A 56,148-nucleotide genomic window follows, 5' to 3' on the forward strand; every position below is an offset into this window, starting at 1 on the left:
CACCACCGGAAATCCGGCCAAACCACACGTGATACACCACCACCAACAACGCAGCCAACGCCCGCAACCCCTGCAACTCAGGCCGAAAACGCCGAACGGCAGCCGTGGACGGAGGCGTCGGCTGTATCGGTGGGCGATCGGCCAGTCGCAGCTGGTCCACCTGGATACCTTTCGTAAGGCGCGTGCCACTGACCGCGTCATCAGTTGAGGTGACGGGATCATTACATTGCTGCGTACCGGCCCCCCAACAGGGGTACCCGCACCGTGTGTCCAGGGGGCCAAGGGAGGGACGACGGCCACCGGGTGGCGCCGGATGAGGGCGGGCTAAGTTGACGTTCGTGGTCTCCCAAGCAGCAGGGGTGTCGGTGCGCCGTGCCCGGATCGCCGATGTTCGCACGATCAAGTCCCTCGTCGACTCCGACGCGGGGCGGGTGCTCCTGGAGAAGGAGCTCATCACGCTCTACGAGGACGTGCAGGAGTTCTGGGTCGCCGAGCTGGACGGACGGGTCGTGGGCTGCGGTGCGCTACACGTGCTCTGGGAGGACCTCGCCGAGATCCGCACGGTCGCGGTCGACCGGGCTGTCCGAGGCCGCGGCGTCGGGCACGCGCTGGTGGGCGCGCTGATCGACCTGGCCGACGAGCTGGGCCTCACCCGGATCTTCGTGCTCACGTTCGAGACCCAGTTCTTCGCCAGGCATGGCTTCACCGAGATCGACGGCACCCCCGTTCCGCGTGAGGTCTATGAGGAAATGCGCCGCTCACCGGATACCGGAGTGGCGGAGTTTCTCGACCTCCCGCTGGTCAAACCGAACACGTTGGGCAACACGCGAATGCTGCTGCACCTCGACGGCGGGCGGCATCGGCAGGTGAATCACCCGCATCACCCGCCAGAGGACTGAAATTCACCAGGTATCCGCCACTCGGTGGTAGAAGAACCGGCGGCCGGGCTCAAAACTGATCAGACCTGTTCACCTGATCAGCGAGGGAGCCCATCCATGACCGCGACAGCTCGTTTCACTCGCAGACTGGCCGGTACCACCGCTATCGCCGCGAGCATCATGCTCGCCGGCGGCACCGCACAGGCCGCTGACATTCCGTCCGTGACCGACCAGTACCTCTACAGCACCTCGCTGTCCTCGTTCAGCCAGATCCGCAACGATCGGCCGTACCCGACACAGCTGGACTGGTCCTCCGACGCCTGCTCGTGGTCGCCGGACCGGCCACTGGGCTACGACTTCACCCGCGCCTGCCACCGGCATGACTTCGGCTACCGCAACTACAAGCGGCAGAACCGGTTCTCCGAGTCCGCCCGCAAACGCATCGACGACAAATTCTACTCCGACATGAAGACGATCTGCGCGGGCCGCTGGGCATGCAACAGCGCCGCCTGGACCTACTACAAGGCGGTCCGCCAGTTCGGCGCGAGCTGAGGGAGCACTCAGTCCTCGGCTCTGTCCACCCAGCGCGCGCCATCCAGCGCCACTGCTGAACAGCTTCCGTTCAGTCCTCGGCGGAGTCCGGGTCGGGTCCGCCGCCACGGATCATGTAGAGCACGGAGTCCAGTTCCTCGGGCTTGATGAGGACGTCCCTCGCCTTCGACCCTTCGGACGGCCCGACCACTCCACGGCTCTCCAGCAGGTCCATCAGCCTGCCCGCCTTGGCGAAGCCGACGCGTAGCTTGCGCTGCAGCATCGAGGTCGAGCCGAACTGGGAGGTCACCACCAGCTCCGCCGCCTGCAGCAGCACGTCGAGGTCGTCGCCGATCTCGGGGTCGATGTCCTTCTTCTCACCGGACTTGGCCGCGGTGACCCCGTCGGTGTACTCCGGCTGGGCCTGGTCCTTGGTGAAGTTGACGACGCCGGAGATCTCCTCGTCGCTGACGAACGCCCCCTGCACCCGGATCGGCTTGCCCGCCCCCATCGGCAGGTAGAGCGCGTCACCCATGCCGATCAGCTTCTCGGCGCCGGGCTGGTCCAGGATCACTCTGGAGTCGGTCAGCGAGGAGGTGGCGAACGCCAGCCTGGAGGGCACGTTCGTCTTGATCAGCCCGGTCACCACGTCCACCGAGGGCCGTTGCGTGGCGAGCACGAGGTGAATGCCGGCGGCCCGCGCCTTCTGCGTGATCCGGACGATCGCGTCCTCGACGTCGCGTGGCGCGGTCATCATCAGATCGGCGAGCTCGTCGACGATGGCCATGATGTAGGGGTAGGGCCGGTACTCCCGCTCGCTGCCGGGCGGCGCGGTGATGTCACCGGACCGGACCTTCGAGTTGAAGTCGTCGATGTGCCGGACCCGGTTGGCCTGCATGTCCTGGTAGCGCTGCTCCATCTCCTCGACCAGCCAGGCCAGCGCCGCAGCGGCCTTCTTCGGCTGGGTGATGATGGGCGTGATCAGGTGTGGAATGCCCTCGTACGGGGTCAGTTCGACCATCTTCGGGTCGATCAGGATCATCCGGCACTCGTCCGGCGTCGCGCGCGAGAGCAGGGACACCAGCATCGAGTTGACGAAGCTCGACTTACCGGAACCGGTCGAGCCCGCCACCAGCAGATGCGGCATCTTCGTCAGGTTCGCGGTGACGAAATGTCCCTCGATGTCCTTGCCGAGCCCGATGACCATCGGGTGGTTGTCCTTGGCCGCCTTGGGCGAGCGCAGCACGTCACCGAGGCGCACCATCTCCCGGTCGGAGTTCGGCACCTCGATCCCGACCGCTGACTTGCCGGGAATCGGTGCGAGCAACCGGACGTTGTCCGTGGCCGCCGCGTACGCGATGTTCTTCGTCAGCGCGGTGATCTTCTCGACCTTCACGCCGGGGCCGAGTTCGACCTCGTAACGGGTCACTGTCGGGCCTCGGGTGAACCCGGTGACCTGGGCGTCGATGTTGAACTGCTCCAAGACCCCGGTGATCGCGTCGATCATGGAGTCGTTGGCCTTGCTGCGGGTCTTCGGCGCCTCACCGAGCGGCAGGAGTTCGGGTGGCGGCAGCGTGTAGTCCCCCTCGACCGCCCGCATGACACTGAGCGCGGGTTCCGCCTTGCGCTGCTTCTCCGGCGGCGCGGCGGGCTTGGCCTTAGGAGCGCGCGGCGGTTCGGGCACCTCGGCGTTGTCGGGGGTCCCGAGGGTCGCGCGGGATTCGGCGGCCGCGTCCGCCGCGGCCGCCGAGCCCTGCCTGCGCCGGGAGGGCTTGCGCAGGCGGACGGCCGAAGGGTCCGCGCCGGTGACGTCCGCACCGTCGGTCTTCGCGTCCTTGACGGCCTCGCGTTCGGCGCGGACGGCCTCCAGTTCGTCCGGGTCGAGTCCCCATTCGCGCAGACGCTGGGGCACCTGACGGACGGGGGTACCGGTGAAGATCAGCACTCCGTAGCCGAGCACGAGGACGAGCAGGGGCGCCGCGACCCAGGGAGTGACCCCCCTGGCCAGCAGGTCGCCGGAGAACCAGCCGAACCAGCCCCCCGCGTACATCTGGTCCTCGCCGCCCTGGGGCCGGCCGTTGAACAGATGCAGCAGGCCGAGCACCGACAGCGTCACCAGCAGTGTGCCGATGACCATCCGCGGCCGGGTCTCCGGCTGCGGTTCCGAGCGCATGAGGACCACCGCGACGACCAACAGCGCCAGCGGCAGGGTGACGGCTCCGGCGCCCAGCACACTGCGGGTCCCGATGGCGACCCACTGCCCGATCGGTCCCGCCGCCTGCCACCAGACGCCCACGGCGGCGATGAGGCCGATGCCGATCAGGCCGAGTGCGAGCCCGTCCCTGCGGTGCTCGGGTTCGAGGTCACGGCCACGGCCTACGGTCCGCGCCAGGCCACCCGCACCTTTGGCCAGCAGATTCCAACCGCCCCGGACGGCCTGCCCGAACGCCCCGCCGGAGGAGCGGGAGCGTCTGCGCGGAGCGGGCTTCCGAGCCGCGGGCCGGGACCTGCTGGAACCGCGTGAGTTCCGCGCGGGCGCCTTCTTGCCGCCGCGCGACGTGCCTCTCCCCCGCGCCCGTCCCTTCGTCACCGACCCGCTAGCCATGTCTCTACGGTAACCGCCAGAGCGCAGTCTTCACCGCAGACACACGGGCACCAGGGAACACGGGTACCCCGGCAGCCACTGGAATCACAGCGCGTCAATGCGGGAGGGCCATCGGGCAACCCTTCGCGTCATGCCATGCTCTGCTCATGTTCGCGCTCCAAAAGAATGACGACGAGCCGACACGCCGTGGCGGGAAAGCACGGGCGGGGAACCGTACGCCGCCGATCTGGCGGGCGATGCTCACCGTCGACGCGGGCCTGGTGCGAATGGCCGGCAGGCTGCGGGTCACCGGTGAGGTTCCGGCCGACCTGTACGGCAGGCCACTGCTGATGGCGGCGAACCACATCGGCGTGTTCGACGCGTTCGTACTCATGGCGGCCTGCCGCAGGATCGGCCTCGCCCCGCGCTTCCTGATGGCGGGTGGTCTGCTCGACGCCCCCGTGCTCGGTCCGGCCCTGCGCGCCAGCGGCCATCTCAGGGTGGACCGGGGCAAGGCCTCGGCCATCGAGCAGTTCGCCGCGGCGGCCGAAGCACTGCGGGAAGCGCACGCTCCGATCATCGTCTACCCGGAGGGCCGCATCAGCCACGACAGTGGACTGTGGCCGGAGCGCGGCAAGACCGGGGCCGCGCGGCTGGCTCTCGCCTCCGGTGTGCCGGTGATCCCGATCAGTCAGTGGGGCGCGCACGAGGCGGTGTACTGGGGTACCGAAACGGTCAGCGGACCGGCCGACCTCGTGCCGTTGGCCCGGTCCGGACTGACCGCCCCGGTGCGCAGGCCGACGTTCCAGGTGCATTTCGGCGCTCCGGTTGACCTCTCGGAGTTCACCGAGGGCAAGCCCGGTAGCGGGGTCAAGGCCCACGCGAAGATCATGCGGGCGATCACCGAGGGGCTCGTGCCGCTGCGCAGGGACGAGCCGGACGTCCCCCGCTTCCGAGACCCCACCCGGCCGACGGACACGAGGAGCCCCTGGCGGCCGTAACCCTCGTACCAGCAATCGGGGGTTATGAGAAACACGTCGAAAACCGCTACTGCGGGAGCAGGGCGGGGACATACGCTCTCGGCGTGGCCACCGATGTCTCCCTCCCCACGGCTCCCGTGCTCACCAGCCGGGCGCGCGGTATCGCACTGATCCTCATCGCCTCGGTCTGCTTCGGCAGCTCGGGGGCGATCGGCAAACCCGCGATGATCGCCGGGCTCTCGCCCGAACAGGTCGCGGCCGCGCGAATCGGGTTGTCGGCCCTGGTGCTGCTGGTCGGTGTCGGACTGTTCCGGCCCGCGCTGCTGCGGGTTCGCCGGGGCGAGTGGCGCCTGCTGATCGGATACGGGCTGCTCGGCGTCGCCGGGGTCCAGTTGTTCTATTTCGTGGCCGCGTCGCGGATCCCCGTGGGCATCGCGATCCTGCTGGAGTTCACCTCACCCGTGCTGGTCGCCCTGTGGGTGCGGTTCGTGCGGCGGGTGCGGCTGCCTCGGCTGATGTGGGTGGGTACGGCACTCGCGATGGTCGGGCTCGGCATGGTCGCGCAGGTCGGACAGGGTCTGCGGCTGGACGCACTCGGCCTGCTGGCCGGTGTCGGGGCCGCGCTGTGTTCCGCCGCGTATTTCCTGCTCGGCGAGCACGGGGTGTCCACCCGGCACCCGCTGGGCATGGTCACGTGGGGCATGATCGTGGGCGCCGCCGCCGTGTGCCTGGTCGCCCCGCCGTGGACGATCCCGGCCGACGTGCTCACCGCGCCCGCGGACTTCGGGCCGTGGCGTCCGCCGGTCTGGAGCCTGCTGATCGCGGTGGCCCTGTTCTCCACTGTGCTCGCCTACCTCGCCGGGATCACCGCGTTGCGCCACCTGCCGGTGTCAGCGGCGAGTGTGCTGGCGCTGCTGGAGCCCCTGGTCGCCACGGCGGCCGCCTGGGTCCTGCTCGGCGAGGCACTCACCCTCCTGCAGATCGCCGGCGCCGTGGTGCTGCTCGGCGGCGCGCTGATCGTGCAACTGACCTCCCCCGGCAAGGAGGCCACCACCCCCGCGACCACCGGCGAGCCGCTCCCAATCCGCCACCCTGAGTAGCGACAAGGAACGTTTCCAATGTGGCATTGGGGACGTTCAAGTTCCCCAATGCCACATTGGGGACATCCCCCGAGGGCCTCAGACGGGGATGACCGTGGGGACGATCATCGGGCGGCGGCGGTAGGTCGCGGCGACCCAGCGGCCGACGACGCGGCGTACCGACTGCGCGATGCGGTGCGGGTCGGTGATGCCCTCGGACTCGGTCCGGGAGAGTTCCATCTCCACCAGCGGCACCACGGCGTCCAGCGCCTTCGGGTCGTCGGAGAAGCCACGGCCGGACACGGTCGGCGGGGACACCGCCCGACCGGTGTTCGAGTCGATCGCGACGTTGATCGCGATGAAGCCGCCCTCACCGAGCACGAGCCGGTCGGACAGGGTGGACTCGCCGACGTCGCCGACCGAGAGCCCGTCCACGTACACGTGCCCGACCTCGACCCGGCCGGTCGCCCTGAGCTGCCCGTCCACGAGGTCGACGACCACGCCGTCCTCGGCGATCACCACGTTCTCCGGCGTGACACCCGTGCGGACCGCGAGTTCGGCGTTCGCGCGCAGGTGCTTCCACTCGCCGTGCACCGGCATGACGTTGCTGGGCCGGACCGCGTTGTACAGGTACAGCAGTTCACCGGCCGAGGCGTGCCCCGAGACGTGCACCTTGGCGTTGCCCTGGTGCACCACGTTCGCACCCAGCCTGGTCAGGCCGTTCACCACGGTGAACACGGCCGTCTCGTTGCCGGGGATCATCGAGCTCGCCAGGACGATCGTGTCGTCCGCCTTGATGGAGATCTGCCGGTGCTCGCCCCTGGCCATCCGGGACAGCGCCGAGAGCGGCTCGCCCTGCGATCCGGTCGAGACGAACAGCACCTTGCTCTCCGGCATCCCGGCCGCCTGGTCGAGGTCCACCAGCAACCCGTCCGGCACCCGCAGCAGTCCCAGTTCCGCCGCGATGCCCATGTTCCGGACCATCGACCGGCCGACGAACGCGACCCGCCTGCCGTGGTTGGCCGCGGCGTCGAGCACCTGCTGCACTCGGTGCACGTGGCTGGCGAAGCAGGCCACGATCACCCGCTGGTCCACCCGCCGGATGACGTCGTCGAGTACGGGGCCGATGTCGCGCTCGGGCATGACGAACCCGGGCACCTCGGCGTTGGTGGAGTCCACCAGGAAGAGGTCGACGCCCTCGTCACCGAGCCGGGAGAAGCCCGCGAGGTCGGTCAGCCGGTTGTCCAGCGGCAGTTGGTCGAGCTTGATGTCCCCGGTGTGCAGCGCGACGCCGGCCGGTGTGCGGATCGCCAGCGCGAGCGCGTCCGGGATCGAGTGGTTGACCGCGAAGAACTCGAGGCCGAAGACGCCGACGTCCCGCCGCTCGCCCTCCTTCACCTCGATCAGCGTCGGCCGCTGCTTGTGCTCCTTGCACTTCGCCGCGAGCAGCGCGAGGGTGAACCGCGAGCCGTAGACCTTCAGGTCCGGGCGCATCCGCAGGAGGAAGGGCACGGCGCCGATGTGGTCCTCGTGCCCGTGGGTCAGCACGACGGCGTCGACGTCGTCGAGCCGGTCCTCGATGGCCCGGAAGTCCGGCAGGATCAGGTCCACACCCGGCTGGTCGTCCTCGGGGAAGAGCACCCCGCAGTCGACGATCAGCAGCCGTCCGCCGTACTCGAACACGGTCATGTTGCGACCGACCTCGCCGATACCGCCGAGTGCGACGACGCGCAGCCCGCCCTCGGGCAGCGGTGGCGGGGCGTTGGTGGGTCCGGGGCCGTACCGCAGTGCGTTGTTGCTCAGTGTCAAGGGTGAATTGTCCCTACGCTGGTATGGGTCGTGGGTGCCACGTATGCGGCGGCGGAGTCCGCGTGGGCCACCCGGGAACTGTGCCAGTCCGAGGTCGGCGCCTCGTCCAGCGGCACGCCCGCCTGGGTGAGATCGGCCGCGATGGCCCGCACCTGCTCGTCGGTGGCGGGCACGATCGGTAGCCGCGGATCCCCGACATCGTAACCGCGCATGCGCAGCGCGGTCTTGCCGAAGACGACGCCGCCGACCCTCGAGAACGCCCGGTAGACCGGCAACATGCCGCGGTGGTTGGTGCGAGCCGTGGACGTGTCGCCGTTGTCGTACGCGTCGAGCATCGCCCGGATACGGCCCGCGACGACGTGGCCGATCACGCTCACCACACCGGTCGCGCCGACCGACAGCCACGGCAGGTTGAGGCCGTCGTCACCGGAGTAGTAGGCGAGGTGGGTGTTGGCGATGACCTCACTGCCCGCGAGCAGGTCGCCCTTGGCGTCCTTCACGGCCAGGATACGGGGGTGCTCGGCCAGCCTGCGCAAGGTGTCGACCTCGATCGGCACGATCGAGCGCGGCGGGATGTCGTAGAGCATCACCGGCAGCTCGGTGGCGTCGGCGACGGTGGTGAAGTGGGCCTGCAACCCGGCCTGCGACGGCCGCGAGTAGTACGGGGTGACGACCAGCACGCCGTGCGCCCCGGCCTTCTCCGCCTGGCGCACGAGCTCGACGCTGTGCGCCGTGTCGTTCGTCCCCGCGCCTGCCACCACGGTCGCCCGGTCGCCCACCGCCTCGATCACGGCGCGGATGAGTTCGGACTTCTCGGCGTCGGTGGTCGTCGGGCTCTCACCGGTGGTGCCGTTCACCACGAGACCGTCGTTACCGAGGTCCACCAGGTGCGCGGCGAGGTCCTGCGCCTGCTTCAGATCCAGCGCGCCGTCGCGGTCGAAGGGGGTGATCATCGCGGTGAGCACGCGTCCGAAGGGCCTGCCCGGCGCGGCAGTGGGTGGAGTGACCATGGTCCTGACGGTACCTCGTTCCGACGTCCTACCCGGCGACGACCTGGCAGAACGCGGTGATCGACGGCAGCGGGCCGACCGCGGCGGAGAATTCTCTCCACCGTGGTCCAGGAGCGGGAATTTCTGTCGCAGCTCCTAACGCACCTGCGTCCAGTTCAGTCCATCGAGCTGGCCGCCCCCGCGGTCCGACAGCATGCAGTAGACCCTGCGGGTGAGATCGTTCGCGTTGTCCCCCCGCGCCTCCCATGCATCCTTGTACGGAATGAGCGCCTGGTAGCTCAGCCCTGCCCGCTTTTGCGCGGGCACCTTCTCCGAGTGAAACGCCATCGAACAGGCGCTCTCCGCGAAAACGCGCAACCGTGCGGGGTCCGGGTAGGCGGCCTTCGCCGTGTCCGAGGAGGCACGGCTGTTGTAGAACACGACCACCGACTCGAAGTATTCGGAGTCGTGCGACCCGTCGCACTCGATCCAGTTGTTCGAGACGATCGACCGGCCCTGCTCAAGCGGGACGTTCAGGCATCCGTTGCTGCTGGTTTCGAAACTCGGGATGTCGGCGCCGGACGCCCCGTAGGTCATGGTCGGCTTCATCGCGTCGTCGACGGCCGGTCCGAAGATCCACTTGCCCAGGAAGGTCCCTGCGGCCAGCAGCGCCACCGCCGCCAGCACGCCGCCGATCAGCAGACCGTTGCGCTTGGCCTTGCTCCCCGGCCCGGCCGGGGCGGGCCCGGACATGACGTGTCCCGCGACCATCGTCTGCGGCGGCGGCGGCTGCTGCCCCGGGTAGACCGAGGTCGGCATGCCACCCGACGGGGTGGACTGGCCATGCTGCCCAGCGGCCATCGACAGCAGTCCACCGGCCTGCTCCGCGGTGATCCGCGCCTCCGGTGTGGAGATCAGCAGGCCCATGATGGCCGAGGCCAGCGGCCCCTGCGCGTGGGTCAGGTACGGCACCTCGTTCATGATCGCGTGCAGCGTGGCGGCCGTGCTGCTGCGCTCGAACGCGACCGTGCCCTCAACGGCGAAGTACAACGTCGCGCCCAGCGCCCAAAGGTCCGAGGCGGGCATCGCCTCGCGGCCGGCCACCCGTTCCGGTGCCATGAACGCGGGCGAACCGACCAGCATGCCGCTGGTGGTGAGCCGCGGGTCGTCGACCGCCTGGGCGATCCCGAAGTCGGTGAGCTTCACCCGGCCGGTCGAGGTCACCATGATGTTGCCCGGCTTGACGTCCCGGTGCACGATGCCGGCCTGATGCGCGGCACGCAGCGCCGAGAGCACCTGGTCACCGACCATGGCAACCTGGTGCGGCGCCAGGGGGCCGTTGCGGCGCACCAGGTCCGACAGGGTGGGCGCCTCGACGAGTTCCATCACGATGTAAGTGGTGTCGGCATCGGTGACGACGTCGTACACCGTCACGACGGCGGGATCGTTGAGCCTGCCGCCGGTGCGCACCTCACGCAGTACCCGCTCCTGGAACACCCCGGCGTCCTCGGCACCCTCGGGCAACCGCAGTTCCTTCACGGCCACGTGCCTGCCGATGACCGTGTCCTCGGCCCGCCAGACCACGCCCATGCCGCCCCGGCCGAGTTCACCCATCAGCGCGTAGCGGCCGGCGATCACCCGCTGCGCGGCCCCGGCATTCGGCGTGGTCTGCGTGGTCCGGGTCTGCTGCCCCTGCTCGTCGGTCACCGGCGGCGCCCCTCCTCGTGTTGTCGGCCGAGATCGTAGCGGCGAGCCGTGCCGCCCACTTCCGCCTCGGCGAAATCGGCGTCAGGCGCCGTTGACGTCATCGACCTCGTGTCCGGCCGCCCGCAGCGCCGTGACCGCCCGCGACAGGTCCGCCGCCTTCACCAGAACGTGATCGGTGTCGAATGTGGACAGTGTGAACAACGCGACACCCGCCGAGGCCAGTTCGCTGGACAACGCCGCGATGATCCCGGTCAGCGTGAACGCGAGCGGGCCACGGACCGTGAGCAGCCGCCAGTCCGTGTCGACCGTCGCCGTCTCCGGCGCCCGGGCGGCAGGGCAGACGACGGACAGCTCACCCGGAGTGCGGGTGATGGAGACCAGTCCGGGTTCGGCCGGGTCGAGCAGGCCGGCCGGAACCGGGGTGGCACGGTCCAGCCGGGCGACGGCGTACTCCCCCGGCTGGACGTCGATCGCGAGCCGTTTCACTCAGCCCTCACTGACCTTCGGGCTCGAGGCGACCTCGGTGCCGTCGGGCAGAACGGAGATGGTGAAGTCGGCGAACACGTTCTCCGCCACCTTCTGCAACTGGCGCAGGCACTCCACGGCCAGTGCGCGGATCTCCACGTCCGCCTGCTCGGTCGCCCGCATCGCGATGAAGTGGCGCCAGGCGCGGTAGTTCCCGGTGACGACGATCCGGGTCTCGGTGGCGTTCGGCAGGATCGCGCGGGCGGCCTGTCGTGCCTGCTTGCGGCGCAGCGTGGCGCTCGGCGCGTCGGCGAACTTCTCCTCCAGACCGGCGAGCAGGTCGGTGTAGGCATCGACACTGGCCTGCGCCGCGGCCAGGAACTTCTCGTGCAGCTCGGGGTCCTCGGCGATCACCTCCGGCTCCACGAACGCCGCGTTGCGCTCGGGAACGTACCGCTGGGAGAGCTGGGAATAGGAGAAGTGGCGGTGCCTGATCAACTCGTGGGTCAGGGACCGGGAGATCCCGGTGATGTAGAACGACACCGAACCGTGCTCCAGCACGGACAGGTGTCCGACCTCGATGATGTGGTCGAGGTAGCCGGAGTTGGTGGCCGTCTTGGGATTCGGCTTCTTCCACGACTGGTAGCACGCCCGGCCGGCGAACTCCGCGAGCGCCGCGCCGCCGTCGGCGTCGGTGGACCACGGTACGTCCTCCGGTGGAAAGAACTCCGTCTTAGCGATCAACTGGACCTTCGGTGACACCGTCTCGGCCACGTGCGCACTCCTTTCCTGCGGGACTGCTCCCCGCACCCGGGTTCCCTGCGGGTCCGCCCGGGCCGCTCCCCTGTTCCGCTGCTGGACAGGGCGAAGCGTAGTCGCCGTCGCAGGAGCGGCACCCGTGACATCAATCGGCGGCACGGCGGCGTCATACTCGCCTTGACTGACGCCACATATGACGTCACAGTGGCGTCATGGACCTCACGCCGTACATCGACAATCTCCGTGACGACCTCGCCACCGCCGCATCGGCAGGCGACGAACAAACCCGGCGCGCCGCGACGACGCTCGCGGCCGCTCTGGAACCGGCTGCCCGGCTCGCGATGATGAACGCGCTCGCCGACCTGGCCGCCGAGGTGACCGCCCACCTGCCCCAGCACGTGGTCGACGTCCGCCTGGACGGCAGGGACGTGCGGGTGGTGGTGACCGGTACGGGCGAGCGCGCCGAGCCGGACTCCGCCGACGCGGCGCCGCCCCCACCACCGCCTCCGCCACCGCCACCGTCCGTGGACGGCGGAGACATCAGCCGGATCACCCTGCGCCTCTTCGAGCAGATCAAGGGCCAGGCCGAGCAGGCCGCGGCCGCACAGGGCGTCTCGCTGAACACGTTCGTCTCCCAGGCCGTGCAGGGGGCGCTGCACGGCAAGTCCCAGCACGACCGGCGCCGGAAGGGGCGGGACACCGACGACGGCGGCCTGCACGGCTGGGTCAGGGGCTGAGCACCATGATCGAGGAACCCGACGAACTGGTGCGCACGCAGACATTTCCCGCGAACGAGCCGCTCGACCTCGACATCGGCATCACCATCGGCCGGGTGGAGGTCGAACTGACCGACCCAGGGAACGACCCGGCCGAAAGTGCCGACGCGGTGGTGCGGATCGCGCACGATCCCGGCGCCCAGGAGCCCTGGCAGGAAAGCATGGCCGGACTGCTGAACTGGGTCGGTGACCAGTTCGGCAGCGATCTCAACGGCTCCCCCGCCGACGCGGTACGGCAGGCGCAGATCGACCGCACCGGCAACCGGCTCGTCGTCCGGGGACCCAAATCCCTTCCGCTGCGCAAGGTCCCGCTCGCGGTGACCGTGACCGCCCCGGCCGGATCGACGGTGACGGTACGCACGGGGGCCGCGGGCGTGACGGTGTCCGGCAGCGCGGGCAGGGCGGACCTGACGACCGGTTCGGGCGACGTCAGTGTCGACCGCGCGGGCGCGGGTTCCACCGTGCGCACCGGAACGGGCTCGGTCCGGATCGACGAGGCGGCCGGAGGTCTGCAGGTACGCAGCGGCAGCGGCGCCGTCGAGGCGGCTTCGATCGCCGGGCAGGCCACGGTCGGCACCGGCACGGGAGGCGTCTGGCTGGGCAGGGTCGCCGGTGACGTGCTCGTGCGCAGCGGCAGCGGCGACCTCACGATCGCCGAAGCCGTCTCCGGGTCGATCGAGCTGATCACTGGTTCCGGCGCCATCCGCATCGGCGTGGGATCGGGCGTCACGGCCGAGATCGACATCTCCTCCGGGTCGGGCAGGGTGAGCAGCGAACTGGAGGTGTCGGACAGTCCCCCGGACGGCGACACCGTGGCTCGCATCCGCGCACGCACGGGGATGGGCGATGCGGTGGTGACCAGCGCCGCACGGTGAGGGCGGGGGGCGCCGGGCGAGGGCTCGCTTCCGAGTCCTCGCCCGGCGGCCCTCACACAGCGGCCCGCGACTGACTGGAAACGGCGGTGGCCGTGACGTCCTCGGTGTCCCCTTCGGGGTCCGGGACGAGGTTCCGCTGCCGGATCGCCAGTGCGCACAGCACGCTCAGGACCGTGGCCCCGAGCAGGTACAGCAGAACCAGTCCGTACCCCCCGCCCGATGTGCCGACGAGGAAGGCGAGGATCAGCGGCGTACAGCCCGACGCGAAGATCCCGGAGAACTGGTAGACGAACGAGATCCCGGTGCAGCGCACGGAGGTCGGGAACATTTCCGCGTAGAACGCCGCCTGTGGTCCGTACATCACGGGGTAGGCGATACCGAGCACGGCCACCAGCGCGATCGTGATCAGCAGTTGGTTGCCCGTTCCCAGCGCGGCGAACGCCGGATACGCGAGCAGTCCGGTCAGCACGGCACCCACGGAGAACGTTTTGCGCCGCCCGAACCGGTCCGACAGCCTGCCGAACACGGGAATGAAGAAGATCATCACCGCGGCGGCGATCATCACCGCAACGAGCAACGGCTGCTGGCTCATGCCCAGTGTTTCGCTACCGTAGGAGATGGCGAAAACCGCCCAGGCGTTGAACGCGATCCCCTCGGTGAGCCTGCTGCCCATGCCGAGCAGCACGTGCCTGCGCGAGAGCGCATTCTTCGCGAGTTCGACGACCGGCACGGTGGCTTTCTGCTCGTGCTCCTCCAGTTTGCGGAACGCGGGTGTCTCCATGACCTTGAGCCGGATGAACATGCCCACGAGCACGAGGACGGCGGAGAGCAGGAAGGCGATGCGCCATCCCCAGGCCAGGAACGCGGCGTCGGACATCGCCACGTTGAGCGCGGCGAAGACTCCCGTCCCGAGCATGAGCCCGAGCGCGAGCCCGACCTGCGGAAAGCTGCCGTAGAGCCCGCGTTTGCCCGCGGGGGCGTACTCGACGGCCATCAGTACCGCGCCGCCCCACTCGCCGCCGATCGCGATCCCCTGCGCGAAACGCAGCAGCACGAGGAGGATCGGCGCGGTCAGCCCGATTGTCTCGAACGTGGGGACGAGTCCGATGGCGCACGTCGCGACACCCATGATCAGCATGGTGGCGACGAGCGTCTTCTTCCGCCCCACCCGGTCGCCGATGTGTCCGAAGATCAGGCCACCGATGGGACGGGCGACGAAGCCGAGTGCGAAGGTCGCGAACGCGAGCAGCGTGCCGACCAGCGGATCGTCACTCGGGAAGTACAGCTTGTTGAACACGATCCCGGCGGCGGTGCCGTACAGGAAGAAGTCGTACCACTCGACGGTGGTGCCGATGACGCTGGACGCGACGACGAGACGGACGTCGCTGCTCTTCACGTCACCGGCAGGCTCGAGCGGGGCTGGGGAGTTTGCCATGATGGGCTCCAGACGGGTGCTCGCTCACAGGGACTGGTGGAAGATGTGGCAGGCGGCCGCGCGATCGAGCGGGCGGGGCACCACGGCCAGCTGGCGGGTCTGCTTGAGCGTCCCGTCCACGAGCGTGTCCACATCGGACTCCGTGTAGCCGAAGCTCCGCAGTCCGGCGGGCATCCCGATGTCGGTCATCAGTTCCGTCAGCACCTCGGGCAGCGCGTCGGCGCCGTCGGTGCTGGTGAACGTGCGACCCGACAACAGTTGCGCCGCACGCAGGTGGCGCGCGGGGTCGGCCGGATAGGTCCAGCGGAACACGGCGGCCGCCGTCGCGGAGACGGCCTGGCCGTGCGGGACCATCGGCATCTCGGGATACCCCTCGGCCCGGTAGTTCTTCACCGCACCTGCGACGGGATAGGCGTTGGCGTGCGGGAGATGCGTTCCCGCGTTGCCGAAGCCGGTGCCCGCGTAGGTGGACGCGAGCGCCATCTGGGTCCTGGCTTCGAGATCACGGCCGTTCAGCACCGCGCGGCGCAGGTGCTTGCCCACCAAAGACAGGGCCATCTCGCACCAGACGTCGCTGATCGGATTGGCGCCGCAGAACGCGGGGCGTCGCATGGGATCCTCCGGGGCGGGCTTCGCGTCGAAGCGCACGCTGGTGTAGCTCTCCAGCGCGTGGGACAGCACATCCATCCCGCTGGCGGCGGTGATCTGGGGCGGCAGGCTGACGGTCACCCGCGGATCGACGACGGCCAGCGCCGGTCGCAGCCGTGGATGGCTCACCCCGGCCTTGAGGTGCAGGCCGAGGAAGTCGATGACGCAGATGGTGGTCGATTCCGAGCCCGTGCCGGCCGTGGTGGGCACCGCGATCAGGGGTTTCACCGGCAGCCACGGCGCGGTGCCCGCGCCGATCGGGGGCGTGACGAAGTCCAGCAACTCCCCGGGATGTGTGGTGAGCAGGTTGACCGCCTTCGCCGTGTCCATCGCCGAACCGCCGCCGACCGCGACGTAGCAGTCCCAGTCACGCTGCTTGGCGAACGCGACCGCTTCGGCGATGCTCTGGTCGGTCGGTTCGACGCCCACCCCGTCGTAAACCTCCGACTTCACGCCCGCCGCCAGCAGGTTCTCCCTGACCCGGTCGGGAAACCCCGTCTCGCGCACCCCGGCATCGGTGATCACCAGACACGAGGCCGCGCCGAGTGCTGCGACTTCGGCACCGATCTCGTCGATAGCTCCGACACCGAATTTCAGCGGCGGGGCGGCCCAGGTGAAAACACTCTCGTTCGCGTGGATATCCGGCAACATCGACGGCTCCGTTCGTTGACACTATGTGGGGGTTATAACCACTATGTGGGGAGGAACGGTAAGACGTGTCACCTGGTTTGTGAAGCCCCAAAACGAGGCGGGAGCCGAAAATGCCTGTTCAGCACGCGGAAAAGGAGTGGTTCCGGTACCCGCTGAAGCGCCGTTTCCAACCTCGCACTTTCCGGGGAAAGTGCGGTAGTTGCACGCGCGGGGCATCGCACTTTCCCGGGAAAGTGCGGGTCTGGGTGGATGGGACCGGAGAGGTGCTCCGTCAGCGGGACATGATCCGGTCGACCGGCACGAACTGGGCGACCTCCTTGGCCGCCGTGACGACGCGCGCGCCGAGCTCGCGCATCCGCTTCGCCGGCATCCGCACGGTCGGCACCTGGATGACCAGCGCCGCCTGGGCGTGACCGTCGGAGTCGAGAATCGGAGCGCCGACACAGCGCACGCCCGCGACGTTCTCCTCCTCGTCGATGCTGTAGCCACGCGTGCGAATCTCGGCCAGCTGTGCGGCCAGCTGCGCCGGGCTCGTCAACGTCCGTTCCGTGAGGCGTGACAGTGTCGCGGGCAGCGCGTTCACGTACGCCTCGGCATCCGGCGAGTGCGCCAGGATGGCCTTGCCCGATGCGGTGGTGTAGAGCGGGAAGCGGGCCCCGGAGTGCTGCTCGAAACGCAACGGCAACGCTGACTGCACGCGCAGCATGACGACCGATTCGCCGCCCTCGCGCACGGTGAGGTTGACCGATTCCTCGGTCTCGGCGTTGAGCTGTTCCAGCACCGGCAGAGCCTTGTCCAGCCCGAACCCGCGCTGCGCGGCCTGGCCGAGCAGGATCATGCCCGCACCGAGGTAGTAACTGTCCGTTCTCGGGTTGTGCGCGACAAGGCCCTCGGCGATCAGTGCCCGGACGACCCGGTGGGCCGTGCCCGAGGACAGTCCCAGTTGCGCGGCGATCTCCGAACCGGGCAGTTCCGTGGAGGTGTTCGCGAGCAGCTTGAGCACGGCCAGCGCCCGGCCGATGGCCTGCGTGCCTGCGGGAGCCTGCAGCTCCTTCTTCGCCAAGATCCCGCCCTCTCGTCGTGCCGTCCCGAGCGGGTTCAGGTTACCCGTGCCGGACGGTGCGTCAGCGCGTGTGGGCACGCAGGGTGTCGGCGAGATCGCCGCGCTCCCCGACCTCCACCCCGTCCAGCCCGAGCCACCCCGCCATCGCATGGAGTTCGGCCGCCAGTTCTCCGGCCACCCGCAGGTGATCGGCCCCGGGCTCGGCGAAGGCGCCGGGCACGCGCAGCACCCCGCGCGCCCGATCGGCCTTGAGATCGACCCTGGCCACGAGTTCACCGTCGAGCAGGAACGGGAACACGTAGTAGCCGTACACCCGTTTCGGCCCGGGGACGTAGATCTCGATGCGATAGTGGAAGTCGAACAGCCGCTCCGTGCGATCCCGCTCCCAGATCAGTGGATCGAACGGGCACAGCAACGCGCGGCCGGTGATCCGCCGCGGCGCCCTGGCATCGACATGGCGGTAGGCCTGTTGCCGCCAGCCACGCACCTGGACGGGCTCCAGCACACCCTCCTCGATCAGCTCCGCCACCGCCTGCCTGCTGGCCTGCGGGCTCAGTCTGTAGTAGTCGCGGAGGTCGGGCTCGGTCGCGACACCGAACGCCGTGGCGGCACGGGCGGTCAACTCCCGTGCGCCCTCGGCGGCGTCGACCCGCCGGGCCAGCACCCCTGGGGGCAGCACCCGCTCCGGCAGGTCGTAGAGGCGCTCGAACCCGCGCCGGGTCCCCGTGGTGAGCTGCCCCATCCCGAACAGCCACTCGCAGATCTTCTTCACCTCCGAGCGGTCCCACCAGGCGCCGGGAGTCCGGCGGGCGCCGCCGGTGAGTTCCCGTTCGATGGCGCCCGCGCCGATCGGCCCCGACTCCTTCACCACGGCGAGTACGTCGTCGACGAGGGCAGGTGTGCGGTCGATGAGCTGGTGATACCCGCGCCACCAGCCGCGCGGTTTGGCCCCGGAGTGCAGCAGCGGCCAGTCCTCGACCGGTACCAGGCTCGCCTCGTGCGCCCAGTACTCGACCAGTAGTCGGGGCCGGCGCGGCGACGGCGACCACGCGGCGTCATCGATCAGCGCGGGCTCGTACGCCCCCAGCCGCGCGAACAGCGGCGCGTAGTGCGCGCGCACCGCCACGTTCACCGAGTCCAGCTGGATCACCTGCACCCTGGACAGCACGCGCTGCAGATGGCGCCGGTTGGGGGTCGTGGCCGGGCGTGGGTCGGCGAACCCCTGTGCCGCCAACGCGATGCGGCGCGCGACATCGGGGCTGAGTGTCGGTCCTGTCAGTTCTTTTGAAACGCGCTCCGCGGTCACGGGTCTTGTCATTTCTCGCATGGTGCCGCCATCGTGCCAGCGGGGACCGACGCTTTCGCCTCGGCCTTCCGGACGCGCCGCTCCGACCGCACCACGACGATCACCGCGGCCAGCACCAGCGCGCCGCCCGCGAACTGGGCGGGACCGATGTGCTCTCCCGCGATCAGCACCCCGAGCAGCACCGCGATCACCGGGTTGACGTAGGCGTAGGTCGCGACGGTGGACACCGGGAGCCGGTCGAGAACGAACACGTAGGCGGTGAACGCGATCAGCGAACCCGCGACGATGAGGTACACCAGCGCGATCCACGACTCGGCCGTCACCTCCGCGAACCGGATGCGCTGGCCCGCGCCGAGACCGACGAAGCTCAGCGCGAAGCCGCCCGCGCACAGTTCGACAGCCGTGGCGGCGAACGAGTTGGCCGGCATCGGCAGCCGCGTGGTGGCGACCGTGCCGACGGACCAGCTCAAGGCGGCGATCAGCATGATCCACGGGCCCCACCAGGCCGCGCCGTGCGCTCCCTCCGACGGCCCGCCGAAGAGCACGAGCACCGCGAGACCGACGAGGCCGAGCAGCACCCCGAACAGCGTGACCGCGGGCGGCCGCTCGCCCAGCAGCCGCCGCAGGCTCAGCACGAACAACGGGATGGACGCGGCGAGCAGTGCGGCCACCCCGGAGGCGACCTGCGTCTCGGCCACGGTGAGCAGCCCCTGGCCGCCACCGGCGAGCAGCAGTCCGACCACGATCGCCGACCCGAACTGTGCGCGCGTCATCCGCAACGCGCCCCGCCCGGCGAACACCCGGACCAGTACCAGCAGGATCACGCCCGCGATCGAGAAGCGGAGGCCGGCGGCCAGCAGTGGCGGCAGGGAGCCGACAAGGTAGCGAATGGCGAGGTAGGTCGACCCCCATACGACGTACACGATCCCGAGTGCGGCCCACACCGGCCAGGTCCTGTTGCCCATGGATGCACCATGTCACGAACCACCGACAGAATTACAGCGGTTATTCACGAATGGTCGTGGACCGGGGTTCAACAACGGACAGCCGACCACGTAGGTTGCGGGAATGGCCACTGCCGAGGTTCGCAGCGCGACCGTCGAGGACGTCCCCGAGATCGCCCGGATTCAGCGCGACACCTGGCGCACCGCCTACGCGGAGCTACTCGGGCCGCGGGCGCTGGGCGAGCTGGACTCCGATGGCATCGAGCAGCGATGGGCCGCCGCCATCGGCCACCCGGACACCGGCGTGTACGTGGCATTCGAGGGCGATTTCGCCGTCGGATTCTGCGTCGCGGGACCCGCACCGGAGGACGACGTGGCCGCCGCCGACGGCAGTCTCCCCGAGGACGCGGGCGAGGTAGGCCTGATCGCCACGATGCTGGTGGAGCCGCGCTGGGGCCGGCGCGGGCACGGCGGCAGGCTGCTCGCCACGGCCGCGGCCTCCCTGCGTTCGGCTGGGGCGCATCGCGCGGTCGCGTGGGTCGCCCAGTCCGACTCCGCGTCCCTCGCCTTCTACCGGCGGGCGGGCTGGCAGCCCGACGGCACAGTGAGGGTGCTCGACACCGGGGAAAAGACGATCAGAGAAATCCGTCTCACCGGTGGAGTCGACCTCCACCTGGCCGAGTGAGCAACGGCCGCGTCGATGCTGCGGGCTCCGGTTGCGGTGTCGGCTGCCGGAAGACCAGCCACCGCATCGCGCTGTACATGAACAGGCCCTCGCAGCCACCGGCCAGGATCCGGGCCAGGTGGTACTGCACGCCGAGCGCCACCAGTCCGCTGCCGACACCGAGGATGAACGCGGCGTAGTTCACCGCGATCGCGACCGCGTACAGCGCGGCCTGCCTGCCCACCGGGGCGTGTGAGCGGAAGTTCAGGCTGCGGTTGAGCAGAAAGCTCAGCCCGAAGGCGATCACGTAGGCCACGGTGACCGCCAGCGCGATCGGCAGCCGCCACCAACCGTGCAACATCGTGAGCAGGAGTAGGTCGACACCGAAGGTCGCGGTGTTGATCAGCACGAACCCGAGGAACTCCGGTGCCACGACCGCCGCGAGCCCGAACGGCAGACGACGGACGACCGCGGCGCAGAACCGCGCGAACAGAAGCGGAACGCTCACCGGGCCAGGCTGGCAGTGCCAGGTGTCCTGCCGTCGACCGGAAAGTGATCTTCTGGTGCCGTTCGGCGACGAAATACGGGTGCTGGCCTCAGTTTCCTCCCAGAAAGAACTGCTAGCGTGGAAAACCGGATCTGCACCGGGGAGATATATGTTCGGCTGGTTGTGCGTGACGCTTGGCGTCGCGTTCGGCTCCGCGCTCATCCCCCTCATCAGCGTCGAGGTCTTCGTGATCGGCCTGGTCACCAGTGATCCCGGAATTCCGTGGATCGCGGTCGGCGCCGCGGTCGCGCTGGGCCAGATCGCGGGCAAGCTCGTCTATTACCTGGCGGCACGCGGATCCGTCCGGCTGCCGGACTTCCTGCACGACCGGCTGCACCGCGAGCGACCCCCTTCACCGCGCCGGGACCGATGGCGAGCACGGACCAAACGCGTCCGGCGCTGGATCGAGGCACTGCGGGAGCGGTGTCACCGGCATCCGCACTGGATGACCGGCACCTACGGCGTCAGCTCCGTGGTCGGTCTCCCACCGTTCATGGCGACGACCGTGCTCGCCGGGCTGGTCCGGATGCCGATGTCCACCTTCCTCGCGGCCGGGCTGCTCGGCCGGTTCGTCCGGTTCAGCGCGCTCGCCGCCGCACCCGCCCTGTTCGCGGGCTGGCTACACCTCTGAGCTGATCAGCGCCGCACCGGCATGTGCCGCTAACGCTTCCAGGAGTTCGGCTTGCCGCTGCGGCGGAACCGCGACAAGGTTCAGGGTGATGTGCATCTCGTCGGCCCCGACCGCCTGTGCGCGTGCCAGATCCGACAGCACGGCCTCGGTGAACATGTCCGGTGAGATCGGCCCCTCGGGGTAGGGCTGGATCGAGTTCACCACCACAGTGCCGCTGCCACCTGCTTCGCGATACCAGTCGACCTGCCTGCGCGTGTCGTCCCAGCCCATCGGCAACGCGACGGTGACGAACCCGTCCCCGATGCGAGCCGCTCGCTCGATCGTCCGCCGGGTCGTCGCGCCGAACAACAGCGGAATCGAGCTGCCCCACGGTTTGGGGCCGATCGTGCAACGCGGTATCTCGTAGTGCTCGCCGTGGAATTCGACCGGATCCGGGCCCCAGCACGCACGCATCGCGGCCACGTGCTCGGCGAAACCCGCGCCCCGCCGACTCAGCGGAACCCCGGCAGCGACGAACTCCTCCGGAACGCAGTACGGCGGTTCCCTGGTACCGCCGCCCTGGCCGATTCCCACGTCGAGGCGGCCGCGCGAGAGCTGGTCGAGGGTCGCCAGCTTACGGGCGAGCACGAAGGGCGGCTGAAAGATCGAGTTCAGGATCCCGGTGCTCACCCGGATTCGCTCGGTGTGGGCGGCGGCCCACGTCAGCATCTCCAGCGGATCCCACACGTAGGACTCCGGCAGCTCGGCATCATTGCGCCAGTCCTGTCGAACGGGCGTGAGCAGCCGTTCGTTGACCGACACACCATGGAACCCGAGCCGTTCGACGGCCTGAGCGACGGTAACCACGGCGTCCGGGCCCGCGTGCGGGCCGACATGCGGCAGGCTGACGCCGATGCGGGGAACGTTCATCTCTCCTCCGATAGCCACTCGACACGGGTCCGCCCGGTACGGCGCACCCTACAGATGGTCGGACACACCCGTGCGATCTTGCGGTCGATGGTCGATCGGGAGATGTCAAGATCGCGAAGTCGGTACCGACCCACTTCGGTCGGCACCGTGCCGGCGCCGGTGAACACCGGTGGAGCAGTCGAGGAGAAGACATGCAGTTCCTGCTGATCATGCACATGAATCCACGGATCTGGGACGCCCTGACCGAGGAGGAACGCAAGGAGGTGATGGACGGACACGGGGCGTTCATCGAGGCCGTCACGGAGTCCGGCGAGATGGTGGGCACCACCGGGCTTTCCGACCCCGCGACCAGTTCGGTGGTGCGGGTTCGAGCCGGAGTCCCCGCGGTGACCGACGGGCCGTACCTGGAGTCGAAGGAGTACCTCGCGGGCTACTACCTCGTCGACTGCGCGAGCCGGGAACGCGCGCACGAGCTGGCGGCGATGATTCCGGACGCCAGGGTGGACGGGCTCGGCATCGAGGTCCGCCCGGTCGTCTTCTCGGGCACCCCGGAGAGCTGAGTTCCCTGGTGACTCCGGACCGGGAGCCCGTCGGGGACCTGCTGCACGAACTCACACCGCAGGTCCTCGGCGTGCTCCTGCGCCGCTACGGCGGCTTCGACACCTGTGAGGACGCGGTGCAGGAAGCACTGCTGGCCGCGGCGACCCAGTGGCGGACCGACGGCGTGCCGGACAACCCGAGGGCCTGGCTGATCACGGTCGCCTCGCGTCGCCTCGTCGACCACCTGCGCAGCGAGCACGCTCGCCGACGCAGGGAGGCGACGGTGTTCGCACGGGAGTTGCCCGGGGCCGAGCTGACGCCCGCTGCCGGTGAGCGGCACCCCGGCGACCGGGACGACACGTTGACCCTGCTCTTCCTGTGCTGCCACCCCACGCTGACACCGGCCTCCCAGGTGGCCCTCACGCTGCGCGCCGTCGGCGGGCTCAGCACCGCCGAGATCGCCAGAGCGTTCCTGGTCCCCGAGGCCACGATGGCGCCGCGAATCAGCCGCGCCAAGCAGCGGATCAAAGCTGCGGGAGCTACTTTCCGCCTACCGGGACAGGCAGAGTGGCTCGACCGGCTGGGTTCTGTCCTGCATGTGCTCTACCTGATCTTCAACGAGGGATACACCGCCAGTGCGGGCGCCGCCCTGCAGCGTCAGGACCTGGCCCGGGAGGCGATCCGCCTCACCAGGGCTCTGTACGGCTCCCTGCCAGACGACGGCGAGGTGGCCGGGCTCCTCGCGCTCATGGTGCTGACCGATGCCCGGCGGCCGGTCCGCACAGGTATGGACGACGCGCTCGTACCACTCGCCGAACAGGACCGGACGCGCTGGAACGCCGCCGCGATCGAAGAGGGCACCCGGTTGGTCGCCGATGCCATGGCTCGCGCGGAACTCGGGCCGTACCAACTGCAGGCGGCGATCGCCGCAGTGCACATGGCAGCTCCGAGCGCCGAGGACACCGACTGGGAACAGATCCGCATCCTGTACCGGGTTCTCGGCCGAATCGCGCCGAATCCGGTGGTCACGCTCAATCACGCCGTCGCCGTGGCGATGACCCAGGGTGCGCGCGCCGGGCTCGATCTTTTGGCGACACTGGACGACGACGACCGGATGGTCCGGCACCACCGGCTGCACGCCGTGCGCGGGCACCTGTTGGAACTTGCCGGTGACAAGCCCACGGCACGGGAAAGCTACCTGCTGGCAGCCCGGCGCACGACGAGTCTGCCCGAACGGCGCTACCTGCTGGAGCGCGCCGCCCGGCTGGCCGAATGACCTACCCGGTGGTCCGCGCTTTCAGTGGTCCTGGGCTTCGTGATCCTGCGCTTCCAGTTCGACGGCCCTGCGCATGGTCTCCCGTGCCCGAGTGCGGTCCCCCGCCACGTCATAGGCGTATGCGAGGCGATACCAGGTGCGCCAGTCGTCGGGAGCCTCGGTGACCTCGGCTCTGCGCTCGTCGAACCATGAGTCGGCAGCCGCCCGGTCGACCCGCCCGGACGGACGGCGCGGCAGGTCCGAGACGTCCGGCAGTGCGCCTTCCTCGGCCAGCCGCCGCGACAGGCGCTGGATCCTGGTCCCCGACCGCCAGGTCGTGACCAGGATCCACACGCCGAGCAGCGGCAACAGCAGCACACCCAGCCCGAACAGCACCGGCACGAACTCCCCGGTGCGCAGCAGGGCGATTCCCCGCCCGGCCAGCAGCACGAGGTACACCGCGACGGCGGCGGTGAGCAGGAGGGCGATGTTGCGTGATCTCACAGTGTCCGACCCAAAACGCGCGACAAGATCGACTCGGAGGGGCTCGGACCTGAGGTGCGAACGTCACCATCGCTTCTCATTCGCCCTGCCTCCTCGCTCTTGGGCTCTCGCCAGACGCGCTTCTTCCACTGATCATCGCGGACCAACCCGATTTCCGACCCGATCTCACAGATCCAGCACATTCTCCAGGCCGACGGTCAGCCCCGGCCGCCGCGGCACGGACCGGACCCCGAGCAGCACACCCGGCATGAACGACGAGCGGTCCATCGAGTCGTGCCGGATGGTCAGCGTCTCGCCCTCCCCGCCGAAGAGGACCTCCTCGTGCGCGACCAGCCCCGGCAGCCGCACCGAATGCACGCGCACACCGTCGACCGAGGCTCCGCGCGCACCATCCATCTCGGAGGTGGTCGCGTCCGCTCCCGGCTCGAGCCCCGCCTCGGCCCTGGCCTGCGCGATCAGCCTTGCGGTGTGGGCCGCGGTGCCGGACGGCGCGTCCGCCTTGCGGTTGTGGTGCAGCTCGATGATCTCGGCGGACTCGTAGAAGCGCGCGGCCTGCTGCGCGAAGCGCATGGCGAGAACTGCCCCCAGCGCGAAGTTCGGCGCGATCAGCACGCCCAGTTCGGGCTTCGGCCGCAGCCACTCGCGCAGCGTGTCCAGCCGCTCCTCGGTGAAGCCGGACGTGCCGACGACGGCGTGGATGTTCTGCTCCACCGCGAACCGCAAATTGTCCATCACCGCATCGGGATGGGTGAAGTCGACGAGGACCTCGGCGCCCGCCCCGGAAACCTCGGTCAGCGCGTCGCTCGCGTCGACCGCCGCCACGACCTCCATGCCGGACGCGGCCCCGACGGCCTCCGTCGCCTGTGCGCCCATCCGTCCCCGTGCGCCGAGGATGGCGACTCGGATGGGGTCGTCCGCACCACGCTGCGACGCGGAGGCTCCCGTCGCGGTCGGTTCGGCCTGGGTCATGACGCGATCACCTCGTGCAGGTCGTCCGGCAGGTCCTCGGAGTGAGCGTACGGGCCGACAACAGCGGCAGCCGAAATACCCACCCGTCGCACCAGGTCCTTGGCCAGCAGGCACACCTCGTCGGTCCGCACCGCGTCGATTCGCGCGATCGTGTCGTTCACCCCGAGGTACCGGCTGTAGTTGAGCTCGTTCTTGCCGATCCTGGACATCCGCGACGCGGTGTCCTCGAGCCCGAGCACCAGCCCGCCGCGCAACTGACCCTTCGCCCTGGCGACCTCGGCATCGGTGAGCCCGTTCTCGCCGACCTCGTCGAGCACCTCCCGCAGCACCCCGGCCACCTCACCGAGCCGCTCCGGCTGACATCCGGCGTAGACCGAGAGGTGCCCGGTCTCGGCATAGGAGGCCACCGACGAATAGACCTGGTACGCGAGGCCCCGCCGCTCCCGGACCTCCTGGAACAGCCGGGAACTCATCCCGCCGCCCAATGCGGCGTTGAGCACCGACAGCGTGAAGCGGCGCTCGTCGTGCCGGGCCAGTGCCCGCAACCCCAGCATCACGTGTGCCTGCTCGGAGTCGTCGGTGTGCAACGTGAGCGCGGACTTCGAACGGATCCGGCCGCGCCCGACCCGTGGGGGCATCGGCGTGCCCGATCCGGCGGGAAACGGCTTCAGTGCCGCGCGCACCAGCCGGAGCACCTGGACGTGGTCGATGTTGCCCGCGACCGACAGCACCATCCGGGGCAGCGTGTACTGCCGCCTGTAGAACGACCGCAGCGCGCTCGGCCGCATCCCGGTGATCGACTGCTCGGTGCCGAGTACCGGCCTGCCGAGCGGGTGGTCGCCGAGGATGGTGCCCACGAACGCCTCGTGCAGTAGATCCTCGGGGTCGTCGTCACGCATGGCGATCTCCTCGAGCACCACGCTGCGCTCGGTCTCCACATCGGCGTCCGCGCACACCGCACCGAAGACCACGTCGGACACCAGATCCACCGCGAGCGGCAGGTCCTCGTCGAGCACCTGCGCGTAGTAGCAGGTGTGTTCCTTGGCGGTGAACGCGTTGAACTCGCCACCGACGGCGTCGATCTCCTCCGCGATCTGCCGGGCGTCGCGGCGCCCCGTGCCCTTGAAAAGCAGGTGCTCCAGGTAGTGCGCCGCACCGGCCACGCTCGGATGCTCGTCCCGCGACCCGATACCGACCCACAGGCCGACGGTCGCCGAGCGCGAGCCCGGGACCCGCTCCGTGATCACCCGCAGGCCACCGGGCAGGACCGTGCGTTTGACCAGCGAGCCGTCGTCCGCCGATTCGAGCGTCCGTGTCCGTCCCACGGCCTGCTCATGCCCCGAAATCTGTCGAACCATCGTGTCCTTACCTCTGCGACGAAACGACCCGTCACCCCCGCTGAGGCGAGTGACGGGTCGTTCGTCGGATAGCGGCGGTGCCGGTGAACTACTGAGCGGCGTCGGCCGTCTCGTTCTCTGTCTCCTCGGCCGCAGCGCCTTCGGCAGGCTGGTCGTCCTGCACCACGATCAGGCTGATCTTGCCGCGGTTGTCGATGTCGGCGATCTCCACGCGGAGCTTGTCACCGACGTTCACGACGTCCTCGACCTTGTTGATGCGCTTGCCGTTGCCCAGCTTCGAGATGTGCACCAGGCCGTCCTTGCCCGGCAGCAGCGAGACGAAGGCGCCGAAGGCGGCCGTCTTCACCACGGTGCCGAGGAAGCGCTCCCCGACCTTGGGCAGCTGCGGGTTGGCGATCGCGTTGATCTTGTCGATCGCGGCCTCGGCCGAAGGGCCGTCCGCCGCACCGACGTAGATCGTGCCGTCGTCCTCGATGGAGATGTCGGCACCGGTCTCCTCGGTGATGGTGTTGATCATCTTGCCCTTCGGCCCGATGACCTCACCGATCTTGTCGACCGGGATCTTCACGCTGGTGACGCGCGGCGCGTACGGGCTCATCTCGTCCGGGCCGTCGATGGCCTCGGTCATGACGTCGAGAATGGCGAGCCGAGCGTCCTTGGCCTGGTTCAGCGCGGCGGCGAGCACCTCGGACGGGATGCCGTCCAACTTGGTGTCCAGCTGCAGCGCGGTGACCACGTCCTTGGTGCCCGCGACCTTGAAGTCCATGTCACCGAACGCGTCCTCGGCACCGAGGATGTCGGTCAGCGCCACGTACTCGGTCTTGCCGTCGACCTCATCGGAAACCAGGCCCATGGCGATCCCCGCGACCGGGGCCTTCAGCGGCACACCGGCGTTGAACAGACCCATGGTGGACGCGCAGACCGAGCCCATCGAGGTCGAGCCGTTGGAGCCGAGGGCCTCGGAGACCTGACGGATCGCGTAGGGGAACTCGTCCCGCTTCGGCAGCACCGGCACCAGCGCGCGCTCGGCGAGCATGCCGTGCCCGACCTCGCGACGCTTCGGCGTTCCCACCCGGCCGGTCTCACCGGTGGAGAAGGGCGGGAAGTTGTAGTGGTGCAGGTAGCGCTTGTGCGTTACCGGCGACAGCGAGTCGATCTGCTGCTCGAGGCGGAGCATGTTCAGCGTGGTGACACCCAGGATCTGGGTCTCGCCGCGCTCGAACAGCGCCGAACCGTGCGCCCTCGGGATCACGGCGACCTCGGCGGCGAGCTGGCGGATGTCGGTCAGGCCACGGCCGTCGATGCGGACCTTGTCGCGCAGGATCCGCTGGCGGATCAGGTGCTTGGTCAGCGAACGGAAGGCGGCGGCGATTTCCTTCTCCCGGCCGGCGAAGGCTTCGCCCTCACCGATGCCGACCTTCGCCAGGACCTCGGCCTTGACCTCGTCGGTCGCGGTCTCCCTGTCCTGCTTGCCCGCGATGGTCAGCGCCTTCGTCAGGTCGTCGGTCGCGATCGCGGCGACGGCCTCGTAGGCGTCGGGCTGGTAGGCCGGGAACGTCGGGAAGTCGGCGGTCGGCTTGGCGGCGACGTCGGCGAGCTTCTGCTGCGCCTCGCACAGCACCCGGATGAACGGCTTGGCCGCCTCCAGGCCCTCGCCGACCACCTGCTCGTTCGGCGCCTTGGCACCGGCGGCGATCAGGTCGAGCGTGTTCTCGCTGCCCTCGGCCTCGACCATCATGATCGCCACGTCACCGGCGTCGTTGACGACGCGGCCGGCGACGACCATGTTGAACGTGGCCTTCTCCAGCTGCTCCCAGGTCGGGAACGCGACCCACTGGTCCTCGATCAGCGCGACGCGGACGCCGGCGATCGGGCCGGAGAACGGGATGCCGCTGAGCTGGGTGGACGCCGAAGCCGCGTTGATGGCCAGGACGTCGTAGGGGTCCTGCGGGTCCAGGCTCTGCACTGTGATGACGACCTGGATCTCGTTGCGCAGTCCGTCGGCGAACGACGGGCGCAGCGGGCGGTCGATCAGGCGGCAGGTCAGGACGGCGTCGGTGGAGGGACGGCCCTCACGGCGGAAGAACGAGCCGGGAATCTTCCCGATCGCGTACATCCGCTCCTCGACGTCCACCGTCAGCGGGAAGAAGTCGAAATGCTCCTTCGGGTGCTTCGATGCGGTGGTCGCCGACAGGAGCATGGTCTCGTCGTCCAGGTACGCAACGACGGATCCGGCGGCCTGCCTGGCCAGCCTGCCCGTCTCGAAGCGGACCGTGCGGGTGCCGAACCGGCCGTTGTCGATCACGGCTTCGGTCTCGTGCACGGTTGTTCCGCTTGCGTCGGTCATATGGTGTTTCTCCTCATCGTCTCGGGCAACGCTGTCCCCACCCTTTGGGGCACGCCCGAGGAACTGAGGCCGGTCTTCGATCGAAGCCCCCGGGTTCGACCCGGGAGCCACTACCGAGGACCGGCAGACTTGTCCTCGTGCGCGGTGCGCTCGCCCTGTCTTCTTCGTCTAACTCGTGTCTTGCTGTGTTTCCTCCGAAGAACAGTCACACCAGCTTCGGGGTGTTGACGTTCTTGCGGTGTTTCCTGCGGTTATGCACCGAGGGGGAGCGACCCGGTGGCCACTCCCCCTCGGTTCAGCTCATCGGCGGAGGCCGAGGCGCTGGATCAGCGCCCTGTACCGCTCGATGTCCACCTTCATCACGTAGTTGAGCAGCCGGCGGCGACGGCCGACCAGCAACAACAGACCACGACGCGAGTGGTGGTCGTGCTTGTGAGTCTTCAGGTGCTCGGTGAGGCCGATGATCCGCTTGGTCAGCAGGGCCACCTGGGCCTCGGGCGATCCGGTGTCCGAGTCGTGCACGCCGTACTCGGTGAGGATCGACTTCTTTTCGTCAGTGGACAGAGCCACGCTGGTTCTCCTACTTATCTCTGTGCCGTGCGGCCCGGACGATCGTTCACGTCGGGTGAGACGGTCACGGCCGCCACGGACTGCAGCCGGACCCAACTATCGAGCGTAGCAGCCACGTAATTACCGCACGTGCTCGACAAGGCCGAAGCGCTCGATCGGGGTGTAACGCGGCCCCGGCTCACTGGCGCACAGCACGACCTCGGTCGCCGTCCACGACGGTCCCCGGTATCCCGCGAGCGTGTCCGCGAGGGACTCCGGCCGCAGCCGGTCCCGGTTTCGCGCGACGGTGAGATGCGGGCGAAACGGGCGCTCGTCGGCCTTCGCTTCGGTCGCGGTCGCCAGATCGGCCAGGTTTCCGTCCACTCCTACCCATAATACGCCGGGAAACGTTCCCGTCCCCGTGAGCCGCACCTCCCGGGCCGGGAGCCCGGTCAGCGATGTCCGTAGCTGACCCGCTCTGGCCTGCGGATCGTCGACGCCGTAGAAGCCGAGTGTGATGTGCCACTGCGACGGCGGAGTCCAGCGCAGCCCGGCTTCGGGCACGTCGTCCAGCGCCTCCCGGAGCGACCGCACCGCCTCGGCGGACGGCACCAGTGCGCTGAACAACCGCACGCCCACCCGTCACCCACCTCCACCCAAAACGAGTCGCTGCGCGACGCGGAATCGCCCACCGTCACCCACCCCCAAACGAGTCGCTGCGCGACGCGGAAATGGCTTCTCAGGAGTTCTTGCCCGCCCTGCGCAGCAGGTCGGCGATCGCCGGAAAGTCCGGATCCAGGCGGTTGGCGGCATCCACCAGGTTCTCGTCCTCGGCGACCTCCCGCAGCGCGGCGAGCACCGCACGGTCGTCCGTACCCGCCCCGACGGGCAGCGTGTCCCGGCCGACCGTGGGCCTGGCATCGCGCACGTCCTCGAGGGCCCCCCGGAGCGCCTCGCGGTTACCCGCCGCGACGGCGGGGATGAGGATCTTTCGTTCGAGCATGATCATCCGGGCGAGCACGACCGGGTTGCCGATCTTCGCGCGCCTCCCGCTCATCACCTGGCTCAGCATCGGGGCACTGATGCCGAGCACTTCGGCGAGGAAGGCCTGCGAGACGTCGAACGCCACAACGAGTCTGCGGACCCGGTCGCCCAGTGGTTCCCCGTACCACTCCCGCTGAAGTGCGATGTTGCGCTGGACGATCTTCTGGTCCTCCACCTTTGTCCTGCTCCCCTAGACAGCAACTCTGCGAACGGCCCGATACGGGCGGCCCCTGCCGAGCATCTTGCCAGCTGGGACGGTCGGCCGTGGCTGAATCACCCAGCCGTTCGCATTCGCACCGCGGATGCCCGCATCCGGCTCAGGCGAGCCCCAGGACGGCGCGCGTACGCACCACGTCGTCGTCGATCTGGGCGACGAGCGCGTCCGAGGAGTCGAAGCGGACCTGGTCGCGCAGCTTTCCGACGAAGTCCAGCGCCACGTGCTGGCCGTAGAAGTCCTCGTCCACATCGAGCACGAAGGCCTCGACGGTGCGCTCCCGGCCCGAGAAGGTCGGGTTCGTGCCCACCGAAACCGCGGCCGGCAACCGATCACCCGGCTTGGCCGGACGAGTGAACCAGCAGGCGTAGACCCCGTCGGCCGGGATCGCGGCGAAGCGTGGGGTGGACAGGTTCGCCGTCGGGTAACCGAGGTCGTGGCCGCGCCCCTCCCCGCGGACCACGATTCCCTCCAGCCGGTGCGGACGACCCAACGCGTCGGCCGCCGCCGCGACATCGCCCGCGTCGATACAGGAGCGCACATAGGTCGAGGAGAAGGTGATCTCCGCCGAGGTGTCGTCCTCCTGCGCGGCGTCGTCGGCGAGGGTGCGGCCCTGCAACCGCGCGCCGTGGGCGACGAACCCGAACCGGGTGCCGAGCGTGCGCAACAACTCGATGTCGCCCGCGGCCTTGTGGCCGAACGTGAAGTTCTGCCCGACCACCACGACCGCCGCGTGCAGCCGGTCGACCAGCACCTCGTGCACGAACTCGTGTGCGGACAGCCGGGAGAGCTCGAGCGTGAACGGCAGGACCGCGAAGACGTCCACGCCGAGTTCCTCGACCAGTTCGGCCTTGCGCCGCAGTGTGGTCAGCTGCGCGGGGTGGCTACCGGGACGCAGGACCTCGGACGGATGCGGATCGAAAGTGAGGACCACGCTCGGCAGACCCCGCGAGCGTGCCGTTTCGACGGTCCGGCGGATCAGCGCCTGGTGTCCACGATGGACCCCGTCGAAGACTCCGATGGTGACGACGCACCGCCCCCAGCCACTGGGAAGATCCGCCAATCCGCGCCAACGCTGCACCGAACCACCTTTGCGTCAGACCACTGTGTGTCGTACCCCAGCAACTCTAAGCCGGAGCGAGGACGACGACCGTCCGGGCCGCGTTGTCCGTGTCGGCGGCGAGGGCGAGCACCCGGCCGTCCGGATCGAAGATCCCGTAGACACCGGCCATGCCCGCGGCCGGAATCCGCTGGCCGTACTGGACCGCCCGCGCGGTGGCCTGGTCGACGTCCCTGCGCGGGAACGCCGCGGCGACCGCGGCGGCGAGGTCGTAGGACAGCGCGGGCTCCTCCTCCAACTGCTCCAGCGTGCGCGCCGCGGCGAGGGTGAACGGCCCGACAGTCGTGCGACGCAGGGCCACGAGATGACCACCCACGCCGAGACCCGAACCGAGATCGCGGGCCAGCGCCCGGACATACGTCCCGGACGAGCACTCCACCATCACGTCGAGTTCCAGCGTGCCTTCGCCGCGGCGCACACCGAGCAGGTCGAACCGGTAGACCGACACCGGCCGGGCGGGCAGGTCCACCTCCTCCCCCGCGCGCACGCGGGCGTAGGCCCGCTTGCCGTCCACCTTCACGGCGCTGACCGCGCTCGGGACCTGCTGGATGTCGCCGGTGAGTTCGGCGATCCCCGCCTGGATCGCCGCGTCCGCGATCGCCTCGAGTTCCGCGGGCTCGGCGCGGGTCAACACCTCGCCCTCGCTGTCGTCCGTGGTCCTCGCCTCGCCGAGAGCGATCGTCGCGAGGTAGGTCTTGCGGTCCAGCGCCAGGTGCCCGAGCAACTTGGTGGCCCGCTCGATCCCCAGCACCAGCACGCCGGTGGCCATCGGATCGAGGGTGCCCGCGTGCCCGACCTTGCGGGTGCCCATGATGCGCCGCGCCCTGGCGACGACGTCGTGCGACGTCATCCCTCCCGGCTTGTCGACGATCAGCAGACCGGGCGGAGGTGCGGGCTTGCGCGAATGTTGCTGGCGAGACACGCGCGCACTGTATCCACCGCGCCCAGGTGCTCCGGCACACACGGGCCGTTCTTATTTTCCTTGACGGTTATATGAGTGACTGGTTAAGCTCGGGAACGTGGACACCTTCCAGGCCGTGGCCGACCCGGTGCGGCGCAGCATCATCGAACGACTGGCTTCGGGCGAGGCCAGTGCGGGCGAACTGGCCGAGCACACCAGCGGCGAGTTCGGCATCAGCCAGCCCGCCACGTCCAAGCACCTGCGCGCCCTGCGCGAGGCGGGCCTGGTGAGCAGCACGATCGCCGCACAACGGCGGATCTACCGCCTCGACCCGCGACCGCTCGCGGACATCGCCGACTGGGCGCATCGCCAGCACCGGTTCTGGAGTGACCGGCTCGACACGCTCGAGAACCAGTTGCTGGCCTCCGGGAACCCCACCGACGAGAACAACACCGACAAGGAGACGACATGACAACACTGCTGGGCACCGTGGACCGCGCGACCGGATCGGTTCACCTGGAACGAGTGCTCCCCGCCTCCCCAGAGCGCGTCTGGGCCGCCCTCACCGAGCCGGACCGGATGGCCGGCTGGCTCGGCCCGGTCGAGAGCGGAACGGCGGGACCGGGCCGGACATTCGTCCTCAGGATGGAGCCGGAGGCCACCGCGACCTGCACGGTGACGGCATGGGATCCCCCCGCACGACTGAAACTGATCTGGGACTACACCGGCGAAGCCCGCTCCGAGGTCTCCTTCGCACTGTCCGATGAGGACGGGAAGACGCGGTTGGTCATCGACCACGTCAAGGTGGGCGTCGATCCTGTGGAGTACGCGGCGGGCTGGCACGCCTACCTCGACAGCCTCGTCCAGTACGTGGAGGGCAGACCGGTCACCGGGTTCACGGCGACCTTCGAGGCGATGCGAACGCGTTACGCGGCCGCGGCACCCACTGACTGACGCTCGGGCGCGTCCCAGCGCCTGCGCCGGATTCGCACCGGCAGCTGTTCGCCGCGCGCCTCGGCGGCGAACAGCTGCGCCCTGGTCCTGCGCCACCAGACCAGCATGCGCGAGGCACCGAAGCCCAGGATCCCGACGACCGCCAGCAGCGCGATCCGGAAGTCCCCGGTCAACTCCAGCAGGACGCCGATCGCCAGCGCCGACAGCGTCGTCGCGACGAAACCGCCGACGTTGACCACACCGGTGGCCGTACCCACCCGGCGCAGCGGGTTGTAGTCCCGCGCGAGCGCGAACGCGATCATCGAAGCGGGCCCCCCGAGGGACAGGAAGGCGAAGCTCGGCACCAGCACGGCGACCGGGATGGCGCCCGGCCAGCCGAGCAGCGTCGCCCACACCAGCGCGGCCCCGCCGAGATAGCCGACCGCCAGCGGCAGTCGCAGTGACGGGTACCGGCCGATCACCGCGCCGACCACCGGGCCACCGATCATCGAGCCGAAGACGAACACGGTCAGCAACGCACTCGCCGACTTGGGCGCGAGCCCCTGACCGTCCACAAGGAACGGCAGGCCCCACAGCAGCGTCAGCACGTTCGGCGCGAACATCGTGCTGAAGTGCAGCCAGAAGCCGAGCCTGGTGCCCGGCACCCGCCACGCCTCGGCGACCTGCGCGGCCACCGCCCGTGGACCGCCCGCGGAGGTCCGCACGGGTGTCACGCCGAGCGGGGTGTCGCGCACCCGCAGGTTCACCACAACGGCGAAGACGACGGTCACCAGCCCGGCGATCAGGAACGTGGGGGTCCAGCCTGGCCCGGCGAGCAGCAGGGTCAGGGGGACCGTGGCAGCCAGGTTGCCGAGGTAGCCCATCGCGGTGGTGAACGAGGTGACCAGCGAGTACTGCCGACCGGGGAAGTGCGCGGCGATGAGCCGCAGCACGCTGACGAACGTGAGGGCGTCACCGAGTCCGAGCACCCCCCTGGCCACCAGACCGACCGGATAGGACTCCGCGGTCGCGAGCAGCACCTGGCCGGTGCCGAGCACCAGCAGCGCCGCGGTGAGCACGGCGCGCGGGCCGAACCGGTCGACCAGCAACCCGGTGGGGATCTGCATCGCGGCGTAGACACCGACCTGCAACACCGTGAAAGTACCGAGCGCGGCCGCTCCCACACCGAACCGGTCGAGCGCCTCCAGGCCCGCCACACCGAACGAGGTGCGATGGAAGACCGCGAGCAGATAGACGGTGGCTCCGGTCAGCCAGATCGCCCACGAGCGGCCGGTGGCTCGCTGGGACATCGACTGGGTGGGCACGGCACTCCTTCGAGGACGACTTCGGCGACGGGCGAGGACAGGTCGCGGGCGTCGGCGTTGCCGCACCGCTCATTACTTGTATCGGCTATGCAACGCCGAAACATACCCGTTATCGAAGTGCGATTCCTCACGTCCGGACGGCGCCCACCACCGCCCAGTTCCCGGAGCGCCACCGCGCCACGACGGCCACGAGGCGCAGCAGCATGAACACGGACAGGCCGGTCCAGATGCCGGCCAGTCCCCAGCCGAAGCCGAGCGAAGCCCAGATCAGCGGCAGGAAGCCGAGTACGGCGCTGGCCAGTGTCGCGGTGCGCAGGAAGGCCGCGTCCCCTGCGCCGAGCAGCACGCCGTCCAGGGCGAACACGATCCCGGCGATGGGCTGGAGCGCGACGAAGAACCACCACGCGTTGGGGATCTCGGCCAGCACCCCGGCGTCGGTGGTGAACACGCGCGGCAGCACCTGCGACACCGCCGCGAACAGGGCACCCAGCGCACAACCGAACACCAGTCCGTACCGGGTGATCTGCCCGGCGATGCCCCGGGCCTGCCGCGACGAACCGGCGCCGAGCGCCGCCCCGACCAGCGACTGCGCGGCGATGGCGACCGAGTCCAGCACCAGCGCCAGGAAGGTCCACAATTGCAGCACCACCTGGTGCGCGCCGACGGCCGCGGTCGACGTCCTGGCCGCCACAGCGGCGGCCGAGACGAAACAGGCCTGGAACGCCAGGCTGCGCAGCACCAGGTCCCGGCCCATCCCCAGCTGCGCCCGCATGACGGAGAAGTCCGGCCGCAGCGGCACCCGCTCCTGGCGCAACGCGTGCAGGAACAGCCCCGCCGAGATCACCTGGGCCACCACGTTGGCGACGGCCGAACCCTCCAGCCCCCAGCCGACCGGATAGACCAGGATCGGGCACAGCACGGCCGAGATTCCGTTGCCCGCCAGCACGTAGCGCAGCGGGCGCACCGCGTCCTGCACACCACGCATCCAGCCGTTGCCCGCCATCGTGATCAGGATCAGCGGCGCGCCGAACAGCGCTATCCGCAGCCAGGACGCCGCCTGTTCGGCGATCTGCGCGTCCCCGGACAGTCCCCTGGCCACCGGCCCGGCGAGCAACTGGCCGGCGAGCAGCACGACGATGCCGACGGCGATCGCGATCCAGGTGGCCTGCACCCCCTCGCTGACCGCCTCCGCCCTGCGCCCCGCACCGTGCAGCCGCGCGGTGCGGGCGGTGGTGCCGTAGGACAGGAACGTGAGCTGGGTGGACACCAGCGTGAGCAGCACACCGCCGAGCGCCAGCCCGGCCAGCGGCAGCGCCCCGAGGTGGCCCACCACGGCGGTGTCGACCAGGACGTACAGCGGCTCCGCAGCGAGCACCCCCAGCGCGGGCACGGCGAGGCCGAGCACGCGCTTCGGGGGCACCCGGTCGGTCACCGAGCTTTCCGGTGTCACAGGCTCCGGGGTCTCAGCTTCGGAAGTCACAGCAGCGGGGCCTCCGCCAGCGCGCCGCGCACCTGCTCCAGTGCCTGTTCGGCGGTCCCGTCGAGCGTGCAGCCCGCAGCGAGACGGTGCCCGCCGCCGCCGAGCGCACGGGCGGCCGCGGACACGTCGATCCGCGACTTCGCCCGCAGCGACACGGTCCACTGCGCGGTCCCCGATTGCTTGAACACGGCCGCGACCTCGGCCTCCCGCACCGAGCGCACGACGTCGATCACGCTCTCGACCTCCTCGAGACGAACCCCGGCAGCGTCCTGATCGGTCACCACGGCGTGCGCCAGCCCGAGCCCGCGCGCCGCGCCGGTGTCCAGTCCGGCCCCGGCGAGCACCCCGGCAAGCATCGGCAGCCAGCCGAACGGGCGCTCCTCGGCCACTTCGCGCGCGACCCGGTCCGGGTCCACCCCGGCCGCCAGCAGCCGTCCGGCCAGCCGGTGCGTCTCCGGCGTCGCCCTGCGGAAGCCGCCGGTGTCGGTGACCAGCCCGGCGTACAGGCAGCGGGCGACGGGCTCGTCGAGCTCCTCGCCCAGCTCGTCGATCAACCGCAGTACGAGTACGGCCGTCGCCTCCGCGGTGTCGTCCACCAGGTTGTCGGTGCCGTAGCGGGTGTTGGAGGCGTGGTGGTCGACCACCAATACCCGCCCACCGGCCCGCTTGACGACCCCAACGCGCTCACCCAGCGAGCCCAGCCTGGCCGGGCTCGCCGAGTCGAGCGCGATCAGCAGCGGCTCCGATTCGGGCAGCTCGGTGGCCGGGATCCACAGCCCGGGGTCGAGACCGCGCAGGCTCTCCGGGACGGTGGCCGGCTCGGCGAAGCTGACCCGGACGGTCGCCCCGCGGCGCCGCAGCACCTGGGCGAGAGCGAGCGCGCTTCCGAGCGCGTCGGCGTCGGGGCGCACATGGGCCAGCAGGGTCACGTCGGTGGCCTCCCGCAGCAGCGCAACGGCGCGCGGGAGGTCGTCCAGGGCGAGGGTGGTCACGACAGCAAGCTACGCTTCCCTCCCGATGCCCGAGTACGCGATCCTCATCCTGCCCGCAGCCAACCGCGTCTACCACGACGTGTCACCGCGGCTGCTCCGCGCCGAGCTGGAAATCCTCGGCGACACCGCACTCTCCCAGCCAGTGCAGGAGATCGAGCAACGGGAGCTGGCCGGGACCGAGTACGTCACCTTCGCCACCGAACGCCCGCTGACCGGGGACGACGTCCGGCATCTGTCCGATCTGTCCTCGATGTACGTGCTGTTCGAGATCAGCGACGAACTCCTTCGCCCGATCCACACCAGCCCGCTGGCGTGGTTCGACTCGGATCTGCTCACCATCCAGAAGTACCCCGGCAAGACCAACGAGCTGTTCACCAAACTGCTGCTGAACATCACCCTGCTGGCCGCAGGCCGCGCCACAACCCTGCGCGACGGACCGGTGCACGTGCTCGATCCGTTGTGCGGCAGGGGAACCACGCTGAACCACGCGATGATGTACGGATGCGACGCGACCGGGTTCGAGGTGGACGGCCGGGATTTCGAGGCCTACGAGCAGTTCGTCAAGACCTGGCTGCGCACCAAGCGGGTCAAGCACAACGCGGAGACCGGCGCCGTGCGGCGCAACAAGGTGCGACTCGGACGGAAGCTGGACATCGAGTTCGGGCTGACCAAAGAGCGGTACAAGGCAGGCGACACACGCAGGCTGACGTACTACAACTGTGACACCCTGACCGTCGACGAGCTGTTGAAGCGCGACTCGGTCGACGTGATCGTCACCGATGCCCCGTACGGCGTGCAGCACGGCAGCCGCGCGGCGGGCTCGGGCCCGGTGCGCAGTCCGCGCGAGCTGCTGGCGGCGGCGGTTCCGGTGTGGAACCGGGCGCTGCGCCCTGGTGGCGCGATCGGGATCTCGTGGAACACCAATGTGGCCAAGCGCGACGAGCTGACCGAGATCCTCACCGGGGCGGGGCTCGACGTGCGCGAGGGCGGCCCGTACGACCAGCTCGAACACCGGGTGGACCAGGCGATCCTGCGCGACCTGATCGTCGCGGTAAAGCCACGCCGGGGGTAGTCTTTGCGCGGTGAACCAACTCGTCTGACTCCCACCCTCGTCAGCTGCGCAGCAGACGGTAGGCGAATACGGTGACAGCGCCGTCGTATACGACTAGCGTGGCAGACAAGAGGGTGTGGAAAAGGGTTGACGGCACAACGATTGGTGTCGGTGTCTGAGCGGCACTGGCACCGAGAGCGAGCCAGCCTAGACACGCCATGAGTATGCCGAGGTTCCACAGGACGAGAAGATCTCGGCGGACGGCGTTGGCGGCTGCGAGTTCGATCCGCCCCGCTGAGACTGTGCCACGCATGAACATCGCGACGATTCCGAAGAGAACTCCGCTGAGTGCGAGTGCTCCATGAGCACACGCTGTCGTCAACAGCAGGGAAAGCTCCGGCGGACGCTGCAATGCCAGGTAAACTGCGCTCGCCGCGAGCACCGTAGACAGAATGAGCGAACCAACCCCGAGCGGCACAGCGATCGTGCTGATGCGATTCACCCGGACCAGAGGGATCGCGCGATAGTCCAGGTGGCGTCCCCGGTTCCGACGGCGCACTGGTTTCAACCTCTGGGTAGCACCCGGCGCATGACAACTGACGTTATACCGGCCCAGACGATTGTGACCGCAGCCCCAATGAACACCACGACCTCCGTGGTGGCGCTCAGCGGTGTGCCACCCCGGCCATCCGCGATCGCGAGCACCACCAGAACCCCGAGCGCGTCGGCGACGACGGCGCACAACCACATGGCGAGCACCAACCTGCGGATTCCCTGGAAGAACCGTAGATCAGCCTCTGGCGCAGCGGGAGCCCGCGATCCGGCCGTTGCGGCACCGACCCCGGCGAACAGCAGGCTAAATGCTCCCCCAGCGACGAAAATCAATCCAAAGTAGAATAGCGGGTGAGTTTCGGTAGGCGCGGTGATACCAATCCAAAACAGTGCCACCAGTACCAGCACGGCAACACTGATTCCTGTGCTCGCGACTGTTCGTGCTGCCGAACGGATCACCGTCACTGCATCACGCGCCAATCTGACTTGCCCTGCATGGTACCGATGTTCGACTTCGCCCACTCGTCACCCAGGTCATGCACCTTCTGGGAGATGGTGGCCTGTTCGGTGGAGATGGTGTTGGTCAGAGACTGCAGTGACAGGATCGCGGTCGTGACGAGTCCAATTGAGACACCCGCTGCGGCTGCGATTGCCGCGATCGCGGCGGGAATCCCGACAACGGTACACGCGGCGGCGATCGCACCAACCGCCCCGACCACGAAAACACCCGTTGCGATAGCCATCGCTGTCCAGAACGTTTCGATCCCGTTGCCCAGATTGTCCAGCGAGCTACGCAGTTGGTTCGCCAGGTCCTTCACTGAATTCAGCCCGTCGACCTGTGTCGGTACCGTGGCCTTGTACGCCTCGGCGCCTCGTCCCTCCCAGTCCAGATTTGTCTGCATCTTGTCGAGACTGACCTCGCCAGCGATATCACCAATGACATTGCCAACCTTGTTAACCCAATCCTCGGCCACCTGATGCAACCGTGTGGGGCTACCCGGCTGATCAATCAACTGGTTGACCCGACCCCAGAACTCCTCCACCTTCTGCCGGAGCGCGTTCAAACCTTGCTGGATCGGCTCGATAAGATCGGAAAGGAAACCGGGGACCCAGCTCAGTACATCGTTGACCTTGTCGAAAAACTCGTTGATCTTTTGCTGAAGCTCGCCGAATTTGCCGTTAGCTTGCTGAATAGCTGGACTCGTCACGGCAGATCACCAACCCTTCATCAGTTACCGCCGGCGCTTTGTATGCGCTGCTGGTGATCGGCTTCGGTCTGGTCGTACATGTCGGCGGCCTGCCGCAACGCGCCCGCGAGGTCGGAAAAATTCTCTGCCGCCTGCCTCAACATATCCTCAAGAGCAGTCTGTGCGCCGGTGTAGGTGGTATCGATTCCCTTGTCCACGCCGTACATCGACACGTCATGTCCGGTGAGGCCCAACGACCCGATCGCGCTCATCGGCGCATCCAGGTCGGTCGCCGCACCGTCCCAGATCTCCGCGTCTGATCGTAGCGCGGAGATCGCCGTTTTCATGTCAACCATGTGCTACCTCTCACCGTTGGAATCGGTCGCTGCCGGCATGCCAAGACGACGCAAAAGACGCTGCGGATCCGCGGCTAGAACCATCAGTTCAGAAATCGCATTGCCACTCGGACCGGCCGCCATATCGCCCGGGGTACTCGCTTCGTGCAGACCCCGGAGCACCTCGACGAGTTCCGTCTCGATCTCGGTGTGCCGAGCCCGCCCGGACCAAGCACCGTCGATGTCCAGCGTAAGCACATGGCCTCGTTGTGCCGAGCCCTGCACGTGCCCACCGGAACTCCGCACCTGCACTGGCTGATCGACGATCGCTGATAGCCGCGCCGTGAATCGGCCCAACTCGGCGTCGACCGCATCGAGCAGCCGCTCCACGTCCTGCGTGGTCAGCGCCGACTCATCCTCGGTAACCTCTTGCAGCGGCACGGCCGGTGCCGTGCGGTCAGTCTGCTCGACACTGCGGGCCAGCGCTTTGGTCGTGGCAGCGTTCGCGGCCGAGAGCACACTGACGTGTAGTTGACGCGAGTCGACTACCTGATGCCATTGCGGCGACAACCGCACAGCAATGACAGTAGCCTCAGGCGAGACCACCACTTGGACCACCTGGTCGGCGTCCTGCCCGACCAGTGTCTCGTCGGGTTCTGCGACCGGACTCGACTGGCTCTCCGACTCGTCGTACTCCCAGTCCTCGGCTTCTTCGAAGCCCCATCTCCGATCGTCCACGTCGGCGGACTCTACTCAGATCTCGTCTCGGAGGCGGATAAATTGCACGAAGCACGCATCAATCACCCGTTCGCCGGAATTCTCGTACGCTATGTATTCGAAACTCTGCTCCGAATCGCGCTACGGAACGGTGGAATTCGTAGCTAGCTTGGGCTTTGGCGGTGACGGGGAGGCTTCTGCTCGCCAGTCACCCAGCAGGGCCGACGATGAGGGCGAAAGGGGGCGGGCTGCGACCAGTCGCCGACGTGTCCCACCCTCTCCCGTTCACCCACCTGGGACGCTTGCGGGTTCCGCAATTGCGCGACACGACGACCTCCTTGGGGTGAGGTGTCGCTGTTTGTGCGTGGCGCGGGCGTCGCGCGGCCATACGTTGCCGCCCATGGGTATCGACGAATCCAGCGCCCGGCGCCGCGAACTCGGCAGCGAACTGCGGCGGCTACGGGAGAAGGCCGGGTTCCAGGGCAGGGACATCGCCAAGGCGCTGGGCTGGGCGCAGAGCAAGGTCTCCAGGGTGGAGACCGGGATGCGCGGGAGCTCCGAGCTGGAAGCCGCGATCTACCTCGCCACCTGCCGGGTGGCGCCGGACGAGCTGAAGCGCCTGCTGGACCTGCACGCCGAGATCGAGGACGGTGTCTGGGTACGACGGCACAACCCGAGACTGCCCGACGAACTGCGGTCCCTGGTGGTGCAGGAGACCACGGCGACAGCGATCAGCAGTTACGAGCCGTTGATCGTTCCAGGTCTGGCCCAGACCGAGGACTACACGCGAGCTATCTTCCGCGGCGCTGGTCGGTTCGCCAACGACGACATCGAACTCCGCGTCCGTGCCCGAATGCAGCGGCAGTACCTCACTCGGCGACCGCATCCGCCCCGCCTGCGGTTTCTCATCCACGAGCAGGCACTACGGCTGCCGGTCGGCGGCATGCGCGTGATGCACGACCAGTTGCTGCACCTGGTGCTGCTCAACTCCCTGCCGCACTGGTTGGTTCAGGTGATTCCGACTCGTGCGGGAGCCAGAACCGGTGCCGAGGGTGCGTTCATGCTGGAGTACTCCGGTGCCAAGCCCACGGTGTACGTCGAACTACACACCGCTGGCCTGTTCCTCGAACAGCCCAAGGACATCGCCGCCTACCGGGAGATTCTCCGTCGTCTGGCCGAAGCAGCACTGAATCGGGAACAATCGACGGCGGCGCTTGCCCGCCTGGCAAGCGAGTACGACCGACCGGAAGAGGACCCCGATGGACGCACGTGAGCAGCCCGATCCGCATTGGCACAAGAGCAGCTACAGCGGCGGTGGCAACGGCAACTGCGTCGAGGTCGCGCTCACGGGGAATCGTGCGGCCGTGCGGGACTCGAAGGACACCACGGGCACGCCGCTGTCCTTCCCCACCCCGGCCTGGCAGGCGTTCCTGACAACCCTCACTGAGCACCACGCCTGACCCACCGGGCCCCCTCCCGCACTTTCCCGGGAAAGTGCGGTACTTGCGCACGCCGGGTATCGCACTTTCCCGGGAAAGTGCGACGCCTACCGCGCTGAATCGGTCGTGGGGGCGAGGTTCTGGGTACCGATCACGCGCAGGAGCGCCAGCTGTTCGTGCTCGGGAGTGCCGGGCGGGGCCGAGTAGACGACCACGAGCTGGTCGGCGTCGGGAACGTGCAGGGTGTCGCAGTCGAGTGTCATCGGGGCCAGCTGCGGATGCTCGATGGTCTTGCGATGACTGCGCCTTGTGGACGCACCACCGCGATCCCAGAGCCGTGTGAACTCCTCGCTGCCCGCGCGCAGGTCGGCCAGCAGACGGCGCAGCTCGCGGTCGTTCGGATAGCGGGCCGCCGCGGCCCGCAAATCCCCGACCGTCAGGGCGGACGCGTTCGCGCGCTCCTCGGGTGACTGGGCCACCCTGCTCCGCTCCGGATCGTTCGGGTCGGGCAGGAATTGCAGCCGGACGATGTTCCTCCGCTCCGGCCGCAGCGCCGTCCAGTCGCCATACAGGGCGGAGGCCATCGCGTTCCAGGCCAGCACATCCCCCTTCGCGCTGAGCACGAGAACCGGCAGGTCCGCGAACCGGTCGATCAGCCGCAGCACGCTCGGCCGGACGTGCAGATCGATGGTGCCGGGTGTCGGCGGCGCCGTTCCCGCGAGGTGGAACAGCTCGTCCCGCTCATCCTGGCTGAGGCGCAGCGCCCGGGCCAGCGCGGTCAACACCTGGGCGGACGGCTGGGTGCTGCGGCCCTGCTCGATGCGCACGACGTAGTCGACGCTGATCCCGGCGAGCAGGGCAAGCTCCTCCCGGCGCAGCCCCGCGACCCGCCGGTGCCGCCCGGCAGGCAGGCCGATCTGTCCCGGAGTCACCCGTTGTCGTGCTCGGCGGACGACCGCTGCCAGCTCCTGACGGTTCACGACTCCAGCATGCCCCGTACGCCACCGACGTGGGTAGGACCGCCGGTCCCACGGTCGACGAGTCCTGTCAGCGGCGCCCTCGCGCTCGCACACTCGGCAACATGACGACACACAAGATCGCCCTGGTGACCGGGGCCAACAAGGGAATCGGGTTCGAGACGACCCGCAGGCTGGCGGAGCTGGGCTGGACAGTCTGGCTGGGCTCTCGCGATCCCGAACGCGGAGCCGCAGCCGCACGCCGTGTGGCGGACCTGCTGCCGAAGGCCGATGTCCGGCCGCTCGCGCTCGACGTGACCTCCGACGAGTCCGTGGGCACGGCCCGCAAGATCGTCGACGAGACAACCGGCCGCCTCGATGCCGTGGTGAACAACGCGGGCATCGGCGGCCGGTTCGCCTCCCCCGAGGAGACCGTGTCCGACGATGCCCTGCCGGTCTACGAGGTGAACGTGATCGGACCGATCCGCGTCACAGCGGCGTTACTGCCGCTCCTGCGACGGTCGGCGGACCCGCGCCTCGTGATGGTGTCCAGCGGGGTGGGGTCGTTCGGCGTCACCACTGATCCCGACCGTCTCGAATCGACCCTGCACGCACTCGTGTACCCGTCCTCGAAGGCCGCGCTGAACATGATCACCAGTCAGTACGCGAAATCCCTCCGGGATATCCGTGTGCACGCCGTCGACCCGGGCTACACGGCGACCGACCTCAACGGACATCAGGGAATCCAGACGGTCCAGGAAGGCGCCGAGGCGGCAGTCCAGGCCTGTGTCGCCGATGAGTTGCCCGGAGTGTTCATCGACCGCCACGGAGCCGTGCCCTGGTAGTTGGATTTCGCTGGTCCGGTCAGCCGAACTGGCCGACCTCGTAGCCGCCGGCGGGCTGCTGGATGATGACGTTCAGCCGGTTGTAGGTATTGATGAGCGCGATCAGGCCCACCAGAGCGGCGAGCTGGTCCTCGTCGTAATGCTTGGCGGCATTGGCCCATACCTCATCGCTGACGCCACCGGCGGCATCGGCGATGCGGGTGCCCTGCTCCGTCAACTCCAGGGCGGCGCGCTCGGCGTCGGTGAACACCGTGGCCTCTCGCCAGGCCGCCACCAGGTTCAGGCGCAGCGAGGTCTCCCCCGCATGCATGGCTTCTTTCGTGTGCATGTCGGTGCAGAAGCCGCAGCCGTTGATCTGGCTGGCGCGGATCTTCACCAGCTCCTGTGTCGCGGCGGGCAGTGTCGAGTCCGCGACCACCTTGCCCGCGGAGTTGATGTACTTCGAGAACTTGGCCGCGACGGGGTTGCCGAAGATGTTGAGACGGGCGTCCATGGTGATCTCCTTGCCGATCCGACGGTTACACAGCACTGACGGATCGGCGCGACGAAACGTGACAACCGGACGAAGCACCTGGGCGTGACGTGCGTCTCACCGAGTCCGTACTCGACGAGGAGTTTTGGCGCAGGGGTGGATGGCCACAAGCGCCTGGAACGACGAGGGGCGGGCGGGCGGCCGTGGAGGATCGTGCACGGTGTTGCGGATCGGGTGCCGCCCGGGGTCGAGCCAGGGCGGCGGAAGGAATTCCGGCTGCCCGTGGCATATTCGGACGTCCCAGCCGCTGTGGTGCAGCATCCGATGGTGCCGGGCGCACACCAGCACCAGATTATCCAGATCCGTACGTCCATTATGGATCCACCAGGATACGTGATGCGGCGTGCACCACTTCGGCGCCCGATCACACCCCGGAAACGCACACCCCCGATCCCGCAGAACGAGGGCCCGCCGCTGAGCGGAGCTGGCATGTCGCACTGAGCGGCCGAGGTGCAGGATCTCGCCGTCGTGGCCGAAAATCGCGGGCACCACCCGCGCCTCACAAGCCAACCGCCGCAACTGATCCACCGTGTCAAACCCCGGCACATCCAGCAGTGCCGCCTTGACCCGGTTCTCCAGTTCGGCGAGGGTGACGGTCACGATCAGGACCGCGCGTTCCCCACCCTGCACCGACAAATCCTCGGTCCGGGCGGCGAGTGCGACGATCTCCGCCAGCGCGTCCCCCTGCCGCTGCGCCACAGTCCGCACATCGGGCTCGCCGTTCTCGCCTTTCGGGTGCGGCTTGGCCAGCGGGCCCAGCAGACCTTGCAGGGTGGCACCGGTGTCAGCGTCGAACTCGCCACTGAACCGCATCCGCCCATCAAACCCAATCCGGAAACGAAACTCCCGCAACGACTCCGCCGCAGGCTTGTCCTTCGGCGTCGGCCCGTCCTGATCCCAGTACCGCCGCAGACGAGTACCGACACGAGACACCTTCTCCGGACCCGCCTGTAAGGCGACATCCAACAAGATCCGCTCATCAGCAGCGCGTCGCTCGGCAGGCACCCACTCCGGACAGTGCTCGAACACCGAGCAAATCACTCGCACATGCTCCGCGGTGATCGCACCCCGCCCCAACGCCTCGCCGGTCGCGACCAAGTTCTGGGTCGCCACCGCCTGCATGCGGCGGGCCTCCGCCTCCCGCCGGGACAGCCGGGTGGCCTCGGCCAGCAGAGCGACCGTGTCCCGGTAACCCAGACTGGCGGCCAAGCCACGCTGCTCCGCCTCGGCCACCACTTCCAGCACCTCACCGTAGGCACGGCGCAGCGATTCCTCGCGCGTCAGCAGCGCCGCGACCAGCTCCTCATCGGAAACCTGCCACAGCGACCCGGCCACACGCGTGCCCTCGTCCACACCTTCAGATTACCAAGAATCGTAGAACATACGTTCGAATTCACCCCAAAGAGACTCCTACGACTCAACGTGACCATGGGTGTTCAGCTCGAAGGTTGACGGGCCAAGGCGCACAGCAGCAGTCTGGGCCAGCCTACTGCCCCGGTCTCACTTCAGGTGCCGAGCGAAGAACCGGTTCCCGGCATCCCCCTCGAACTGCGGGACGCCGATGTGCCCGCCCATGTTGGCGTGCAGCGTCTTCTCCTTGGAACCGAAGGCGTCGAACAGGTCCAGGGCCATCTGCCGGTCATTTCCTTCGTCGTCCCACTGCAGCAGGACCTGCAACGGAATGGTGACCTGCCGGGCCTCCTCGAACAGCGCGCGGGGCACGAAACTCCCGGCGAAGAGAAGTGCGGCCGAGATGCGCGGCTCGACCACCGCCAGCCGGATGCCGATGGCGATCACCCCTCCCGCGTACCCGATCGGGCCGCCGATCTCGGGCAGCGTAAGGAGGTCGTCCAGGGCGGCCCGCCATTCCGGGGCCGCCGTTTCGACCAGCGGGAGGACGAGCCGGTCGACGATCTCGTCGTGGACCGGCTCGCCGGCCTCCAGCGCCCGGTGCAGGTCGGCGCGGGCGTTCTCGGCGGCGGCGGAACGGGGCCGGTCACCGCTCCAGGGAAGCTCGATGGCGGCCGATGCGAAGCCCTCCCCCGCGCAGCAGTGCCGGGCCCGGGCCATCAGACGGGGGTACATCTTCTGCAGCCCGCCGGGGTGGCCGAGCAGGATCAGCGGAGCCGGTGCGGATGCGGACCCGGGCGTCCACAGGATCCCGGGGATCTCGCCGAGGGTGAATTCGCGTTCGAGGACGCCGTCGTCGAAGCGCTGTTCAGAAGTGAACCGCATGGTCGTGCCTTTCGGGAGTGCTCGCGAACGGCGCTCCCGGACGACCTATCGCCCGACCGTGACCCCGGACGGGAGCACCCATGTCGATACGTTCACGGGTACCACCTCCTCGTTCTCTCGCACGGCCGCCGGAAACATAGCAGTGGCCGCCATGGTCCGCCAACGCATTTGGCGACGGTGAGCGATGCGCAGAAGCGGCCTGGAGCCGAGATCTTCAGCCGAGCACCGCGAGGTCGAGCTTGGCCAGGCGTTCCGGGTCCGCGATCACGTCGATCTCGGTGATCCTGCCGCCGGTGAACGTGAAGCCCAGCGCCAGGGTCAGCCGGCCGCGCGGGGCCATCACCAGGCCGACCGCACCGTTGACGAGTGCCGGCTGGGTGAACCTGGCCCGCTCCGTCGCGAGACGCGCGCCCCTCGCAACGTTGCGTGCACCGCGTACCAGGATCGGTGCGGGAGTGGGACCGGCCGCCCGGTCGGCGCGCAGCACCACGTCCGAATCGAGCAGTGTGACCAGCGCGTCGAAGTCCCCGCCCCGTGCGGCCGCCAGGAAGGCGTCGACAACTCGCCGCTGCAGGCTGAGATCGGCGTCGGGCACCGGCTCGGCGCCCTTGACCCTGCGCCGGGCACGACTCGCGAGCTGCCTGACCGCGGCCGGGGAACGCTCAAGCATCCCGGCGACCTCGTCGAACGGCACGGCGAACATGTCGTGCAGCACGAAGGCGATCCGCTCGGCCGGTGCCAGCGCGTCGAGCACGACCAGCAGCGCCAGCCCGACCGAGTCGGCCAGCAACGCCTCCTGCTCGGGGTCGTTCCCCGCCCCCTCAGCCGCCACCGGGTCCGGCAGATGCGCGTCGAACGGTTCCTCACGCCTCGACTCCCGGGAACGCAGGACGTTCAGGCAGACCCGCGTCACCACGGTGGTGAGCCAGGCGGGCAGGTTCTCGACGCCACTGACATCGGCGCGGTTCAGACGCAGCCATGCCTCCTGCACCGCGTCGTCCGCCTCGCTCACCGAGCCGAGCATCCGGTAGGCCACGGCGCGCAGCCTGGGCCGCTGTTCCTCGAAACGCTCGGTCAGCGGATGGCGCTCGTCCACGTGTCACATTCCTTCCGGGCGAGGTGTCACAGCAGTAGACCCCACAGTCCTGGGAGATCAGCTCCGGGCGACAGAGTTTGGAGAAGTCATGACATCACCCATTCTGCTCACCGGCGGCACCGGCACGCTCGGAAGTCTCGTCATCCCGCTGCTGCGGGACGCGGGCCGCGCGGTCCGGGTACTCAGCCGGAGCAGTCACGAGCCCGCCGACGACGTCCAGTACGTCACCGGTGACCTCGTTACCGGCGAGGGGATCGACCGTGCGGTGCGCGGCGTCGAGACGGTCGTGCATCTCGCGGGTGGCGCCAACGGAAAGGGGGACGAAGAGGCCACCCGCAACCTGGTGCGCTGCGCGGCACATGCGGACGTGCGTCACCTCGTGAGCATTTCGGTGATCGGGGCGGACCGGGTGCCGGTGGGTTACTTCAAGGCCAAACTGGCCGTGGAGCAGGTGGTGGCCGGATCCGGGCTGCCGTGGACGATGCTGCGTGCCGCCCAGGTCCACGACCTGATTCTCACCCTCATGCGGACCATGGCGAAACTCCCGGTCATCCCGGCCCCCGGTGCGATTCGCTTCCAGCCGGTCGACTCCGGCGAGGTGGCGAACCGGCTCGCGGAACTCACCCTCGGTGAGCCTGCCGGTCTGGTACCCGATCTGGCCGGACCCGAGGTGCACGGGATGGCGGACCTGATCCGTGGGTACCTGCGAGCGAACGGCAAGCGGAGGTTGCTGCTGCCGTTGCCGGTACCGGGCAAGGCGGGCCGCGCTTACCGGGCAGGCGAGAACCTCTCCCGTGCGGGGGCGAGCATCGGCACGCTAACTTGGGCGGACTTCCTCGCAGCCCGGGGCATCGGACTCCCCGGCGACCGTACCGGCACCGGCGTCACCACCCCCTGACCGGTCAGGATCGCACTTTCCCGGGAAAGTGCCGGTCCCTGGCCCGCACTTTCCCGGGAAAGTGCGATTCGCCGGGAACAACGCTCATGAGTCCTATTCGGACTCGTTCGCGGGTTTGCTTGCCCAGAGCCGTTCCACGGTACCTGCCTTGAGGCGCTGCTGTTCCTGGACGACGAATCCGAAGCTCTGCACGATGGGTAGTGGACGCCGGGTCTGGTAGTCGCCGATCGTGCGAACGGTGATTTTCTCCAGCAGCCGCTGTCCGAAGCGGATCAGCGCGTGCTGGCTGCCGATGTGGTCGAGCAGCAGCAGCGTCCCTCCGGGCCGGAGCACCCGGTACATCTCGGCGATCGCCGTCCGCTCGTCGGCGATGCCACACAGGGACAGCGTGCAGACCACCGTGTCGAACGACGCGTCGGGGAACGGCAGTTGCTGGGCGTCACCCTCCCGCAGATCGACGGACCGGCCGAGGTCCGCCGCGCACCGGCGAGCGATCCCGAGCATGGCAGGGCTGAAATCGATTCCGGTCAGCCGGATCCCGTCCGGGTAGTACGGCAGGTTGCGACCGGTGCCGATGGCGACCTCCAGCACCTCGCCTTCGGCCTTGTCGCAGACCCAGGCCCGGCCGTCACCGAATTGCACCCGTTCACACCAGCCGATTTCCCGGTCGTACCGCGGCGCGTAGCGTTCCCACAGACCCCGCAGCCGCTGGGTGTCGTGTTCGGTCATCGTGCCGTCGGCACCTCCGCCTTCTCGATGTGGACCGGAGTGCCGATCATCCCCGCCACTGTGGGCCTCCACCATCGTCCATCTGCACGACATCGTAACCTTCAAGTCGTTCACGGTGTAGATTTCGCGATGCCCCTGACTGGAGCACTGGGTGAGTCACAAACAAGGTCGCGTGCGAAGCCTCGTTCAGGCGACGATCAAGGACGAGAACCTGGATCTGTACATCCTGGCCCTGGTTGCCGCGGCATTCACCGTTCTTGGCGTCACGGGGCTGTCCGACGCGAAGACGCTCTCATCCGTCGTACTTGGACTTCTTGCACTCCTTGCGCTGTCGCAGATCAAATCCAGAAAGGTGACCCAGCAGATCAGGGAGACCCAAGGCGCGGGATCACGAACCTTCCTGCGCCGTGAGTTTCCTGCCGACCTGATCACCAGGCGAGCGAACGCCTCCGACATCTTGCTGGCCGGTCGCACCATGAGCAGGACTGTCCAGGGCATGCGTCACGACCTCCCACCCATTCTGAAAAACGGTGGCCGGGTCCGGATCGTGGTGCTCGACCCCACCAACGAATCACTCATGGCAACCGCGAATCGGCAGATCTCCCACAGCCTCGGAGCCGAGCACCTGCGACAACGGATTCATGCGATTCTCGACGATCTGACCAACATGCGGGATCGTGTCGGCGGACGCTTGGAGATCCGCGTTGTCTCGAGCATTCCCTCCGCCGGGTTCAACTGCCTGGAACCGGCCAAGCCCAACGGAATCGTCTGCGTACAACACTACGAATTCGAACCCGATGGGGAGGCAAGCCCGATTCTCGCGTTGACCCGGGACGATGATCCTTGGTACTCGCATTTCCTGGCCGAGGCGGAACGCCTGTGGCACGCAGGGTCAGACTGGCCACCCGCGGTCCAGCCTCAGGCGGTGCCCTAAGCGAGACTGGAACACTCGGGAGTGTTTCCCTTGACCACACGCCCGCACCGACAAAGGAGGGCCAACCTGGTCGCCAACGAACGCGAATCATGTTCTTCCCTCCTGCGTAGCACCGGACGGTGTACACAAAGAGTGTCAGCGAAGCAGTGATCCAGTCCTGTGCAGACGACAGCGACAACCGGAAGGCGAGGACTCCAGGTCAGCGCGACAAAGTCGCGTTTCGTGGTCGTACGCTACGGGTTGTATACGGTCACCGACCCATCGACGAGGGCTCGCAACTGCTCACCCAGGTACGCCAGCGCTTCGGCGATCCAGGGCAGGGCCACGGGTTCGGCCGCATCCAGCGCCGCCCAGCGCTCCTCCGCGGTGACGCCGTAGAGCAGGCTCGTCGCGACCCGCAGAGTCAGCGCGGAACTGGAGTCGCCGAAAGCCTGTCCCGGCAGGACCGCGATCCCGTGCCTGTCGAGCAGGGTGCGTGCGAGTGCCGGGCTCGTGGTGATCCCCCGCGCGGCCAGACTCTCCGCATGCGGAGCGAAGTCGGGATAGAGGTAGAATCCCGCCTGTGGTGGCCGGCAGCGCACACCGGCGGCCGCGAACTCGGCGTACACGGCCGCCGCGACCCGGGCGTGCAGCCGCGCGGACGCGGCTACGTGATCCACCACCTCAGCGGGATCACCGAGAACATGGGTGGCCACCGCCTGCATCGGCGCCGCGAGGCCCGACCACAGTTCACTGGCGATCCCGGTCAGTTTCGCCCGCAACCGCCGCCCCCATTCGCTGTCGGGGGTACGGGCATAACCGATACGCCAGCCCCCGAGGGCGAGTGACTTGCTCAGCCCGGACGTGACCACCGTGCGTTCCGGCAGGAAACTCGCCGCGGAGGTGGCGCTGCCGTGGTGGCACAGCTCCGCGTAGATCTCGTCGCAGATGATCGACAGGCCGTGGCGCTCCGCGATCGCGCACACCTGGCGGACCTGCTCCACCGGCGCGACGGTGCCAGTGGGGTTGTCGGGGATCGTCAGCACCAGTACACCCGGACGCGCGCCGTCCGTGGTCGCCGCGCGCAGGGCCTGTTCCAGAAGTGCCGGGTCCGGAACGCCACCGGCAGCGTCGGTGATCGGGGCCGGGAGCACACGCCTGCGCAGCAGTGCCGCCTGTGCGGCGTAGCTGACCCACGCCGGCCGCGGGAGCACCACGTCACCGTCGAGCGCGGCCAGCAGCGCGAACAGCAGCGGCTTGCTGCCCGGCGCGAAGATGATCTGCTCGCCGCCGGTGACCAGGTCGCGGCGGGTGAACCACCCTGCCGCGGCTTCGCGGGCTTCCTCGGTTCCCGCGACGGGGCCATAACTGTTGCGCTGTGCGGCCGCGGTCAGGACGTCGATCAGGCCCGGCGCGACGGGCAATCCCGCCTCGCCGAACCCGAGATGCAGAGTCCGGTGCCCGGCGCGGCGGCGGGCCCGCACGGCCTCGTCGATCGCCAGCGTCGCGGATTGAGCCGGTACGGAAACGGCATCGGAGCCACCCAAGTTGGTCATGCCACCACCATGCACTTCGGAAAGCAACAGCAACAGCGCGAAATTACGCTGGAGGGTGTAAGAAGAACTGATGCTGGATCTGCGCCGTCTCGACATCCTGGTCCGCTTCGCCGCTCACCACAGCATCACGGCCACGGCCGAGGACCTTGGCTATTCGCCCTCCGCGATCTCCCAGCAGTTGGCGACTCTGGAACGGGAGGCAGGTGTCGCGTTACTCGAACGCACCGCCCACAGCGCGGTCCTCACCGACGCAGGCAGGGAACTCGCCGAACACGCCGTGGCGATTCTCGACGCGGTGGAGACCGCCCGGGGCAGCGTGCGCGCCCGCGCCGGAAGCGTCAGCGGCCGGGTCACCGTGAGCTGCATTCCCGGCCTTGCCGTCCGCATCGCGCCGGAACTGGCCGCACTGCAGGAGCGGCACCCCGAGTTGGTCGTGATCGCGCGGGAGACCGGATCAGTTGGCGCCGCCACCGACATCCTCGGGCGAGCCTGCGACATCGCCGTCATCGACGACTGGAATCGGTCCCCGGCATCGACGAGCGGGCTCACCAGCATCCGGCTGCACCACGAGCACGTCGTGCTGGCCGTACCGGCCGGGCATCCGGCCACGCGGCTGCCCGAGCCGGTCTCCGCCGTCGCGCTGCGCCGGACGGTCGAGCCCGCGACCTGGCTGAGCGCGCCCGCGGGCCACCTCTCCCGGAACGCGGGCGATCAGCGGCTCACCGCGGTGGCCGCGACACCGGCCCGTCGCTGGGAGTTCGAGGGACTCCACGTCATGGCCGCACTCGTGGGCACCGGAGCCGGGATCGCCTTTCTTCCCGAGAGCATCGCGACAGCCGAGGCCGGTGTGGTCGGTCTGCGCATCACCCCGCGCATGGACCGCCACCTCGTGGGCCTGACCCGGCGGAACACCAGCCACAACCCGGCCATCGCCGCCTGCCTCACCGCCATCCGCAACGCGCTCGCACCCCCGGACACGAGCGAATGAAGTAGACCTTCATCGCGGGGTGGCAGTCGCGCGGCGACGAGGCATTCTCGGTCGGCTACGCGCGGGAGTCGGCGTCGCTGTCCTTGTCGGAGTCGTCGGCCGGTTCCTCGTCATCCTCGCGTGGCACCCGGTACGGATCGGGATCGCCCGCGGGCGCGGCGCCGGTCGCCCGGCGAGCCACCTCCGCGTCGGCCTCCCTGGCCTTGGCGAGCAGGTCCTCGATGCGCTTGGCGTCCTCGGGCACCCGGTCCGCGACGAACTCGAGGGTCGGGGTGTACCGGACCCCGGTTCCCTCACCGACCTTGGTGCGCAGCACACCACGGGCGGATTCCAGCGCCGCCGCCGCCCCGGCGTAGTCCGGCGCCGCGTCCAGGGTCTCGCCCCGGACGGTGTAGTACACAGTGGCGTCCCGCAGGTCGCCGGTGATCCTGGCATCGGTGACCGTCACGGTCGCCAGCCGAGGATCCTTGACCTGATGCTCCAGTGCGGACGCGACGATCTGCGCGATCCGTTTGGCCAACCTGCGTGCACGAGCCTGATCGGCCATGGGACACCCCTTTCAGCTGAATGAATTACTCGTCGTCCGGCCCGAGTAACCGATGCCGGGCGGACAGCAGCTCCAGGTCAGGCCTGGCCGCCACCAGTCGCTCGCAGTTCTGCAGGACCTCGCGCGCATGCGTGGCGTCGGCCGCGACGACCGCCACCCCGACCAGCGCACGCCGATGCAGATCCAGGTACCCCGCCTCGGCCACGGACACCTCGAACCGCCGTCGGATCTCGGCCAACAGTGGCCGCACCGCCGACCGCTTCTGCTTCAGCGACCGGACGTCACCGAGGAGCAGATCGAGTTCGAGAGCACCGACGTACAAGGAACCTCACCGTGAGCATGATCGTGTTGTTGCCGGTGGGCGGGGCCGGGTGTCCACAGCGGACACCCGGCCCCGTACCGATATCTGTCAGGCGCGCGGCTTCTCGCGCTGCTCGTAGGTCTCGATGACATCGTCGACCTTGATGTCGCTGTACCTACCGAGCGTGAGACCACACTCGAAGCCCTCACGGACCTCGACCGCGTCGTCCTTGAACCGCTTCAGGGAGTTCACCGGCAGGTTTTCGGCGATCACCACGTTGTCGCGGAGCAGCCGAGCCTTGGCGTTCCGGCGGATCTGGCCCGAGGTGACGAGGCAACCGGCGATGGTGCCGATCTTGGAGGACTTGAAGACCTCGCGGACCTCGGCCTTGCCGAGCTCGACCTCTTCGTACTCCGGCTTGAGCATGCCCTTCAGAGCCTGCTCGATCTCCTCGATCGCCTGGTAGATCACCGTGTAGTACCGGACGTCGACGCCCTCGCGGTTCGCCCGCTCGGTCGCCTTGCCCTGTGCTCGCACGTTGAAGCCCAGCACGATCGCGTCGGACGCCGTCGCCAGGTCGATGTCGCTCTCGGTCACGCCACCGACGCCGCGGTGGACGATGTTGAGCTCGACCTCGTCCCCGACCTCGAGCTGCACCAGGGATGCCTCGAGCGCCTCGACGGTACCCGAGTTGTCACCCTTGATGATCAGGTTGAGGGTCGAGGTCTCCTTCAGCGCGGAGTCCAGGTCCTCGAGGCTGACGCGCTTGCGCCTGGCCGCGTTCATGGCGTTACGGATCCGGGCCTGGCGGCGCTCGGCGATCTGCCGTGCCACCCGATCCTCGCCCACCACCAGGAACGTGTCACCAGCGCCGGGCACCGAGGTGAACCCGATGACCTGGACCGGCCGCGACGGCGTCGCCTCGGTCACGTCCTCGTTGTGCTCGTCGACCATCCGGCGGACCCGGCCGTAGGCGTCGCCCGCCACCACCGAGTCGCCGACGCGCAGCGTGCCGCGCTGCACCAGCACCGTGGCGACCGGACCGCGACCACGGTCCAGGTGCGCCTCGATCGCCACACCCTGGGCCTCCATGTCGGGGTTCGCCTGCAGGTCCAGAGCGGCGTCGGCGGTCAGCAGAATCGCCTCGAGCAGCCCCTCGATGTTCACGCCCTGCTTCGCCGAGATCTCGACGAACATCGTGTCGCCGCCGTACTCCTCGGCCACCAGGTTGTACTCGGTGAGCTGCTGCCGGATCTTGTCCGGGTTGGCGCCCTCGACGTCGATCTTGTTGACCGCGACCACGATCGGCGCCTTGGCCGCCTGGGCGTGGTTGATCGCCTCCACCGTCTGCGGCATCACACCGTCGTCGGCCGCCACCACGATCACCGCGATGTCGGTCGAGTTGGCACCGCGGGCACGCATGGCGGTGAACGCCTCGTGACCAGGGGTGTCGATGAAGGTGATCAGTCGCGGAGTGCCCTCGAGCTCGGTCTCGATCTGGTAGGCACCG

59 protein-coding genes (1 of these 59 only partly in view) are annotated in these 56,148 nt (G+C 68.8%); 19 read left to right on the forward strand and 40 right to left on the reverse strand.

Going from position 1 to position 56,148, the window contains the following annotated elements:
• Positions 1-338: 338 nt before the first annotated feature.
• Both BM199_RS25590 and BM199_RS25595 read left to right on the forward strand, forming a co-directional pair.
• Positions 339-899, forward strand: a complete 561-nt coding sequence (locus tag BM199_RS25590) for an amino-acid N-acetyltransferase (protein ID WP_245788685.1) — start codon at positions 339-341, stop codon at positions 897-899.
• A 96-nt stretch (positions 900-995) separates the two neighbouring features.
• On the forward strand, positions 996-1,430 hold the full coding sequence (locus BM199_RS25595; protein WP_091676472.1) for a phospholipase: 435 nt from the start codon (positions 996-998) through the stop codon (positions 1,428-1,430).
• A 70-nt stretch (positions 1,431-1,500) separates the two neighbouring features.
• Here the strand turns inward: BM199_RS25595 and BM199_RS25600 are convergent, their stop codons facing one another.
• Positions 1,501-4,014, reverse strand: a complete 2,514-nt coding sequence (locus BM199_RS25600) for an FtsK/SpoIIIE family DNA translocase (RefSeq protein WP_091676474.1) — start codon at positions 4,012-4,014, stop codon at positions 1,501-1,503.
• 146 nt (positions 4,015-4,160) lie between these two features.
• On the opposite strand from BM199_RS25600, the gene BM199_RS25605 reads away from it, so the two are divergent.
• Both BM199_RS25605 and BM199_RS25610 read left to right on the forward strand, forming a co-directional pair.
• Positions 4,161-4,994 carry a lysophospholipid acyltransferase family protein gene (locus BM199_RS25605; RefSeq protein WP_091676477.1) on the forward strand — a complete coding sequence of 278 codons (834 nt, stop codon included), beginning with the start codon at positions 4,161-4,163 and terminating at the stop codon, positions 4,992-4,994.
• Positions 4,995-5,077: 83 nt separating this feature from the next.
• Positions 5,078-6,073 (forward strand): EamA family transporter, encoded by a 996-nt coding sequence (locus BM199_RS25610; protein WP_091676480.1) that lies wholly within the window; start codon positions 5,078-5,080, stop codon positions 6,071-6,073.
• Positions 6,074-6,151: 78 nt separating this feature from the next.
• Here BM199_RS25610 and BM199_RS25615 read toward each other — a convergent pair whose 3' ends face one another.
• From BM199_RS25615 to thyX, 5 genes are all read right to left on the reverse strand, one after another.
• On the reverse strand, positions 6,152-7,786 hold the full coding sequence (locus tag BM199_RS25615) for a ribonuclease J (protein ID WP_091676799.1): 1,635 nt from the start codon (positions 7,784-7,786) through the stop codon (positions 6,152-6,154).
• 71 nt (positions 7,787-7,857) lie between these two features.
• Positions 7,858-8,871, reverse strand: a complete 1,014-nt coding sequence (dapA, locus tag BM199_RS25620) for a 4-hydroxy-tetrahydrodipicolinate synthase (protein WP_091676482.1) — start codon at positions 8,869-8,871, stop codon at positions 7,858-7,860.
• A gap of 135 nt (positions 8,872-9,006) precedes the next feature.
• Positions 9,007-10,557, reverse strand: coding sequence for a serine/threonine-protein kinase (locus BM199_RS25625; RefSeq protein WP_245788687.1), 1,551 nt, complete (start codon positions 10,555-10,557; stop codon positions 9,007-9,009).
• An 81-nt stretch (positions 10,558-10,638) separates the two neighbouring features.
• On the reverse strand, positions 10,639-11,043 hold the full coding sequence (locus BM199_RS25630; protein WP_091676485.1) for an ACT domain-containing protein: 405 nt from the start codon (positions 11,041-11,043) through the stop codon (positions 10,639-10,641).
• The gene (gene thyX, locus BM199_RS25635) at positions 11,044-11,796 is read right to left on the reverse strand and encodes an FAD-dependent thymidylate synthase (RefSeq protein WP_091676488.1); all 753 of its coding nucleotides are present in this window, start codon (positions 11,794-11,796) and stop codon (positions 11,044-11,046) included.
• A 197-nt stretch (positions 11,797-11,993) separates the two neighbouring features.
• Here thyX and BM199_RS25640 point away from each other — a divergent pair, with 197 nt between their 5' ends.
• Together BM199_RS25640 and BM199_RS25645 are read left to right on the forward strand one after the other, a co-directional pair.
• Positions 11,994-12,518: a toxin-antitoxin system HicB family antitoxin gene (locus tag BM199_RS25640; RefSeq protein ID WP_091676490.1), complete on the forward strand. Its 525-nt coding sequence runs from the start codon at positions 11,994-11,996 to the stop codon at positions 12,516-12,518.
• 5 nt (positions 12,519-12,523) lie between these two features.
• Positions 12,524-13,432, forward strand: a complete 909-nt coding sequence (locus BM199_RS25645; protein ID WP_091676493.1) for a DUF4097 family beta strand repeat-containing protein — start codon at positions 12,524-12,526, stop codon at positions 13,430-13,432.
• A gap of 52 nt (positions 13,433-13,484) precedes the next feature.
• Here BM199_RS25645 and BM199_RS25650 read toward each other — a convergent pair whose 3' ends face one another.
• The 5 genes from BM199_RS25650 to BM199_RS25670 all read right to left on the reverse strand — a co-directional run bounded on the left by BM199_RS25650 (position 13,485) and on the right by BM199_RS25670 (position 19,500).
• Entirely contained in the window at positions 13,485-14,867 is a 1,383-nt protein-coding gene (locus BM199_RS25650) for an MFS transporter (protein WP_091676495.1), read from the reverse strand.
• Positions 14,868-14,891: 24 nt separating this feature from the next.
• The gene (locus BM199_RS25655) at positions 14,892-16,166 is read right to left on the reverse strand and encodes a hydroxyacid-oxoacid transhydrogenase (protein WP_091676498.1); all 1,275 of its coding nucleotides are present in this window, start codon (positions 16,164-16,166) and stop codon (positions 14,892-14,894) included.
• Between the two features lie 271 nt (positions 16,167-16,437).
• A complete protein-coding gene (locus tag BM199_RS25660) occupies positions 16,438-17,307 on the reverse strand; it encodes an IclR family transcriptional regulator (protein WP_245788689.1) in 870 nt (289 codons plus the stop codon).
• Complete coding sequence (locus BM199_RS25665) at positions 17,291-18,547, reverse strand: winged helix-turn-helix domain-containing protein (RefSeq protein WP_091676504.1); 1,257 nt, start codon at positions 18,545-18,547, stop codon at positions 17,291-17,293. Before BM199_RS25665 ends, BM199_RS25660 begins: the two co-directional genes overlap by 17 nt.
• Positions 18,544-19,500, reverse strand: a complete 957-nt coding sequence (locus BM199_RS25670) for an EamA family transporter (protein WP_091676506.1) — start codon at positions 19,498-19,500, stop codon at positions 18,544-18,546. Before BM199_RS25670 ends, BM199_RS25665 begins: the two co-directional genes overlap by 4 nt.
• Positions 19,501-19,603: 103 nt before the next feature.
• Between BM199_RS25670 and BM199_RS25675 the strand changes: the two genes are divergently transcribed.
• Positions 19,604-20,164, forward strand: coding sequence for a GNAT family N-acetyltransferase (locus BM199_RS25675; RefSeq protein WP_091676508.1), 561 nt, complete (start codon positions 19,604-19,606; stop codon positions 20,162-20,164).
• Here BM199_RS25675 and BM199_RS25680 read toward each other — a convergent pair.
• A complete protein-coding gene (locus tag BM199_RS25680; RefSeq protein WP_245788691.1) occupies positions 20,130-20,651 on the reverse strand; it encodes a GtrA family protein in 522 nt (173 codons plus the stop codon). The genes BM199_RS25675 and BM199_RS25680 overlap by 35 nt on opposite strands.
• A gap of 148 nt (positions 20,652-20,799) precedes the next feature.
• Between BM199_RS25680 and BM199_RS25685 the strand changes: the two genes are divergently transcribed.
• Positions 20,800-21,321, forward strand: coding sequence for a YqaA family protein (locus tag BM199_RS25685; RefSeq protein WP_091676511.1), 522 nt, complete (start codon positions 20,800-20,802; stop codon positions 21,319-21,321).
• On the opposite strand, the gene BM199_RS25690 is transcribed toward BM199_RS25685, so the two are convergent.
• Positions 21,310-22,230: a TIGR03619 family F420-dependent LLM class oxidoreductase gene (locus tag BM199_RS25690; protein WP_091676513.1), complete on the reverse strand. Its 921-nt coding sequence runs from the start codon at positions 22,228-22,230 to the stop codon at positions 21,310-21,312. The genes BM199_RS25685 and BM199_RS25690 overlap by 12 nt on opposite strands.
• Before the next feature lie 191 nt (positions 22,231-22,421).
• On the opposite strand from BM199_RS25690, the gene BM199_RS25695 reads away from it, so the two are divergent.
• Together BM199_RS25695 and BM199_RS25700 are read left to right on the forward strand one after the other, a co-directional pair.
• Complete coding sequence (locus BM199_RS25695; protein ID WP_091676514.1) at positions 22,422-22,790, forward strand: YciI family protein; 369 nt, start codon at positions 22,422-22,424, stop codon at positions 22,788-22,790.
• An 8-nt stretch (positions 22,791-22,798) separates the two neighbouring features.
• The gene (locus BM199_RS25700; RefSeq protein ID WP_091676517.1) at positions 22,799-24,046 is read left to right on the forward strand and encodes an RNA polymerase sigma factor; all 1,248 of its coding nucleotides are present in this window, start codon (positions 22,799-22,801) and stop codon (positions 24,044-24,046) included.
• Positions 24,047-24,067: 21 nt separating this feature from the next.
• On the opposite strand, the gene BM199_RS25705 is transcribed toward BM199_RS25700, so the two are convergent.
• From BM199_RS25705 to truB, 9 genes are all read right to left on the reverse strand, one after another.
• Positions 24,068-24,529: a hypothetical protein gene (locus BM199_RS25705; protein ID WP_091676519.1), complete on the reverse strand. Its 462-nt coding sequence runs from the start codon at positions 24,527-24,529 to the stop codon at positions 24,068-24,070.
• 165 nt (positions 24,530-24,694) lie between these two features.
• Complete coding sequence (dapB, locus tag BM199_RS25710; protein ID WP_091676522.1) at positions 24,695-25,498, reverse strand: 4-hydroxy-tetrahydrodipicolinate reductase; 804 nt, start codon at positions 25,496-25,498, stop codon at positions 24,695-24,697.
• Entirely contained in the window at positions 25,495-26,856 is a 1,362-nt protein-coding gene (locus tag BM199_RS25715) for a M16 family metallopeptidase (protein ID WP_091676525.1), read from the reverse strand. Before BM199_RS25715 ends, dapB begins: the two co-directional genes overlap by 4 nt.
• Positions 26,857-26,944: 88 nt before the next feature.
• Entirely contained in the window at positions 26,945-29,203 is a 2,259-nt protein-coding gene (locus BM199_RS25720; protein WP_091676527.1) for a polyribonucleotide nucleotidyltransferase, read from the reverse strand.
• Positions 29,204-29,503: 300 nt separating this feature from the next.
• On the reverse strand, positions 29,504-29,773 hold the full coding sequence (rpsO, locus tag BM199_RS25725; RefSeq protein ID WP_091676530.1) for a 30S ribosomal protein S15: 270 nt from the start codon (positions 29,771-29,773) through the stop codon (positions 29,504-29,506).
• 120 nt (positions 29,774-29,893) lie between these two features.
• Positions 29,894-30,391 (reverse strand): RNA 2',3'-cyclic phosphodiesterase, encoded by a 498-nt coding sequence (thpR, locus tag BM199_RS25730; protein ID WP_091676532.1) that lies wholly within the window; start codon positions 30,389-30,391, stop codon positions 29,894-29,896.
• 100 nt (positions 30,392-30,491) lie between these two features.
• On the reverse strand, positions 30,492-30,971 hold the full coding sequence (locus BM199_RS25735) for a helix-turn-helix domain-containing protein (RefSeq protein ID WP_091676535.1): 480 nt from the start codon (positions 30,969-30,971) through the stop codon (positions 30,492-30,494).
• 142 nt (positions 30,972-31,113) lie between these two features.
• Positions 31,114-32,091: a bifunctional riboflavin kinase/FAD synthetase gene (locus BM199_RS25740; RefSeq protein WP_091676538.1), complete on the reverse strand. Its 978-nt coding sequence runs from the start codon at positions 32,089-32,091 to the stop codon at positions 31,114-31,116.
• Between the two features lie 46 nt (positions 32,092-32,137).
• On the reverse strand, positions 32,138-33,052 hold the full coding sequence (gene truB, locus BM199_RS25745; RefSeq protein WP_091676541.1) for a tRNA pseudouridine(55) synthase TruB: 915 nt from the start codon (positions 33,050-33,052) through the stop codon (positions 32,138-32,140).
• Positions 33,053-33,149: 97 nt separating this feature from the next.
• Here truB and BM199_RS25750 point away from each other — a divergent pair, with 97 nt between their 5' ends.
• Together BM199_RS25750 and BM199_RS25755 are read left to right on the forward strand one after the other, a co-directional pair.
• Positions 33,150-33,503 (forward strand): ArsR/SmtB family transcription factor, encoded by a 354-nt coding sequence (locus BM199_RS25750; protein WP_091676546.1) that lies wholly within the window; start codon positions 33,150-33,152, stop codon positions 33,501-33,503.
• Positions 33,500-33,985, forward strand: coding sequence for an SRPBCC family protein (locus BM199_RS25755; protein ID WP_091676548.1), 486 nt, complete (start codon positions 33,500-33,502; stop codon positions 33,983-33,985). Before BM199_RS25750 ends, BM199_RS25755 begins: the two co-directional genes overlap by 4 nt.
• Here the strand turns inward: BM199_RS25755 and BM199_RS25760 are convergent.
• The 3 genes from BM199_RS25760 to BM199_RS25770 form a co-directional block, all read right to left on the reverse strand.
• Positions 33,958-35,274: an MFS transporter gene (locus BM199_RS25760; RefSeq protein WP_091676804.1), complete on the reverse strand. Its 1,317-nt coding sequence runs from the start codon at positions 35,272-35,274 to the stop codon at positions 33,958-33,960. The genes BM199_RS25755 and BM199_RS25760 overlap by 28 nt on opposite strands.
• Before the next feature lie 142 nt (positions 35,275-35,416).
• On the reverse strand, positions 35,417-36,769 hold the full coding sequence (locus BM199_RS25765) for an MATE family efflux transporter (protein WP_425425590.1): 1,353 nt from the start codon (positions 36,767-36,769) through the stop codon (positions 35,417-35,419).
• Positions 36,766-37,761 carry a DHH family phosphoesterase gene (locus tag BM199_RS25770; RefSeq protein WP_091676551.1) on the reverse strand — a complete coding sequence of 332 codons (996 nt, stop codon included), beginning with the start codon at positions 37,759-37,761 and terminating at the stop codon, positions 36,766-36,768. Before BM199_RS25770 ends, BM199_RS25765 begins: the two co-directional genes overlap by 4 nt.
• A 25-nt stretch (positions 37,762-37,786) precedes the next feature.
• Between BM199_RS25770 and BM199_RS25775 the strand changes: the two genes are divergently transcribed.
• Positions 37,787-38,833 carry a TRM11 family SAM-dependent methyltransferase gene (locus BM199_RS25775; protein ID WP_091676554.1) on the forward strand — a complete coding sequence of 349 codons (1,047 nt, stop codon included), beginning with the start codon at positions 37,787-37,789 and terminating at the stop codon, positions 38,831-38,833.
• A 40-nt stretch (positions 38,834-38,873) separates the two neighbouring features.
• On the opposite strand, the gene BM199_RS25780 is transcribed toward BM199_RS25775, so the two are convergent.
• The 5 genes from BM199_RS25780 to BM199_RS25800 all read right to left on the reverse strand — a co-directional run bounded on the left by BM199_RS25780 (position 38,874) and on the right by BM199_RS25800 (position 41,462).
• Positions 38,874-39,314 (reverse strand): hypothetical protein, encoded by a 441-nt coding sequence (locus BM199_RS25780; protein ID WP_245788693.1) that lies wholly within the window; start codon positions 39,312-39,314, stop codon positions 38,874-38,876.
• A gap of 62 nt (positions 39,315-39,376) precedes the next feature.
• Complete coding sequence (locus tag BM199_RS25785; protein WP_091676557.1) at positions 39,377-39,829, reverse strand: hypothetical protein; 453 nt, start codon at positions 39,827-39,829, stop codon at positions 39,377-39,379.
• Positions 39,826-40,572 carry a hypothetical protein gene (locus BM199_RS25790; protein WP_091676560.1) on the reverse strand — a complete coding sequence of 249 codons (747 nt, stop codon included), beginning with the start codon at positions 40,570-40,572 and terminating at the stop codon, positions 39,826-39,828. The genes BM199_RS25785 and BM199_RS25790 overlap by 4 nt, the downstream gene beginning before the upstream one ends.
• A 20-nt stretch (positions 40,573-40,592) precedes the next feature.
• Positions 40,593-40,907 (reverse strand): type VII secretion target, encoded by a 315-nt coding sequence (locus BM199_RS25795; RefSeq protein ID WP_091676563.1) that lies wholly within the window; start codon positions 40,905-40,907, stop codon positions 40,593-40,595.
• Positions 40,908-40,910: 3 nt separating this feature from the next.
• Positions 40,911-41,462, reverse strand: a complete 552-nt coding sequence (locus BM199_RS25800) for a hypothetical protein (protein WP_245788695.1) — start codon at positions 41,460-41,462, stop codon at positions 40,911-40,913.
• Positions 41,463-42,003: 541 nt separating this feature from the next.
• Between BM199_RS25800 and BM199_RS25805 the strand changes: the two genes are divergently transcribed.
• Together BM199_RS25805 and BM199_RS25810 are read left to right on the forward strand one after the other, a co-directional pair.
• Positions 42,004-42,876, forward strand: a complete 873-nt coding sequence (locus tag BM199_RS25805; protein WP_177242790.1) for a helix-turn-helix domain-containing protein — start codon at positions 42,004-42,006, stop codon at positions 42,874-42,876.
• Positions 42,863-43,063 carry a DUF397 domain-containing protein gene (locus tag BM199_RS25810; protein WP_091676571.1) on the forward strand — a complete coding sequence of 67 codons (201 nt, stop codon included), beginning with the start codon at positions 42,863-42,865 and terminating at the stop codon, positions 43,061-43,063. The genes BM199_RS25805 and BM199_RS25810 overlap by 14 nt, the downstream gene beginning before the upstream one ends.
• A gap of 86 nt (positions 43,064-43,149) precedes the next feature.
• Here BM199_RS25810 and BM199_RS25815 read toward each other — a convergent pair whose 3' ends face one another.
• Positions 43,150-44,022, reverse strand: a complete 873-nt coding sequence (locus BM199_RS25815; protein ID WP_091676575.1) for a helix-turn-helix domain-containing protein — start codon at positions 44,020-44,022, stop codon at positions 43,150-43,152.
• A gap of 101 nt (positions 44,023-44,123) precedes the next feature.
• Between BM199_RS25815 and BM199_RS25820 the strand changes: the two genes are divergently transcribed.
• Entirely contained in the window at positions 44,124-44,843 is a 720-nt protein-coding gene (locus BM199_RS25820; RefSeq protein ID WP_091676809.1) for an SDR family NAD(P)-dependent oxidoreductase, read from the forward strand.
• 19 nt (positions 44,844-44,862) lie between these two features.
• On the opposite strand, the gene BM199_RS25825 is transcribed toward BM199_RS25820, so the two are convergent.
• The 4 genes from BM199_RS25825 to sigJ form a co-directional block, all read right to left on the reverse strand.
• Positions 44,863-45,336 carry a carboxymuconolactone decarboxylase family protein gene (locus BM199_RS25825; RefSeq protein WP_091676578.1) on the reverse strand — a complete coding sequence of 158 codons (474 nt, stop codon included), beginning with the start codon at positions 45,334-45,336 and terminating at the stop codon, positions 44,863-44,865.
• 96 nt (positions 45,337-45,432) lie between these two features.
• Positions 45,433-46,728 (reverse strand): HNH endonuclease signature motif containing protein, encoded by a 1,296-nt coding sequence (locus tag BM199_RS25830; protein WP_245788697.1) that lies wholly within the window; start codon positions 46,726-46,728, stop codon positions 45,433-45,435.
• A 147-nt stretch (positions 46,729-46,875) separates the two neighbouring features.
• A complete protein-coding gene (locus tag BM199_RS25835; RefSeq protein WP_091676581.1) occupies positions 46,876-47,610 on the reverse strand; it encodes an alpha/beta hydrolase in 735 nt (244 codons plus the stop codon).
• 214 nt (positions 47,611-47,824) lie between these two features.
• Positions 47,825-48,706, reverse strand: a complete 882-nt coding sequence (sigJ, locus tag BM199_RS25845) for an RNA polymerase sigma factor SigJ (protein ID WP_091676584.1) — start codon at positions 48,704-48,706, stop codon at positions 47,825-47,827.
• An 88-nt stretch (positions 48,707-48,794) separates the two neighbouring features.
• On the opposite strand from sigJ, the gene BM199_RS25850 reads away from it, so the two are divergent.
• A complete protein-coding gene (locus tag BM199_RS25850; RefSeq protein WP_091676590.1) occupies positions 48,795-49,604 on the forward strand; it encodes an SDR family oxidoreductase in 810 nt (269 codons plus the stop codon).
• 93 nt (positions 49,605-49,697) lie between these two features.
• On the opposite strand, the gene BM199_RS25855 is transcribed toward BM199_RS25850, so the two are convergent.
• Positions 49,698-50,333, reverse strand: a complete 636-nt coding sequence (locus BM199_RS25855) for a class I SAM-dependent methyltransferase (protein WP_091676814.1) — start codon at positions 50,331-50,333, stop codon at positions 49,698-49,700.
• A gap of 151 nt (positions 50,334-50,484) precedes the next feature.
• Here BM199_RS25855 and BM199_RS25860 point away from each other — a divergent pair, with 151 nt between their 5' ends.
• Complete coding sequence (locus tag BM199_RS25860; protein ID WP_091676592.1) at positions 50,485-51,267, forward strand: DUF5919 domain-containing protein; 783 nt, start codon at positions 50,485-50,487, stop codon at positions 51,265-51,267.
• 233 nt (positions 51,268-51,500) lie between these two features.
• On the opposite strand, the gene BM199_RS25865 is transcribed toward BM199_RS25860, so the two are convergent.
• Positions 51,501-52,802, reverse strand: a complete 1,302-nt coding sequence (locus tag BM199_RS25865) for a pyridoxal phosphate-dependent aminotransferase (protein WP_091676595.1) — start codon at positions 52,800-52,802, stop codon at positions 51,501-51,503.
• A 70-nt stretch (positions 52,803-52,872) separates the two neighbouring features.
• Here BM199_RS25865 and BM199_RS25870 point away from each other — a divergent pair, with 70 nt between their 5' ends.
• Complete coding sequence (locus BM199_RS25870) at positions 52,873-53,790, forward strand: LysR family transcriptional regulator (protein WP_091676597.1); 918 nt, start codon at positions 52,873-52,875, stop codon at positions 53,788-53,790.
• Positions 53,791-53,845: 55 nt separating this feature from the next.
• On the opposite strand, the gene rbfA is transcribed toward BM199_RS25870, so the two are convergent.
• From rbfA to infB, 3 genes are all read right to left on the reverse strand, one after another.
• Positions 53,846-54,337, reverse strand: coding sequence for a 30S ribosome-binding factor RbfA (rbfA, locus tag BM199_RS25875; protein ID WP_091676600.1), 492 nt, complete (start codon positions 54,335-54,337; stop codon positions 53,846-53,848).
• Between the two features lie 25 nt (positions 54,338-54,362).
• A complete protein-coding gene (locus tag BM199_RS25880; RefSeq protein ID WP_091676603.1) occupies positions 54,363-54,659 on the reverse strand; it encodes a DUF503 domain-containing protein in 297 nt (98 codons plus the stop codon).
• A gap of 87 nt (positions 54,660-54,746) precedes the next feature.
• Positions 54,747-56,148, reverse strand: partial view of a translation initiation factor IF-2 gene (gene infB, locus BM199_RS25885; protein ID WP_091676606.1) — the final stretch only. It continues 1,574 nt past the right edge of the window; 1,402 of the gene's 2,976 nt are visible here — the last part of the coding sequence; its start codon lies off the right edge, out of view; it ends in the stop codon at positions 54,747-54,749.

It is taken from the genome of Amycolatopsis marina, from assembly GCF_900111885.1.
GTDB lineage: Bacteria > Actinomycetota > Actinomycetes > Mycobacteriales > Pseudonocardiaceae > Amycolatopsis > Amycolatopsis marina.

What these genes read in the sequence shown, in the direction of transcription:
- BM199_RS25820 (WP_091676809.1), top strand. Translation starts at nt 44,124, where the DNA reads ATGACGACACACAAGATCGCCCTGGTGACCGGGGCCAACAAGGGAATC.
- dapB (WP_091676522.1), bottom strand. Translation starts at nt 25,498, where the DNA reads ATGACCCAGGCCGAACCGACCGCGACGGGAGCCTCCGCGTCGCAGCGT.
- BM199_RS25605 (WP_091676477.1), top strand. Translation starts at nt 4,161, where the DNA reads ATGTTCGCGCTCCAAAAGAATGACGACGAGCCGACACGCCGTGGCGGG.
- BM199_RS25600 (WP_091676474.1), bottom strand. Translation starts at nt 4,014, where the DNA reads ATGGCTAGCGGGTCGGTGACGAAGGGACGGGCGCGGGGGAGAGGCACG.
- BM199_RS25685 (WP_091676511.1), top strand. Translation starts at nt 20,800, where the DNA reads ATGTTCGGCTGGTTGTGCGTGACGCTTGGCGTCGCGTTCGGCTCCGCG.
- BM199_RS25640 (WP_091676490.1), top strand. Translation starts at nt 11,994, where the DNA reads ATGGACCTCACGCCGTACATCGACAATCTCCGTGACGACCTCGCCACC.
- BM199_RS25695 (WP_091676514.1), top strand. Translation starts at nt 22,422, where the DNA reads ATGCAGTTCCTGCTGATCATGCACATGAATCCACGGATCTGGGACGCC.
- BM199_RS25775 (WP_091676554.1), top strand. Translation starts at nt 37,787, where the DNA reads ATGCCCGAGTACGCGATCCTCATCCTGCCCGCAGCCAACCGCGTCTAC.
- BM199_RS25795 (WP_091676563.1), bottom strand. Translation starts at nt 40,907, where the DNA reads ATGGTTGACATGAAAACGGCGATCTCCGCGCTACGATCAGACGCGGAG.
- BM199_RS25855 (WP_091676814.1), bottom strand. Translation starts at nt 50,333, where the DNA reads ATGACCGAACACGACACCCAGCGGCTGCGGGGTCTGTGGGAACGCTAC.
- dapA (WP_091676482.1), bottom strand. Translation starts at nt 8,871, where the DNA reads ATGGTCACTCCACCCACTGCCGCGCCGGGCAGGCCCTTCGGACGCGTG.
- BM199_RS25645 (WP_091676493.1), top strand. Translation starts at nt 12,524, where the DNA reads ATGATCGAGGAACCCGACGAACTGGTGCGCACGCAGACATTTCCCGCG.
- rbfA (WP_091676600.1), bottom strand. Translation starts at nt 54,337, where the DNA reads ATGGCCGATCAGGCTCGTGCACGCAGGTTGGCCAAACGGATCGCGCAG.
- BM199_RS25595 (WP_091676472.1), top strand. Translation starts at nt 996, where the DNA reads ATGACCGCGACAGCTCGTTTCACTCGCAGACTGGCCGGTACCACCGCT.
- BM199_RS25670 (WP_091676506.1), bottom strand. Translation starts at nt 19,500, where the DNA reads ATGGGCAACAGGACCTGGCCGGTGTGGGCCGCACTCGGGATCGTGTAC.
- BM199_RS25650 (WP_091676495.1), bottom strand. Translation starts at nt 14,867, where the DNA reads ATGGCAAACTCCCCAGCCCCGCTCGAGCCTGCCGGTGACGTGAAGAGC.
- BM199_RS25865 (WP_091676595.1), bottom strand. Translation starts at nt 52,802, where the DNA reads ATGACCAACTTGGGTGGCTCCGATGCCGTTTCCGTACCGGCTCAATCC.
- BM199_RS25825 (WP_091676578.1), bottom strand. Translation starts at nt 45,336, where the DNA reads ATGGACGCCCGTCTCAACATCTTCGGCAACCCCGTCGCGGCCAAGTTC.
- BM199_RS25835 (WP_091676581.1), bottom strand. Translation starts at nt 47,610, where the DNA reads ATGCGGTTCACTTCTGAACAGCGCTTCGACGACGGCGTCCTCGAACGC.
- BM199_RS25870 (WP_091676597.1), top strand. Translation starts at nt 52,873, where the DNA reads ATGCTGGATCTGCGCCGTCTCGACATCCTGGTCCGCTTCGCCGCTCAC.
- BM199_RS25850 (WP_091676590.1), top strand. Translation starts at nt 48,795, where the DNA reads ATGACATCACCCATTCTGCTCACCGGCGGCACCGGCACGCTCGGAAGT.
- BM199_RS25810 (WP_091676571.1), top strand. Translation starts at nt 42,863, where the DNA reads ATGGACGCACGTGAGCAGCCCGATCCGCATTGGCACAAGAGCAGCTAC.
- BM199_RS25715 (WP_091676525.1), bottom strand. Translation starts at nt 26,856, where the DNA reads ATGGTTCGACAGATTTCGGGGCATGAGCAGGCCGTGGGACGGACACGG.
- BM199_RS25655 (WP_091676498.1), bottom strand. Translation starts at nt 16,166, where the DNA reads ATGTTGCCGGATATCCACGCGAACGAGAGTGTTTTCACCTGGGCCGCC.
- BM199_RS25755 (WP_091676548.1), top strand. Translation starts at nt 33,500, where the DNA reads ATGACAACACTGCTGGGCACCGTGGACCGCGCGACCGGATCGGTTCAC.
- BM199_RS25675 (WP_091676508.1), top strand. Translation starts at nt 19,604, where the DNA reads ATGGCCACTGCCGAGGTTCGCAGCGCGACCGTCGAGGACGTCCCCGAG.
- BM199_RS25805 (WP_177242790.1), top strand. Translation starts at nt 42,004, where the DNA reads ATGGGTATCGACGAATCCAGCGCCCGGCGCCGCGAACTCGGCAGCGAA.
- BM199_RS25760 (WP_091676804.1), bottom strand. Translation starts at nt 35,274, where the DNA reads ATGTCCCAGCGAGCCACCGGCCGCTCGTGGGCGATCTGGCTGACCGGA.
- BM199_RS25665 (WP_091676504.1), bottom strand. Translation starts at nt 18,547, where the DNA reads ATGACAAGACCCGTGACCGCGGAGCGCGTTTCAAAAGAACTGACAGGA.
- BM199_RS25720 (WP_091676527.1), bottom strand. Translation starts at nt 29,203, where the DNA reads ATGACCGACGCAAGCGGAACAACCGTGCACGAGACCGAAGCCGTGATC.
- BM199_RS25690 (WP_091676513.1), bottom strand. Translation starts at nt 22,230, where the DNA reads ATGAACGTTCCCCGCATCGGCGTCAGCCTGCCGCATGTCGGCCCGCAC.